The organism is Streptomyces aureus, from assembly GCF_000725495.1.
GTDB classification, from domain to species: domain Bacteria; phylum Actinomycetota; class Actinomycetes; order Streptomycetales; family Streptomycetaceae; genus Streptomyces; species Streptomyces aureus_B.
The window spans coordinates 398,198-455,544 of the sequence record NZ_JNZD01000001.1; the positions used below are offsets into that span (position 1 = coordinate 398,198).

Here is a 57,347-nt window from a genome sequence, read left to right on the forward strand (position 1 = left end):
GGGGGTACCGGGCCGCGCCGCCGTGGCCCGGCGGGCCGGACCCCCGCAGGGCCCGCGTCGTGGCGCTGGCGGGGGCCGTCGTGTTCGTGCTCGCCCTGCCCCTGGCCGTGGCCTCGGCCGGCACGGTGGGCGAGCGGGGTTCCCCGGCGGGGGACGAAACGGCTCCGGCCGGCGGGGGACCGCCGGTGCCAGGACCCCGGAGTTCTCCCCCGCCGCCGGACCCCGGACCCGCCACGGCCGCCCGCTGCGGACCCGAGCTCTCCTCGCCCGAGGGTGTCGAGGCGCAGACCTGTGTCCTGACCCGGGGCGGCCGGACCTGGGCGCGCACCTATTACCGCAACGCGACCGGTGACGCGCTGAGCTCCGCCCTCACACTGATGGGTCCGGGCGGGCGCACGGTGCAGATGGACTGCGCGGTGGACACGCAGGACGATCCCGGGGCGTGCGAGACACCGCGGCAGCGCACGGCCGGTGATCCGGGGGCGTACTCGGCGGTCGCGGAATTCGCGCGGAGTGCCGACGGCCCGTTGATGCTGCGTTCGGGAAGCAACTCGGCTCGCGGCCAAGGCGATTGATATTGTTCGGGATTCCGAACATGGAAAGACCCGGTTGCTGGCGACGGGGGATGCACCAGCAACCGGGCTACTCGAACGGTAACAAGAGATCGGCAGTTCGCAAATTCGATCTCGGCTATTCGGACACGGATTTACCTGTCACAACGGGGAGTTGTGACAGGAGTCACCCGTTTCCGGGGTCCTGGCCAGCTGACTGGTCGGTCAGTTTCCCGTCCTGTGTGTCCGCTGTGGGTCAGCTGAGGGTCACCTGGCGGTTGGTGAGCCCCCCGCGCGCACGGCGCTCGTCCGCCGTCAGCGGCGCGTCCGTGGCCAGGGCGGTGGCGAGGCGCTCGGCGAACTCGGTCGCGGGCTTCTCGACGTCGTCCGCCGTGACACCGCTCGGCAGGTCCCAGACCGGCACCGTGAGCCCGTGGGCGCGGAAGGAGCCCACCAGCCGCGTGCCCTCGCCGAGGCTCGAACGGCCCGCGGCGTGCAGGCGCGCGAGAGCGTCCAGAAGCTGCTCCTCGGCGTACGGCATGACCCAGCGCAGGTGGTTCTTCTCCGGCGTCTCGCACCAGTAGGCGGCGTCGACCCCGGCGAGCTTCACGGTCGGGATGGCGGCGGCGTTGGCCCGCTCCAGCGAGGCGCTCACCTCGGCCGACGCGTTCTCCGCGTCCGGCACCCAGAACTCGAAGCCGGTGTGCACGACCGGCTCGAAGGGGCCCTCGGGGTCGAGCAGGTCCTGCAGCCGCGGACCGCCGACCGGGGCGCGCCGCCCCTCGACCGGGGTGCCGGGCGGGGCGACCAGCGCGCGCTGGAGGGTGTCGGCCAGGTCCCGGCTGATGTCGCCGGAGGACGTGTCGTTCTGCAGGCCGAGCAGCACCGAGCCGTCCTCGCGGCGCAGCGCGGGCCAGGCCATCGGAAGGACCGTGGCGAGGGTGACCGAGGGGACGCCCTCGGGCAGGCTCTCCTTGAGCTTCAGCTCGACCGTCGCGGCGGGCACCAGTTCACGCAGCGCGACCCAGTCGCCCTCGCCCCGCAGGCCCTCGAAGGGGCGGTGCACCAGCTCGGTCGCGGCGTGCGCGGCGGCCCGGCCGTGGCAGGCCTTGTAGCGCCGGCCGCTGCCGCAGGGGCAGGGCTCGCGGGCGCCGACGACCGGGATCTCGCCGTCCTTGAGCTGCGGCTGGTCTGCCTTCGTCTGCGGTCGCTTCTTGGCCATCGTGGCTGTCTCCCGATCACGGCTCGTCTCGTACTGGCGCGAGCCTAGCCGTTCGCACCCGGACCGACGGGATCCTGTGGACAACGCACCGCGTCGCCCAGGTCCCCGCGCCCGGCCCGCGCGCCGCGCCCGGCACACGACCCACCCGCGACCCACCCGCGATCGGCACGCGACCCGCCGCGCCCCGGATGCGAGACCCGCCCGAGCCCGGCACACCGCCGGACTCCGGCCGGCCCTGGACCCGCCCGCTATCGGCACGCGACCGGCATGCGAGACCCCGCCCGCGCCCGGCACACCGCCGCACCCTGGCCGGCCCGCGACCGACCCGCGCCCGGAACACGCCCGAACCGCGACCGGCCCACCGAGGGCGCCGACCGCGCCCGGCCCCCTTCAGTCGAGGTCGTCGAAGACGTCCGTGAAGTCCAGGCCGGGGAGCGCGGACACCCTCGGTGACGCGACGCGCGTAGCGAAATCGTCGTGCCGGTGCGCCGTCTCCACGTCTTCTTGCACGACCACCCACACCGTGACCTCGCCGTGGATGTCGTCCCGGACGCCCCAGTCCTTGGCCAGCGCCGTGATGATGTTCAGCCCTCTGCCGCCCCGGGCGGTGACCGAGGGGGTGGAGGGCACGGGGCGGGTCGGGCCGCCGCCGTCCGTCACCTCGACCGTCAGCCGGCCCGACGGATCGACGCGCCAGGCCGCGCGCACGTTCCCGTCGCCCGCGAGGGCGTCCCCCAAGGGCCTGCCGTGCCGGCACGCGTTGCTGAGCAGTTCGGAAAGGATCAGCACGGCGTCGTCGACGACCGTTTCCGCCACACCCCCCGAGCGCAGTTGATCGCGCATCCGGTGTCGTGCTTCCCCCACGCCCGCAGGGCCATGGGGTACGGCCATGCTCGACGACGTGGGCACCTCCTGTGCCACCACCAACGCCACCCCCGAGACCTCCTTCACCCCACGCCACGGTGTGAATGCCCCTTTGGACTGGACCGGAAACCGGCCAATCGACGTCTGCTGACGCACTCGTAACGATCGAATGCGGAACGAACGCGCCGGTGCACTCCCTGTGACGGACTGGCTGGTTCTCGATGGTTTCCGAGGGGAGACGTGGCGCTTTCCGGAGGCCGCCGACTGCCCGGAAAGGGCCGGGTCAGCGGCCCAGTTGACGCAGGACCGCACGCGGCCGGTTGGTGATGATGGCGTCGATGCCCAGCTCAACGCAGAGATCGACGTCCTCGGGCTCGTTCACGGTCCAGACGTGCACCTGGTGACCGGCTCGTTTCAGCCGCTCGACATAAGCCGGGTGGCTGCGGACGATCCGCATCGAGGGGCCCGCGATCCGGACACCGGCGGGCAGCCGGCCGTCCCGCAGCCGGGGGGAGACGAACTGGAGCAGATAGACCGTCGGCAGGGTCGGGGACGCTGCCCGGACGCGGTGCAGCGAGCGGGCCGAGAAACTCATGACGCGCACCGGGGACTCGGCGGGCGAGACGGGGGCGTCCAGGCCGAAACGCTTCAGCAGGTGCAGGAGGCGTTCCTCGACCTGGCCCGCCCAGCGCGTCGGATGCTTGGTCTCGATGGCCAGCTCCACCCGGCGGCCGGCGTCGGCGACGAGTTCGAGCAGTTTCTCCAGGGTGAGGACGGAGGTGTCCGAGAGGCTCCCGGGGGCGTGCTCCCAGTCGGGCGACTCGTCGCGGTTCTTCCACGAGCCGAAGTCGAGGGCGGCGAGGTCGGCGAGCTCCAGGGCGGAGACGGCGCCGCGGCCGTTGGACGTCCGGTTCACACGGCGGTCGTGAACACAGACGAGATGGCCGTCCGCGGTCAGCCGTACATCGCACTCGAGGGCGTCCGCACCGTCCTCGATCGCCTTCTTGTACGCGGCCAGCGTGTGCTCGGGGGCCTCTTCGGAGGCTCCGCGGTGGGCGACGACCTGAATCGGGTGCTGTCGTGCGAGGGTCACCGCGTCATGGTGCCACCGTCGCGTGACAAGCGTGAGGTGAGATATGTCGCAGAACATTCCTTTTGGTAATAAAAGTCCGTTATAAAGGATGGCCTCGGACGCACAGCCACCGCTTATGGTGCCCTGACGCCTCGTGGGAAAAGCTGACGGCGTACAAAAGCACATGCACAGCTGAATCGCGCCGGGCCATCTTCGAGTGTGAGTGGGCGTGACCGAGTGCGACCGAGAACAACAGCCGTGGATCGAGGAGAAGAGCTGTGAGCACCGAGAACGAGGGCAACGCAGTACCCCCGGCCCCGTCCGCACCTCCCGTGCCGGTGGAAACTCCCGCTGCTCCCGCGCAGGGCCCCTCGCCCGCGGGGGGCGCGCCGACCGCTCCGATCCCCGCGGTGCCCGGCACCCCCGGCGCACCGGAGCACGAGTCGGCGCCCGCGGGCATGCCGGCGTACGCGTCGAACGGAGCCGGGCAGGGCGCCGACCCCTACGGACAGGCGCCGACGCAGGGCTCCGCGCCCGAGGCGGGCTGGCCGCCCCCGCCGCCCGCCACCCCTTCGTACGCCGACGGCGGCGGTTCGGGGCACGGCGGCTGGGGTTCCTCCTACCAGGAGCCCGCGCCGAAGCCGAAGAACGGCCGCGGCGGTCTGGTCGCCGCGGTGCTGGTGGCCGCGCTGGTCGCCGGCGGTGTCGGCGGTGGCATCGGCTACTCGCTGGCCAAGAACGACGACAACTCCACCGACTCGACGACGGTGTCCGCCCCGAGCACCAGCGGCCAGGTCAAGCGCGCCTCGGGCACGGTCGCGAGCGTGGCCGCCGGCGCCCTGCCGAGCACCGTCACCATCGAGGCCCAGAGCACCAGCGGCGAGGGCGGCACGGGCACCGGCTTCGTCTTCGACAAGCAGGGCCACATCCTCACCAACAACCACGTGGTGGCGGACGCCGTCGACGGCGGCAAGCTCACCGCCACGTTCCCGAGCGGCAAGAAGTACGACGCCGAGGTGGTCGGCCACGCGCAGGGCTACGACGTCGCGGTCATCAAGCTGAAGAACGCGCCCTCGGACCTCAAGCCGCTCGTCCTCGGCAACTCCGACGAGGTGGCCGTCGGCGACTCCACGATCGCCATCGGCGCGCCCTTCGGCCTGTCCAACACGGTGACCACGGGCATCATCAGCGCGAAGAACCGTCCGGTCGCCTCCAGCGACGGCAGCGCCAGCAGCAAGTCCTCGTACATGAGCGCGCTGCAGACGGACGCCTCGATCAACCCGGGCAACTCCGGCGGTCCGCTGCTCGACGCATCGGGCGCGGTGATCGGCATCAACTCCGCGATCCAGTCGTCCAGCAGCGGCGGTCTCGGCGGCTCCGGCCAGTCCGGCTCCATCGGCCTCGGCTTCGCCATCCCGATCAACCAGGCCAAGTACGTGGCCCAGCAGCTGATCCAGACGGGCAAGCCGGTCTACGCGAAGATCGGCGCGTCGGTCTCCCTGGAGGAGGGCACGGGCGGCGCGAAGATCACCGAGCAGGGCGCGAGCGGCTCCTCGTCGGTCGAGCCCGGCGGTCCCGCCGCCAAGGCGGGCCTCAAGCCCGGCGACGTCATCACCAAGCTCGACGACATGACGGTCGACAGCGGTCCGACCCTCATCGGCGCGATCTGGACCCACAAGCCGGGCGACACGGTCAAGCTCACCTACACGCGCGACGGCAAGACCCACACGGTCGACGTCACCCTCGGCTCCCGCGAGGGCGACAGCTGACCGACCCGCTCCACACGGAACGGCTCCCAGCGGAACCGGCTCCACGGAACCGCTTCCACACAGAACCGGCTCCACGGAACCGCTTCGACGCAGGACCCGATCCATACGGAAGGGGTGCCTCTCACCGAGGGGCACCCCTTCCGCGCGTCGCCCCCGGGGACGGGTCAGGCGCGCGGTTTCTTCGCGGCCGCCGGGCTCTTCTTGCCGCCGGCGCGCTCGGGGGGCGGCGGCGGGGCGGGGCGCTGGCGATGGCGGGACGCGCTCTGGCGGGGCGGCCGGGTCAGCGTGATCTGGCGGACTAACTGCTGGAAGCAGGTCAGCGACGCGAGGGCGGGCACGACGGCGGTGGCGACCCCGGTGATCGTCTGGTGGGCGTCGGCCACGCAGAACATCATGGCGACCGACGAGAACAGCAGCACGACGTACCAGGAGTGCACGGCCCGGCGCCGGTGCAGGGCGGCTCTCAGGATGGAGAGCGAGGCCACCATCCAGGGCCCGTAGACGAGCAGGGGCCACCAAGGTCCCGTGCCGCTCTGGGCGTTGGAGGCGATGCGCTGCAGCGGCGAGTAGGCCACCATGCCGCTGAAGACGCTCACCATCGACACGGTGGCGGCGGCGACCGCGGCGATCACGAAGCTGACGGTCTGGAGCCAGTTGCGGGGATTGCGGACCCGTACCTTGCGGTGGCCGGCCGAGGAGCGCCGGATGGGCGGCAGTTCGGCGGTGATCCGGACCAGGTTGTCCATCGGGTCACCGGCGAACTCCCCGGTGTACTCGGGATCGTCGTGGTCCGGCTCGCTGTACTCCGGCCTGTTGTAGTCCGGCCCGCCGTGGTCAGGCCCGTCGTACTCGGGCTCGCTGCGCGGGGGCGGCACGGTGATGTCCTGCTCCGCCGCCGCGGCGTCCTGCAGGAGGTAGGTGAGTTCCTCGACCGGGTCCCAGCCCTGTTCGTGCAGGGAGGCCTCGGGATAGCCGTACGGACCGGTCTCCGTCGCGGTCGGGTATCCGGGATTCTGTCCGTACCGGGCGAAGGACAGGTTCGGGTAGTCGTCATTCACGGAAATTCGTCCAGGTCACGTTAGCGCCGTGGCGGCCGGGGTGCCCCGGGCCGTTCCACCGCTGATCCATTGCCGCTTGAGACGTGTCCGGTGCCGCACGGAGACCGCGCGGCGGTGACGTCGACCCCCACGGTCCGCCGCCTCCGCCGCCCCGGTGCGAGGCGCCCCGGACGGCGGACGAGGGGGGTGCGGCGGCGGACTCACGGGCGGCAGGCCCGGCCGGCATCACACCGTCCGGGACCGGACCCGTCGCCGTCGCTCCGGAGGCGGCCGGAGCGAGAGATCTTGCTTTCGCCATATTCCGCTAACGCGGCTCCCCCGCCTCCAGGTGTGCGGCAATCGAGTGAGCGCGGGAGGGCGGAATATTTCACCAAAGCGGCTTTTCGTGTCCATGGGCCGAGGCATTGTGGCGTGTTGACGCGACCGTGCCGCCAGGCCGTGCGGGTGCCCCGGCGGACCGGATCGGGGCCGGTGGACCCGGTGCGGACCGTGCCCCGCGACGGGCTCGGAGCCGGGTACTCTGTACCCCGCTCCACCCGCCAGGGCGGAGCGGGGTGGGTTGCCCGAGCGGCCTAAGGGAACGGTCTTGAAAACCGTCGTGGCGCGAGTCACCGTGGGTTCAAATCCCACACCCACCGCGGATGAACGGCCCCCGACCGGGAGAAACGGTCGGGGGCCGTCGTCGTGTCCGGGGCTACGGCGGTCTCAAGGATGCCGGGTCGAGGGGGCGGTCATCCGGGCCGCCGAGGCGATCGTGGAGCGGGCTTCCCGTTCGGTCAGGCCCGTGCGGACGGCGGCCCGGACGAGCGGGGCCGTCAGCCGGGGTCCGATGCCGTTCTCGTAGGCGCGGCAAGCGGCCCAGAAGAGGCGGGTGTTGCGCTGGCCCTCGTGCGCTGCGAGGACGAACTGGACCAGTCCCTGGCCCTGCCGTTCGCCCGCGGAGGACGTGGGGTGGCGGGCGCGGGACGTGTGCGCGGGCAGGAGCAGCCGCAGGAGTTCGGGCGGACAGGGCGCGGGCGCGAGCCGGGAGGTGCCCGGGGCCGTCCCGTACACGCCGTGTTCGGTGCGGGAGCCGGGGCCGACGAGGTAGCCGCCGGCACCGCGGATGTCGATGCCGGGGGCGAGCCGGCTCGCCGAGTTGGGGACGACGACGTCCGCCGGCCCGCTCAGCCACAGATGCCGGCCGCCGCTCGGGGTCAGGACGACGACCGTGTCGGGGATCGTGAACAGATGGCGCAGGGCCAGTTCGCGCAGGGCGGCCGAGGAGTCGGTGTCGGACTTGGTGTCGAGGTCGACGCCGATGAGGTGGTGCGGGTGCAGCCCGCAGGCGATGCCGTAGCCGGTGGCCCAGGGGGCGGCGGCGAAGAGCTCGCGGATGCGCAGGGGCTCGGTCGAGGCGTCGTACACGCCGTGCCCGAAGCGGCCGCATTCGCCGTGGCACGGTCGGGGGTCGGGGTCGTCGCGGTGGGGGGATCGCAGGGCCGGGAGCTTCGTACGGGACAGCGGGATCACCGCGAGTCCGCGCTCCGCTGCGGACAGTGCGTGAGCCAGGGCCAGAGTGGTGGCCCGCCGGTCGATGGTGGCCATGACTCCATAATCGTACGGGTGTTCGAGAAAGGGAAGGGCTCGTCCGGCTCGCGGCGGGGCCGGGCGGGTGAGAGGCGGAGCCTGCCGGGGCGTTGTCGTCGGTGCGGGGTCCGGGTTGAGTGGCCGTCACGCCCCTGAGCAGGTGTTTTGTGCGCGTGAAGGGGGTTTATCGATATGTCCTCACGCTTGAGGGGGAATCGCGGCTTCCGATGTGGTTCGCCGGGATGCGCTGGGCAACTCTGGACTCGCGACGTCGTGGACGACGCCGGGGCGGCGGGCCAACCGCCCCGGAACAGGCCGTATTTCGCGTACATCCCGGCTCACCGCCGGCGCGCACATCCCGTTCTGGAGGAACTCGCATGGCAAGCATCCGTACCGCTCGCGTTCTCGCCGCCGTGGCGGCCCTGCCGCTGGCCGCCGCCCTGCTCTCCGGGGTCGCGGCGGCCGACGACGGCTCCGTCGCGGACACCGGGTCGAACGCGGGGGCGGCGACCGCCGGCGGCGGGGTGGGGCGCGACAACAGCGGCAACTCCGCGGCTGCCCAACAACAAGCCGTCGGTACGGGGGTGTCGAACCGGAGCGACACCGCCCAGGTGAACGGCTCCGCGCCCGCGGTGATCCACCAGGGCGACACGAACGTGGTCGTGACCTTCGCCGAGCTCTGGTGAGCCCGGGCCGGCGGACGACCGCCGGCCCGGGGGGCGGAGGGCGGGGCGGTGCCCGTTGGGGCGGGCGCCGGGTGAGTGCTCGATGGGGCGAGCGCTCGGCCGGGGGGACGGGGAGGGACGGGTGTCCGGTGGGACGGGCGCTCGAATCGGTGGGGCGGGGTGGACGGGTTCGCGACGTCCACGCGACGGGGTGGGGCGGGTGGGGGTTCATGGCGTCCGCGCGGCGGTGCTTCGGCGCCGTCGCGCGGACGCGTTCCCGGGGTCCCCCGAGGGTGCTGGCCCCGGCAGGGCCGGGCCCACCCGGGCGGTGTCCACGACCTTGACAGAGCACGGTATCTGACGGACAGTCAGAAAACCTTGTTCGTACGAGGTCCGGGAGGGCCGCCGCCGTGCACCTCGCCCCCACCGAGCGCCAGCAGCGCCTGCGCGCCGAACTCCGCGCGTACTTCAGGGATCTGATGCCGGACGGACCCCCGGGCGCCGACGACTCCGCCCGGCGGCGGACGCTGCTGCGCCGCATCGGCGCCGACGGACTGCTGGGGCTGGGCTGGCCGGCCGAGTACGGCGGGCAGGGCCGCGGGGCGGACGAGCAGTTCGTCTTCTTCGACGAGGCTTACCGGGCCGGCGCACCCGTCTCCATGGTCACGCTGAACACCGTCGGGCCGACCCTCATGCGGTACGGCAGCCAGGAGCAGAAGGACTACTTCCTGCCGCGCATCCTGAAGGGCGAACTCGTCTTCGCCATCGGGTACTCGGAGCCCTCGGCCGGCACGGACCTCGCCTCCCTGCGCACCCGGGCCGTCCGGGAGGGCGACGACGGGAACGAGTCCTGGCGGATCGACGGACAGAAGATCTTCACCTCCAACGCCCAGAACGCCGAATGGATCTGGCTCGCCTGCCGCACCGACCCGGACGCACCCGGACACAGGGGCATCTCGATCGTGCTCGTCCCCACCGGCGCCCCCGGCTTCTCGTGGACCCCCATCGAGACGGTGGGCGGCCAGACCACCACGGCGACCTACTACGACGGGGTCCGCGTCCCGGCCGGGAACCTGGTCGGCGAGGAGAACGGCGGCTGGGGGCTCGTCACCAGCCAGCTCAACCACGAACGCGTCGCCCTCGCCGCGATCGGCATGCAGGCCGAGGACTTCTACGCCGCCGCCCTGGAGGCGGCCCGCACCCCCGATCCGGTGACCGGGCGGCGCCGGGCGGACGAACCGTGGGTGCGGTCCGCGCTCGCCGAGGCGCACGCCCGGCTGGCGGCCTCCCGACTGCTCGGCTGGCGGCTGGTGGGGGACGTGGGGGCGGGCGGGCCGGCGCCCGGCGACGCGAGCGGCGTGAAGTTCGCCGGAACCGAGTCCGCGGTCGCGGTCTACCGGCTGTGCCAGCACGTCGTGGGACCGGAGGCACTGGTGCGCTCCGGATCGCCGGGGGCCTTCGGCGGCGGCGCACTGGAGCGGATGAACAGGGCCGCGCAGATCAACACGTTCGGGGGCGGGGTGAGCGAGGTGCAGCGGGAGATCGTCGCGACGATGCGGCTCGGCATGAAGCGGGGACGGCGGTGAACGGCCGGGGAGGGGACGAGAGTTCCCGTACGGGCGAAGGGGACGGGCTCGCGGAGCGGCTGAAGGGGTACGAGGGACGGCCGGCCACCACCGGCGGGGTCGGCCGGGACCCGGTCAACGCGCCGATGATCCGCCACTGGTGCGAGGCCATGGGCGACACCAACCCGGCGTACCGGGGACCGGACGCGGTGGCCCCGCCCACCATGCTCCAGGCGTGGACGATGAGCGGACTCTCCGGGCACGCCGACCGCCCCGGCCGCTCCGCCGTCTACGACGAGCTGTTCGCCCTGCTCGACGACGCCGGATACACCTCGATCGTCGCCACCGACTGCGAACAGGAGTATCTGCGCCCGCTGCGCCCCGGGGACGAGATCACCTTCGACTCGATGATCGAGTCCGTGTCCGGGCGCAAGACGACCAAGCTGGGCACCGGGTACTTCGTCACCACACGGATGGACATCAGGGCAGGCGACGAGCTCGCCGGAACCCACCGGTTCCGCATCCTCAAGTACGCCCCGGCGCAAAGGAGTCCGCGAGCTCCCGGGGTGTCCGGGAGCGCCTCGGACACCGCCCGGACCGGCAACACCGGAGCGGGGGCCAGGCGTCCGCGCCCAGTGGTGAACCGGGACAACGCGGGCTTCTGGGAGGGCGTGGGGCGCCACCATCTGCTGATCCAGCGCTGCGCGGACTGCGGGACGCTGCGCTTCCCGTGGCTGCCGGGGTGCGGCGCGTGCGGCTCCCTCGACTGGGACACGGTCGCGTCCGGCGGCGAGGGGACCGTGTACTCGTACGTCGTCGTGCACCATCCGCCGTTCCCGGCCTTCGACCCGCCCTACGCCGTCGCCCTGGTCGAGCTCGCCGAGGGGGTGCGGATCGTGAGCAACGTGGTGGGGGTCCCCTGCGACGAGGTGCGGATCGGGATGCCGGTCCGGCTCGCGTTCCGCCGCTACGACGAGGAGTTGGAACTGCCGGTGTTCCACGCGGCGGAGCCGGCCGGGACCGGGGCGGGCGGGGAGGGCTGACATGGACTTCACGCCCACCGAGGAGCAGGCGGCCGCCGCGGAGCTGGCCGCGCGGATCTTCGGCGACCTCTCCACCCCCGAGCGGCTCACCGCCGCCGGGACCGGCAGCGACGCCGGGCTGTGGAAGGAGCTGTGCGCGGCCGGGCTGCCGGCCGCGGTGGCGGACACCGGGCTCCTCGGCCTCGTCCTGCTGCTGGAGGAACAGGGGCGCACCACGGCGCAGGTGCCGTTAGCCGTGAGCTGCGTGTACGGACTGCTCGCGCTGACGGCGCACGGTTCGCCGGAGCAGCGCGAGCGGCTGCTGCCGGGGATCGCCGACGGGACGGTGGTGGTGACCGGCGCGGTGCCGGGACCGGGCGTCGGGTGCGACTCCGGGAGGCTGACCGGTGTCCTGCCCGCCGTGCCGTGGCTGCGCGACGCCACCCATGTCCTTCTCGCCGACGACCGGCGCCGGCTCCGGCTGGTCCGCACGGCGGAGGCGGGGACCGAGCCGGTCGAGCTGACGGCGCCCTGGTCGGCGGGGCGGCTGACGCTGGACGGGACGCCCGGCGAGCCGGTGGGCGCCGAGGGGGCCCCTGACGACGTGCTGGCGACGGCCCGAACCGCTTTCGCGGGGCTCCAGGCCGGGGTGTGCGCGGGATCGCTGGCGCGGGCGGTCGCGCACACGAACACGCGCGAGCAGTTCGGGCAGCCGCTCGCGGTCAGGCAGGGGGTCCAACTGCGGGCCGCCGACGCCTACATGGACACCGAGGCGATCCGGGTGACGGCGTACGAGGCGGCCTGGCGGCGCGACGCGGGGCTGCCGTACGCGAGCCACGCGCTGACGGCGGCCTGGTGGGCGGCCGAGGCCGGCCCGCGGGTGGTGCACACGGGCCAGCATCTGCACGGAGGCGCGGGCGCCGACCTCACGCACCCCGTGCACCGGCACTTCCTGTGGGGCCGCCAGCTGGACGCCCAGCTGGGCGGCGGAGGCGAACTGCTCCAGGAACTGGGGGAGTCGATCGTGGACGGGGAGGTGGGGACATGAAGGTGGGCGAGGTGCTGCCGCCGCTGGAGATCGAGATCACCCGCACGCTGATCGTGGCCGGGGCGATCGCGTCCCGGGACTACCAGGACGTGCACCACGACGCGGACCTGGCCCGGGCCAAGGGGTCGCCGGACATCTTCATGAACATCCTGACGACCAACGGCCTGGTCGGACGGTACGTGACCGACCACTTCGGCCCGGGAGCGGTGCTGCGCCGGGTGGCGATCCGCCTCGGTGCCCCCAACCACCCCGGGGACACCATGGTGCTGACCGGCTCGGTCGAGGAGGTCGACGGCGACACGGCGACCGTGCGCATCCTCGGCGCCAACGCCATCGGCCGCCACGTGACGGGCACGGTGACCGTGACGGTCCCGGCGCCCTCCGGCACCGCCGCCGACGCCCGGGCCGAGGGTGGTGCCGCATGAGCGTGCGCGGGCGGGACGTCCTCGGCGGCCGGGCGGCGATCGCCGGCGTCGGGGCCACCGAGTTCTCCAAGGACTCGGGGCGCAGCGAGCTGCGGCTGGCGGTGGAGGCGGTACGGGCCGCGCTCGACGACGCCGGGCTGACACCCGGGGACGTGGACGGTCTGGTGACGTTCACGATGGACACCAGCCCGGAGATCACCGTCGCGCAGGCGGCCGGGATGGGGGAGCTGTCGTTCTTCTCGCGGGTCCACTACGGCGGCGGTGCGGCGTGCGCGACCGTCCAGCAGGCGGCGCTCGCGGTCGCCACCGGCGTGGCCGAGGTGGTCGTCTGCTACCGGGCGTTCAACGAGCGCTCGGGCCGCAGGTTCGGCTCGGGCGTGCAGCGGCGGGAGCCGTCGGCGGAGGGCGCGGCGCTGGGCTGGGCGCTGCCGTTCGGGCTGCTCACCCCGGCGTCCTGGGTGGCGATGGCGGCCCGGCGGTATCTGCACACGTACGGACTGACGCCGGAGGCGTTCGGCCATGTCGCGGTGACGGACCGGAAGTACGCGGCGACCAACCCGGCCGCGTACTTCCACGGCAGGCCGATCACGCTCGCCGACCACGCGGCCTCGCGCTGGATCGTGGAGCCGCTGCGGCTGCTCGACTGCTGCCAGGAGACCGACGGCGGCCAGGCGCTGGTGGTCACCTCCGTGGAACGCGCACGCGACCTGCGGCGCCCCCCGGCGGTGATCGCGGCGGCCGCCCAGGGCGCGGGCCGGGCGCAGGAGCAGATGACGAGCTTCTACCGGGACGATCTGACCGGGCTCCCGGAGATGGGCGTGGTGGCCCGGCAGCTGTGGCGGACGTCGGGGGCGGGCCCGGCGGACATCGACGTGGGGATCCTCTACGACCACTTCACCCCGTTCGTACTGATGCAGCTGGAGGAGTTCGGCTTCTGCAAGCCGGGGGAGGCCGCGGACTTCGTCGCCGAGGAGAGGCTGCCGCTGAACACGCACGGGGGGCAGCTCGGGGAGGCGTACCTGCACGGGATGAACGGGATCGCGGAGGGGGTACGGCAGCTGCGGGGCACGTCCGTGAACCAGGTACCCGGGGCCTCCCGCGTCCTGGTGACCGCGGGCACCGGCGTCCCGACCTCGGGCCTGATCCTCGGGTCCGACGCCTGAGCGCGCCGCCACACATCACCCCCCACCCACGGGGACTCGGTGCCCACCGGCGGCCTCCAGGCCCACCCGGCCTCCCGGCCCACCCGGCCCCCAGGACCAGCCAGCCCCCAGGACCCCCAGGACCAGCCCCGTCCGCCGGGCGCCCCGACCCCAGTTTCTTTCGCCCCCTCCGCCCCTACCCTTCCCGTACCTGGGGCTCCGCCCCAGACCCCGCTCCTCAAACGCCGGAGGGGCTGAAAGTCACGCCGGTGAGGGACTGAACCCAAACCACAGCGCACCCACCACCCGGGACTCGGCGCGAGGGGACGTGCCAGTACATCGATGCCCGTCGCCACTAACGTCCACATCTCCGTCCGACGGCGACGGGCTGATGCACCGGCACGGCCCCGACCCGCCCACCGGACCGGAGCCGCGTCCGGCCGCCATGTCTCAGGGGTGAACCCTCAGGCGGTGCGGTCCCGTGTCCACCTTCAGGAGGTGGGGCGGGCCCCCGTTCTCCGACCTGAGGCGGACACCGCTTCGGGACCTGCGGCCGATCCGCCGGAGGAGGCGGCGAACCTAGCGTGGAGCCATGACCACACTCGTCTGCACGAGCGCCTCGGACGCCGCCACCGGGGCGGCACGGACCCCGTCGTACCCGTCGTTCTCCTCGTACGTGAAGGCGCGGCAGCCGGTGCTGCTGCGGACCGCCCGGTCGCTCACCGCCAACCCGAGCGACGCCGAGGACCTGCTGCAGACGGCCCTGACGAAGACGTACGTCGCGTGGGACCGGATCGAGGACCACCGCGCGCTGGACGGCTACGTGCGGCGGGCCCTGCTGAACACCCGGACGTCGCAGTGGCGCAAGCGCAAGGTCGACGAGTTCGTCTGCGAGGAGCTGCCGGAGCCGGAGGGGCTTCCCGCCCCCGACCCCGCCGAACAACAGGCCCTGCACGACGCCATGTGGCGGGCGATCACGAAGCTCCCGGCACGCCAGCGGGCGATGGTCGTCCTGCGCTACTACGAGGACCTGAGCGAGGCCCAGACGGCGGAGGTCCTCGGGGTCTCCGTGGGCACGGTCAAGTCCGCGGTCTCCCGGGCGCTGGGCAAACTGCGCGAGGACCCGGAGCTGACACCCGTCCGCCGGGACGGCGGCCGTACGGTCTCCGCGGCCGCCTGAGGTGATCGATCATTCCGGGGCCTAGTGACATACCGCGCGGTATGTGCGCAGAATCAGCGCAACCCATTACTACCGCGTAGGCAATGTCGCCCCCGGGAGGACGCCGTGCTGAGCACGATGCAGGACGTACCGCTGACTGTGACCCGCATTCTGGAGCACGGGGCGCTGGTGCACGGAGAGTCGCAGATCACGACCTGGACGGGCGAGGGCGAACCGCACCGCCGCAGCTTCCGCGAGGCCGGCGAGCGCGCGCACCAGCTGGCACACGCCCTGCGCGACGACCTCGGGGTGAGCGGCGACGAACGGGTCGCGACCCTGATGTGGAACAACGCCGAGCACGTCGAGGCGTACTACGCGATCCCCTCCATGGGCGCGGTGCTGCACACCCTGAACCTCCGCCTCCCGGCCGAACAGCTCGTCTTCATCGTCAACCACGCGGCCGACCGCGTCGTCATCGCCAACGGCTCCCTGCTCCCGCTGCTCGCACCGCTCCTGCCCCAGCTGCCGACGCTGGAGCACGTGGTCGTCTCCGGCCCCGGCGACCGCTCGCTGCTCGACGGCGCGGGGGTGAGCGTCCACGACTACGAGGAGCTTCTCGCCGGGAAGCCGACCGTCTTCGACTGGCCGGAGATCGACGAGCGGCAGGCCGCGGCCATGTGCTACACGTCCGGGACCACCGGGGACCCCAAGGGCGTGGTGTACTCCCACCGTTCGATCTACCTGCACTCCATGCAGGTGAACATGGCCCAGTCGATGGGCCTCACCGACCTCGACACGACCCTCGTCGTGGTCCCGCAGTTCCACGTCAACGCCTGGGGCCTGCCGCACGCGACCTTCATGTCGGGCATCAACATGCTGATGCCGGACCGCTTCCTGCAGCCCGCCCCGCTCGCCGAGATGATCGAGAGCGAGCGTCCCACGCACGCCGCCGCCGTCCCCACGATCTGGCAGGGACTGCTCGCCGAACTGACCGCCAAGCCCCGGGACGTCTCCTCCCTCACCCAGGTGACGATCGGCGGCTCCGCCTGTCCGCCCTCGCTCATGGCCGCCTTCGACGACCTGGGCATGCGCGTCTGCCACGCCTGGGGCATGACCGAGACGTCCCCGCTCGGCACGATCGCCCGCCCGCCGGCCCATGTGGTCGGCACGGAGGAGGAGTTCGCCTACCGCCTGACCCAGGGCCGCTTCCCGGCGGGCGTCGAGGCCCGCCTCACCGGCCCCGGCGGCGAGCGGCTCCCCTGGGACGGCGAGTCCGCGGGCGAGCTGGAGGTCCGCGGCCCGTGGATCGCCGGCGCCTACTACGGCGGCAGCGACGGGGAACCGCTGCGCCCCGCCGACAAGTTCAGCGAGGACGGCTGGCTCAAGACCGGGGACGTCGGCACGATCAGCGCCGACGGCTTCCTGACCCTCACCGACCGCGCCAAGGACGTCATCAAGTCGGGCGGCGAGTGGATCTCCTCGGTCGACCTGGAGAACGCCCTCATGTCCCACCCGGACGTCACCGAGGCCGCGGTCGTGGCGGTCCCCGACGAGCGGTGGGGCGAGCGCCCGCTGGCCACCGTCGTCCTGAGGGAGGGCTCCACCGCGGACTTCGCGTCGCTGCGCGCCTTCCTCGCCGACGAGGGCAAGATCGCCAAGTGGCAGCTCCCCGAGCGCTGGTCGATCGTGGAGGCCGTCCCGAAGACGAGCGTCGGCAAGTTCGACAAGAAGGTCATCCGCAAGCGGTACGCGGAGGGCGACCTGGACGTGACCAAGCTCTGACGCGAGCGCCGACACCACCCGCGGGCCGGGCGGGGAACCCCTGAGGCTCCCCCGCCCGGCCCGCTCCGGCGCACGGTCCGGGTATACGAGCACGTGCCGCATACGGTCCGGGCCCCGGGAACGCGCCGCCGGTACGCGACAGCCGCTGGGCACACGCCGCCCGGTACAGGCCGGCCGCCGGTACGGTCCGGGCTCTGGGAACGCGCCGCCGGTACGCGACAGCCGCTGGGCACACGCCGCCCGGTACAGGCCGGCCGCCGGCCACGCCGCGGTACGGTCCGGGCGAAGGGCGCACCCGCCCGCGTACGGTCCGGGCGAAGGGGTGTGTGTCCACGTACGCCCCGGCGCTGGCGCACTAGCCTCCGGCTGATCCGGGGTCTGAGGCACACGCCGGCTACGAGCACATGAAACGCACAGGCACACGCGCCGCGCGGGGATGCTGCGGCTGGTCGCCCGACCCCGCCCTCCCCCGGCCGGCCGGCAGAGGGCCTCCGTACCGCCCTAGTTGGTGCCGATGCGGGCCAGCAGGTCGACGATCCGTTCCTGGACCTCGTCGCTGGTGGAACGCTCCGCGAGGAACAGCACCGACTCCCCCGCGGCCAGCCGCGGCAGTTCGGCCGCGTCCACGGCGGCGGTGTAGACGACGAGCGGGGTGCGGTTCAACTGCCCGTTGGACCGCAGCCAGTCCACGATCCCGGCCTGCCGGCGCCGCACCTGCATCAGGTCCATCACCACGAGGTTCGGCCGCATCTGTGCGGCCAGCGTGACCGCGTCCTCGTCCGTCGAGGCGCGCGCGACCTGCATACCGCGCCGCTCCAGCGTCGCCGTCAGCGCCAGCGCGATCTCCGCGTGCTCCTCGATGAGCAGGACGCGCGGCGGGTGCTGCTCGGAGTCGCGCGGCGCGAGCGCCTTCAGGAGCACGGCGGGGTCGGCCCCGTACGCGGCCTCGCGCGTCGCCTGTCCGAGTCCGGCCGTCACCAGGACGGGAACCTCGGCCGCGACGGCGGCCTGGCGCAGCGACTGGAGCGCCGTGCGGGTGATCGGGCCGGTCAGCGGGTCGACGAACAGCGCGGCGGGGAACGCGGCGATCTGCGCGTCCACCTCCTCGCGCGAGTTCACGACGACCGGCCGGTAGCCGCGGTCGCTCAGCGCCTGCTGGGTACCGGCGTCGGGCGCCGGCCACACGAGCAGCCGCCGCGGGTTGTCCAGCGGCTCCGGGGGCAGTTCGTCGTCGACGGGCCGCGGATGCGGCTGGTCGGCGATCTCGACGGCACCGCCGGGACCGTCGAGCGGCTCGGGACCCTCGGCCGCGTTCTCGTCCGGCGCTCCTATGGCGTAGGACCGTCCGGCGCCCTCGGTGGTGCCGGGCCGCCGGGGTCCGGCACCCGCCTGGGCAGCGCCCGGAAGGGCGCGCGCGGCCGACTCGGTGCGGTCGGCGGCGGGCTCGGGCGGAGTGCCGAGCTTGCGGCGCCGGCCCCCGCCGTTCGTCCCGTGCGGCGGCGGGGTCGGGGCCTGGACGCCGGAGCCCGGCTGCGCGGCGGCGACCTGGCGGGCGAACGGGACGCCCTGGCCGAGCGTGCGGACACTTATGGCACGGCCCTGCGTCGAGTTGGGGTCGACCGGGGCGGACGCGGGCGCCGCCTCGGCGGGCAGCGGCTGGGCGACCCGCGCGGCCGGGCGCTCCGGAGGGAGTGCGGAGGGTGCCGCCTGGGCGGCCGGGAGCGCGGGCTGCGCACCGGCGCCCGTGGTGTTCGCGTCGGGCCACGGCTGGGCGGCCGGGGCCGCCGCCGGGGCGGCACCCGGCTGGGCCGCCACGGCGGGCAGCCCGCTGGGAACGGGCTGTCCGGCGGCCGGCACGGCCTGCGCGGGAAGCCCCTGAGCGGGGACGGCCTGTCCGAGCGCCGGGACGGGCTGGGCGGGCACCGGCTGGGCAGGCACCGGCTGTGCGGGCACGGCCTGGGCGGGAACGCCCGGTGCCGGGAGTGCCTGCGCGGGCGCCCCCGCCTGCGCGGGAACCGCTTCGGTGCCCTGACGGGCCCGTCGGCGGCCCGTCGGGGCGGCGACGGGGTGCGGCTGCGCCGGGGTGTGGTCGTCGTCGGGGTCGTGCCCCATCGCGTCATGGCGGCCGTCGGGCTGCTGGGCCAGCGCGACCTGCGCCTGCACCTGGGCTTGAGCGGCCTGCGCCTGGGCCTGCGCCGCCCGGTCCTGAGCCTCCTGGGCCTGGACCGCCTGGGCCTGCGCGGCCTGCATCTGCGCCTCGGCCCGGACGTACTCCGGGGAGCGGTCCGCCTCCGCCGGCGGCAGCGCGAACACCGTACGGGCGCCCGTCTCCTGCGCGGCGGCACGCTCGGCCGCGGCGGCCAGCGCACGACGGCGCCGCCCGGTCGGCCGGCCCTCCTCGTCGGCGTTGTCCTCCTCGTCGGGACCCTGCTCCGCCGCCGGTGCCGCGGGCAGCGCGTTCTGTTCGCCGTCGCGGCGCGCGCGCCGGCCGGAGGGCACCGGGACCGGCACACCCTGCGGCGGCACCGCCGGACCGAGACCGGAACCCACGGCGGCGGTTCCCGCCCCGTGCTCGCCGGCCATCACGACCGCGCCCTCGGAGACCGGGTCGGACCCGCCCTGGGCCGGGGCCTCGCCCGTTCCCTCGGCGGGGCTGGGGCGGCCACGGCGTCGTCCGGTACCGCCGGAGCCGTCCTCGGCACCCTCGGCGGGCCGCTCCTGCGCGGCGGGCGCTTCGCCCGCGGCCTGCTCCTCGGCGGCACGCCGGCGCCGGCGTCCGGTGGGAGCGGTCGCCTCGGCCGCCTCGAGGGCCTGCGGACCCGACTCGCCCGATTCCTCGCTCTCGAGGAAGGCGTCGGTGGAGGCCCGCCGGGCCCGCCGCCTGCCGCCGCTCTGCTGGGGTGCCTGCTCGGGCTCCTGCTGCGGGACGGGCCCGGCCAGGGCGATCTCGGCGCCGACGGGCGTCACGGAGTCGAGCGGGACCGCGCCCGCGCCGCCGCCGATGGGCACCTCGAGGACGTACGCGCTGCCGCTCATCCCCGGCACCTCGTGCGTCTGGAGCACACCGCCGTGCGCGCGCACGATGCCGCGCACGATCGGCTCGTGCACCGGGTCGCCGCCGGCGTAGGGACCGCGCACCTCGATGCGGACGACCTCGCCGCGCTGGGCGGCCGCCACGACGACCGTGTTGTCCATGTAACCGCCCGCCGACACCGGCGCGTTGCCGGTCGCGTCGACTCCCGCGACGTCCGCCACCAGATGGGCGAGGGCGCGCGCCAGGCGCTGCGGGTCGACCTCGGCCTCGATGGGCGGCGCGTGCACGGCGAACTGCACGCGTCCGGGCCCGATCAGGTCGATGGCACCCTCGACACCGGCCGCGACCACCGCGTCCAGCATCACGTTCGTACGGAAGATCGTGTCGATGCCCGCGTCCAGCCGCTGGTAGCCGAGGACGTTGTCGACGAGCGTCGTGATGCGCGAGTAGCCGGCCGCGAGATGGTGGAGGACCTGGTTGGCCTCGGGCCACAGCTGGCCCGCGTCGTCGGCGGCGAGCTTGGCGAGCTCTCCGCGCAGCTGGTCGAGGGGGCCGCGCAGGGAGTGGCCGAGGACGGCGAGCAGCTGGTCGTGCCGGGCGGCCAGCGCCTCGTAGCGGTCCTTCTCGCGCTCGCCGAGCGCCGCGTACCGCTCCTCGCCGGAGGCGAGTTCCTCCTCGTGGCCCTCGGTCAGCGCGGTGAGCTCGGCGGTGTGCCGCTCGCGCAGCTTCTCCAGCTCGGCGGTGTGCTCCTCGTCGAGCCGTTCCAGCTCCTCGGCGTGCCGGGTGGCGGCGGCTTCCTTCTCCTCGACCAGGGTGTCGTACGGCCGCCGGTCGGTGAAGGTCATGACGGCGCCGACGAGCTGGTCCCCGTCGCGCACCGGAGAGGTCGTCAGGTCGACGGGCACCGGGTCCCCGGACTTCGACCACAGCACCTGCCCGCGCACCCGGTGCTTGCGCCCGGAGCGCAGGGTGTCGGCGAGCGGCGACTCCGCGTAGGGGAAGGGCTCGCCGTCCGCGCGCGAGTGCAGGATCAGGGTGTGCAGTTCCCTGCCGCCGAGATCGCTGGCCCGGTAGCCGAGGATCTGGGCGGCGGCAGGGTTCACGAGGACGACCCGTCCGTCGGTGTCCGTCCCGACGACTCCCTCGGCCGCGGCGCGCAGGATCATCTCGGTCTGGCGCTGCGAACGGGCGAGCTCGGCCTCGGTGTCGACGGTGCCCGACAGGTCGCGCACGACGAGCATGAGGAGCTCGTCGGGCAGGGGGCCGTAGTTGTCGTAGGCCTGCTGGCCGCTCTCCAGGTTCGCGCTGGTGACCTCGACCGGGAACTCCGAGCCGTCCGTGCGCCGCGCGGTCATCCGGGTCGGCTTGGTCCGCCCGCGCTCGTCGGTGGAGTCGGGGCGCCGCATGGAGCCGGGGATCAGCCTGGAGTCGAACTCGGGAAGGAGGTCGAGCAGCCCGCGGCCGACCAGGGCCGTGCCCGGGGTCTCGAAGGCCTCCAGGGCGATCGTGTTCGCGTTGACGACGGTCCCGTTGGCGTTGACCAGGACCAGCGCATCCGGCAGCGCGTCCAGTATGGCTGCGAGGCGAGCAGCGCCTCGGGATGGCCTGCTGCTCACGAGACGCTTCCTCCCTGTTACCGCACCTTGCCGACCGCGGGGGCCATCTTGCCAACCGGCCCGCGGCGTGTCACGCGAGGGAGTCTACGGGCAGAGGTTGCGCTCGCGATGCCGGATGAGAGGGAGGTCGCACACATATGAGACGCAGAACCGGCGGAGAACCTGTGACCACGCATTTCACCGAGCGGAACCGTGAGAGCACCGTGAGATCACCGTGACTTCGCCGTGTCCTCGCCGGTTCTGCGCTATGGGCGGGCGGCGGGGAGCACGGGGACGAGGGCGTTCCAGCGGGAGATCTCGCAGCCGTTCGCGCGGTCGTAGCGGGCGTCGACGGGGCGCCCCGCCCAGGTGCCGGTGACGTGCGCGGTGGCCGGACCGCCGTAGACCATCGTGCACAGGGCGTCCGGCGGGACCGGGGCGAAGGTGTCCTTGCCCCAGGTGGTCATCCGGTCCAGCCGGTCGCAGGCCTCCGCCGGGTGCGGATGGGTGCCGCCGGCGGGGTGGCAGACCAGCTCGAACGTCCCGTCCGCGCCGCCGCCCACGCCGGTGACCGTCACGGTCAGCCGGTCGGAGGAGTCCTCCGGACGGGCCGGCGGGGGCATGAGGGCCGGCCGGGCGAGGCCGTACGCGGCGAGGGCGGCCCGCGCCGCGCCGCCCGGCGTCCCGGCGGAGAACAACGACGGCCGTCCGGCGGACCCGCCGTCCGGCCCGGAGGCGGACGTCCCGGGTACGGGGGCGACGGGGACGACCGGGGTGGCACCGGGGGCGTCGAAGAAGGTGCCGGCGGCGGCGCCGGGCACCCAGGAGAGCGCGGCGGTGGCGGACACGGCGGCGGTGAGGAGCAGTCGGCGCAACATGCCCTGCTCAACGCGGGGCGACCCGCCTGGTTGCGCACCCGTCCGGGCTTTGCGATGTGGTGCATTCGCCTAGTACCGTGGGGGGCGATTGGTGACAGGCCGCTCGGCTGTGTCATCATCTGCACGCACCACTCGCGCTCGCGTGAGGGGTTGTGCGGGAGGCGTCGCCTAGTCCGGTCTATGGCGCCGCACTGCTAATGCGGTTTGGGACTTACATCCCATCGAGGGTTCAAATCCCTCCGCCTCCGCGCGAAGATCCGAAACCCCGGTCCAGTGGACCGGGGTTTCGGCGTTCCAGGACTCCGCGGGGTCCGCCGTCCGCACCCGCCCCCGGCCGGCCCGCAACCGCCCCGAAGGACGTTTTCGCAGGTCACAAGGGGTGGGGGGAATGGATTTCACATGGCGGCGGCAGTCATGTAATGTTCTTCCTGTCGCCGCGAGCGGGGCAAAAGCCCGGGGAGCGAAGACGGAAGTAAAAACAGAACAAGCACTCGTAGCTTAACGGATAGAGCATCTGACTACGGATCAGAAGGTTGCAGGTTCGAATCCTGCCGAGTGCACACAGATCGAAGGCCCCGCCGGTTGAACCGGCGGGGCCTTCGGCGTTGCGGGACGGATCAACGCCCCGCGAACCGTGAGTGGTTCGAGGGGCGGGATCCGGAGCCGGGCGGACGAGCCGGATCAGGGGCGCGGGTCCTCCCGGACCCATCGGCGATCCGTGCCGTTGTAGATGTAGCGCGGCAGGGCGGCTGTCGCGGCCGTGCGGAAGGGACGGCCGTGGTCGTCGATCCGGATGGTCCCGGTCCTGCCCTGTGAGGACCAGTCGAGGTCGAGGTACCAGTCGCAGGCGCAGTGCTCCGTCTCCGCCGTGACCATCAGGACCTCCGGGTCGTCCACGGAGACCCGGTACGGCAGGCGCCGCGCCGGCAGGATCGTGTCGCCCCTGCTTCCCGGCACCGCCCGGGCGATGGGGACGCGCTTGTCGAGGTGCACGTCGAAGGAACGGGGCGTGAGGCCGCCGCCGCATCCCGCGGAGGTGTCGTAGACGTAGGCTCCGCCGCTCGGGGCCGCGGAGCGGCGCACGACCCGGACGTGCAGGTCCTCCAGGACCACGGCCGCGGACGTGCGTCCCTGCACCGCGACGCGCACGATCGTCTGCCCGCCGTGCACCGCGTCCTGGGCGTTCGCCCACACCTCGGCGTCCTCGGCGGTCGGCGGCGGCGGGACCTGCCGCGGGGGTTTGTCGATGATGTAGTCGTGGCCGCAGTCGTCCGTCCACATGTGGGAGTTCACGGTCCAGGTGAACGGGGCGGCCGGGGAGGACGGCTGTGCGGAGGTGGTTGCGGGCGACGCCGACGGTCCGTCCTGCGCGGAGGCCCCGCCGCCGGGCGTGCCCGAGGTCCCGAGACCGGGCAGTCCCGGGAACCCGGAGAACGCCGACAGCCCCGCGGCCGTCAGCAGCAGCACGGTGGCGAGCACCCCGGACACGACGGCCGGACGCCGCCGGTACCAGGCGCGGGAGCGTGCGGCCGGCTCGCCGGTGCCTCCGGGCGGTGCGGAGCTCGGCCCGGACGGGGAGTTCGGATCCGGGGTGGCGTGCGCGGTCGCGGGGGACGGGGCCGGTGCCTCCGACGGGGATGTCATGGACTGGGCGTTCTGCGGCGACGGTTCGGACGGTGTGGCCGGCCGGGAAGGTGCGGTCGTCGTGGCCCCTGCCGACGTCGTGGCCGGGGCGGGTGTTGCCGTGAGGGGGGTGGGGGAGGCCGAGGAGGCGGGCGTCGTGCCGGGCCCGGGTGTCCGCCCCGGTTCAGGGGTTCCGCCGGAGCCCGCCGTGCCGCCCGTCGGACCCACCGGACCACCTGCCGGTCCCACCGGACCACCTGCCGGTCCCGCGTTGCCGCCCGTCCGTACCGCCGGATCGTTGGCGGGAGGCGTGCGACGCGCCCCCGACCCGGACGGCCGGGACCGGCGCCGTTCCGCGACCGCCAGGATCCACAGCCGGTGCAACTCCACGCGCTCCTGCCGCGAGGCCGCACACAGCGCGGCGAACCGCTCCACCACGGCGAAGTCCAGCGGCACCGCCTCGCCCGCGCAATAGCGGTGCAGCGTGGAGGCGTTCATGTCCAGGCGCCGGGCGAGAGCCGCGTAGCTGCGATCCGTACGGGTCTTGAGGCGCGCCAGCAGCTCCGCGAACCTCGTCACGTCGTCGTCGGCCACCGCCCGTGCCCCCCCCCGCTCGTTTCCGTCCCGTCCCGTCCCGGGACGGCATCCCAGGCACTCTCTGTCCTTGCACGTCAACAGCCCTGGGATGGTTCCACCGTTGCGGATCCGGCGGCAGTGATTGCCGTCGTCCGCGGGGGCCGCCGATGCTCTTGGTGTCGCCCCCCAGCGGTACGGCCCCACCGGCCGGCCCGTTCAGCGGAGGGGCGTCCACACCACCGACTCGTCCACGGGGACACCCCTGCCCGGACGCACCCCCGACGGGGGCGCCGGGCGGGTCCGTACGACGACGTCCACCGATCAGGAACGAGGGACACGCAATGCACGGCAACACCTCTGGAGCCCGCGGCCTCCGTCGTATCGCGGCCGTCGCCGCCGGCCTCGCGCTCGGCCTCGGGCTCGGCGTCTCGGCCCACGCCTCCCAGCCCGCCGCGCCGCAGCGCGCCTCGGTGGCGGCCGCCGCCCCGGCCAAGACCGTGAGCGGCCGCACCGGTGACGGACTGACCGGCATCGCCGACTTCTACGGCGCCTACATCGACGCCCAGAACGACTCCGGCCCGGCCACCCCGATGATGAAGGCCCTGCGTTCCCACTACCTGGACCCCGCGCTCGGCAGGCAGCTCGCGTCCTGGGAGCGCACCAACCACGCCGACGGCGTCCTGCGCGCCCAGAGCATCCCCGCCCGCTGGTCGGTGACGGAGAAGGGGCGGAGCAAGGGCGACGCCGTCGAGGCGGTCGTCACCCTGACCTGGGAACACGGCGCCCCCGTCAAGCTCTCGGTCGTCATGAACCCCCAGCACCGCATCGTCAAGATCGCCGCCGCCCGGTAGCCGGGGGCGGTGGCGGGCCCGTACGTCCCCGGACGTTGCCGCGGGCCGGACGGCCTGTCGGTGGGGTCCTCTACTGTCGGAGTGTGCGGCGGGTGTGGACGTGTTCCGGGGTGCGGTGGTCGGGGGAAGGACCCGTGCTCGTGTGGAGCGGGGGGCGGACGAGTCCGCTGGTCCCGGGGCGGCGGGTCGCGTTCGGTGTCGTGGACGGGGGTGTGCGGACCTGCGTGGGGGCGCGGGGGAACGCGTGCCCCGTGCGGGCCGTCGTGTCGCCGCGCGGTACGGGGGCGCGGTGCGAGGAGTGCGCACGGCTGGACCGGGCGCACTCCGTGGCCGCCGACACGCTCGCCGACGACCCGCGCCCGTACCGCGTGTACCTCGCGTGGTTCGGGCCCGGCATGGTCAAGGTCGGTATCACCCGGGCCGAACGGGGGTCGGCCCGGTTGATGGAGCAGGGCGCCGTCGCCTTCAGCTGGCTCGGACAGGGCCCGCTGATGGCGGCGCGCCGGACCGAGGAGCTGTTGCGGGCCGCGCTCGGGGTGCCGGACCGCATTCCGTACGCCGACAAGCGGGCCGTGCGGACGGCGCTGCCGGAGGCCGGGGAGCGCCTCGCCGAGCTCCGGGACCTGCACGAACGCGCGGGGCGCCTCGACGGCTGGCCGGAGTCGCTCGCGCGCGCCCCCTTCGAGCCCGTCGACCACACCGGCCTGTTCGGGCTCGCCGGGCTGCCGCCCACGCGCGGGGTGGTGCGCGAACTGGCCGCGGGCGGCGCGGTGAGCGGAGAGCTGTGCGGGGCCGCGGGCCCGGACCTCCATCTGCTCACCGGGCGCGGAGCCGTCGTCCTCGACACGCGGCTCATGACGGGGTGGGAGCTGACCGGAGCCGGGGCCGCGAACGGGGCCCGGGACCCCGGAATCACCTTTCCCGTACGGGAGGTGTCCGCGGACCCCGGTGTCCAGGACGGTCTCTTCTGACCCGGGAGCCGGGCGGGTGCACTCGGGGAGCGGCCGCGGAGCCGGCCCCGATGGTCAAGACTTCGATCCCTTTCGGATCCCGTTCGGAAAGGCGCTGGACGGCAAGGGATCACCGGAAGGAGAGTGGCGGACATGAGCGATCATTCCGATGTTCCTGTCGCGGCCCACGAGCCGCCCTACTACGTCGCCGTGTTCACCTCCCTTCGCAGGGAGGAGGACGCCGGGTACGGCGAGACGGCCGACCGGATGGAAGAACTGGTGAAGGAGATCCCCGGCTATCTGGGGATGGACCACGCCCGGACTCCCGGCGGACTGGCCATCACCGTCGGGTACTTCCGGGACGAGGCGGCGATCAAGGAGTGGGGCGCGCACGCCGAGCACCGGACGGCCCAGCGGCGCGGCCGCAGCGACTGGTACGAGCGGTACAGCCTGCACATCGCCAAGGTCGAGCGGAGCCAAGGGTTCGAGCGTGCCGGGGACTGAGCGGGAGGACGAGGGCGCACCTCCGCCCGCCGGGGCGGCCGGGACAGGCTCGCGTCCGCCCGCCGGCCCGGCCGGGCAAGCGGGAAGCGGGCCCGACGAGGCGCGGGAGGTGCGGGCCTTCTGGGAGGGGCTCGGGCTCCCCGGACTCGTCGACGTCCACACGCACTTCATGCCCGAGCGGGTGCTGCGCAAGGTGTGGGACTACTTCGACGGACTCGGTGACCTCACCGGCGGCATCGAGTGGCCCATCGCCTACCGCGCGGACGAGGACGAACGCCTGGCGCTGATCCGCGGGTTCGGGGTGCGCGCCTTCACCGCGATGCTCTACCCGCACAAGCCCGGCATGGCCGCGTGGCTCAACTCCTGGGCCGTCGGCTTCGCCCGCCGCACCCCGGACTGCCTGCACACCTCGACCCTGTTCCCCGAGGCGGGAGTCGAGGAGTACGTGCGCGAGGCGATCGAGGCGGGCACGCGCGTCTTCAAGGCGCACGTTCAGGTGGGGGCGTACGACCCTGCGGACGAACTCCTGGACGCGGCATGGGGGTTGATCTCCGAGGCGGAGATCCCCGTGGTGATCCACTGCGGATCGGGACCCTCGCCCGGCAAGTACACCGGCCCGGGCCCGGCCGCCGCCGTCCTGCACCGGCACCCCCGGCTGCGCCTCGTCTTCGCGCACATGGGCATGCCCGAGTACGAGGACTTCCTCGCCCTCGCCGGGCGCTACGACGGAGTGCGGCTCGACACGACCATGGCGTTCACCGACTTCAGCGAACGCCTGGCGCCGTTCCCGCCGGGACTGCTGCCCCGCCTCGCGGACCTCGGGGACCGGGTGCTCCTCGGCACGGACTTCCCGAACATCCCCTACCCGTACGTCCACCAGCTGCACGCGCTGGAACGGCTCGGGCTCGGGGACGACTGGCTGCGGGCGGTCTGCCACGACAACGGAGCCAGGCTCTTCGGCCTCCGCTGACGCCGGCCAAGGGAGTACCCAGGAGTTTCCTGAGAGGCACCTGTGCGTTTCTCAGGAAAATCACAGGTTGCCGAAAGGATGCTCTCAGCGGCGCCCGACAAGGTGTCCGCTATGACCACGACCTCGCCCCAGGGGCGCACCGAACTGCTGAGGCCGGACGGGAGCCCCGTCCGGGTGCTTGTGGTGGACGACGAACTGTCGATCACCGAGCTGCTGTCCATGGCCCTTCGCTACGAAGGATGGCAGATCCGCAGCGCGGGTGACGGGACGGGTGCGGTGCAGACCGCGCGCGAGTTCCGGCCCGACGCCGTGGTGCTCGACATGATGCTGCCCGACATGGACGGGCTCACGGTGCTCGGCCGGCTCCGCCGCGAACTGCCGGACGTCCCGGTGCTGTTCCTGACGGCGAAGGACGCGGTCGAGGACCGGATCGCGGGCCTCACCGCGGGCGGCGACGACTACGTCACCAAGCCGTTCAGCCTGGAGGAGGTCGTGGCCCGGCTGCGCGGTCTGATCCGGCGTTCCGGCGCGGCCGACCGGCGCTCGGACTCCGTGCTCGTCGTCGGGGACCTCACCCTGGACGAGGACAGCCACGAGGTGTCGCGCGGCGGGGCCAACATCCACCTCACCGCGACCGAGTTCGAGCTGCTGCGCTTCCTGATGCGCAATCCGCGCCGGGTGCTGAGCAAGGCGCAGATCCTCGACCGCGTGTGGTCGTACGACTTCGGCGGCCAGGCCAACGTGGTCGAGCTCTACATCTCGTATCTGCGCCGCAAGATCGACGCCGGGCGCGAGCCGATGATCCACACACGGCGCGGCGCCGGCTACCTGATCAAGCCCGCGACGTCATGAGCGGACGACGACGGACGCGAGCGCAGAAGAGGCGGGCACGACAGCCGAGGACCCTGCGGTCGCGGCTCGTCGTCTCGGCCGTGGCCCTCATCGCGGTGGTCTGCGCCATGATCGGCACGGTCACGACCATCGCGCTGGACCGGCACCTGTACAAACAGCTGGAAACGCAGGTCACCGAGGCGGGACGGCGCCTCTCGGGTCCTCCCGCGGACGTGCACGGCCTGAATCCGGGCAACGGGAGCCAGAATCCCGGCGCGCCGAACGGCGACGGGCTGCCGGCCGGTGCGCTCGGTTCCTCCGACGAGGACCGGCTCGAGAACTTCGTCACCATGGGCGGGACCCAGACGAGGACCATAGCGGCCGAACTCGGCTCCGACGGCAAGGTCGACGAGGCGGTCATCGCCAAGGAGAAGTCCAACCGCAGCGTCGGCTTCCAGCGGATGAATCCCGTCGCGCTCAACGCCGCGCAGAAGGCCGCGCTCGCCACGGTCTCCAAGGACCGCGCCCCGCACACCACGGACATCCCGGGCCTGGGCGAGTACTACGTCATGTATCTGACCGGCGCGCACGGCACCTACTACGTCGGCCTGCCGACGGAGTCCGTGAACAACACGGTCAACACCCTGATCCTCGTCGAGGCGAGCATCACCGGCGCCGGACTCGTCGCCGCCGGCATCGCGGGCAGCGTGATCGTCGGTCTCGCCCTGCGCCCCCTGCGCAAGGTCGCGGCCACCGCCACCCGGGTCTCCGAACTCCCCCTGCACACCGGCGAGGTCACGCTCTACGAGCGGGTCCCGGAGTCCGAGGCCGATCCGCACACCGAGGTCGGCCAGGTCGGCGCCGCGCTCAACCGCATGCTCGACCACATCCACGGCGCCCTGCACGCGCGGCAGCAGAGCGAGATGCGCGTACGGCAGTTCGTCGCCGACGCCAGTCACGAGCTGCGCACCCCGCTGGCCTCCATCCGCGGGTACGCCGAGCTGACCAGACGCGGCCGTGAGGAGACCGGGCCCGACACCCGGCACGCGCTCGGACGGATCGAGTCCGAGGCGGGCCGGATGACCCTGCTCGTCGAGGACCTGCTGCTGCTCGCGCGGCTCGACGCCGGGCGGCCGCTCCAGCACGAACAGACCGACCTCGTCCCCCTGGTGATCGACGCCGTGAGCGACGCACGGGCCGCCGGGCGCACCCACGACTGGCGGCTCGAACTGCCCGACGAACCCGCGCTGGTGTCGGCGGACGCCGCCCGTCTCCAGCAGGTCATGGTCAACCTCTTCGCCAACGCCCGCACCCACACCCCGCCGGGGACGACCGTCACCGCACGGGTGCACCGGCACGGGCCCTGGCTGTGCGTGGACGTCCAGGACGACGGCCCCGGCATCCCGGGGGACCTGCTGCCCCGGGTCTTCGAACGGTTCGCGCGGGGCGACTCCTCGCGGTCGCGCGCCTCCGGCTCGACCGGTCTGGGCCTCGCCATCGTGCAGGCCGTCGCGACCGCGCACGGGGGCGCCGTGACCGTGGACAGCGTGCCCGGCAGGACCGTGTTCACCCTGCATCTGCCGGCGATCCACCCCGAAAACTCCTGGCCGGCGCACTCACAGGTACAGCACAGCGCCACCACATGGGTGCGACAGGGGGCTTGACGAGAGTCGTTCCCATGCGAACCGACTCTTCTCCCGGCAATCTGCCGGCGCGGGAGCACCTCCCGGCCACAGACGCCGGTACGGCTGTCCTGGACGTAGTGATCCCCGTCTACAACGAGGAGAAGGACCTCCAGCCATGTGTGCTCAGACTGCACGAGCACCTCAAGCGCACGTTCCCGTACGCGTTCCGCATCACGGTGGCGGACAACGCGTCCACGGACACCACCCCCCAGGTGGCGGCGCGGCTGGCGGAACGGCTTCCGGAGGTCACGTCCTTCCGGCTGGAGCAGAAGGGCCGCGGCCGGGCGCTGCGGACCGTGTGGTCGGCGTCCGACGCGCCGGTCCTCGCCTACATGGACGTGGACCTGTCCACCGACCTGAACGCGCTGCTCCCGCTGGTCGCCCCGCTGATCTCCGGCCACTCGGACCTCGCGATCGGCTCCCGGCTGTCCCGCTCCTCACGGGTGGTGCGGGGCGCCAAGCGGGAGTTCATCAGCCGCACGTACAACCTGATCCTGCGCGGCTCGCTCCAGGCCCGCTTCTCGGACGCGCAGTGCGGCTTCAAGGCGATCCGCCGTGACGTCGCCCAGGAACTGCTGCCCCTGGTCGAGGACACCGGCTGGTTCTTCGACACCGAGATGCTGGTGCTCGCCGAGCGGGCCGGGCTGCGCATCCACGAGGTCCCGGTCGACTGGGTCGACGACCCCGACTCGACCGTCCACATCGTGAAGACCGCGACCGACGACCTCAAGGGCGTCTGGCGGGTCGGCCGCGCCCTCGCCACCGGCTCGCTCTCGCTCGACCGGCTCACCCGGCCCTTCGGGGACGACCCGCGCGACCGCGACCTGACCGACGTACCCAAGGGCCTGGCCCGCCAGCTCGTCGGATTCTGCGTCGTCGGCGGCCTGTCCACCCTCTTCTACCTGCTGCTGTACAGCGTCTTCCGCTCCTTCTCCGGAGCACAGGTCGCCAACGCGCTCGCCCTGCTCGTGTCGGCGATCGCCAACACGGCCGCCAACCGGCGGCTCACCTTCGGCGTCCGCGGCCCGGGCGGCGCCGTCCGCCACCAGGCGCAGGGCCTGGTCGTCTTCGGCATCGGCCTCGCCCTGACCAGCGGCTCCCTCGCCGCCCTCGGCGCCGCGACCAGCGACCCCTCGCACTCCACCGAACTGGCGGTGCTCATCGCCGCCAACCTCGCGGCGACCGTGCTGCGCTTCCTGCTCTTCCGCGCCTGGGTCTTCCCCGACCGGCAGGGCGGAACGCCGTCGCCGTCCTCGTCCCCGGAGCCGGCCGCGCACCGGCCGGTCCAGCCCTTCGGGCCGGCGGCCACGCGGTCCGGCGGGGACACCCACCCGCGGCTGCCGCAGCGGCCGACGGCCTCCCCGGCCCCGTACGACACGACTTCCCATGACACGGCCCCGTACGACACCGACTCGTACGACACGGCCTCGTACGACACCGCTCCCTACCGCGCCGACGACGCCGTGGACCGCTCCTGGCGGGATTCGACCATGCAGTTGCACGCGGTGCGCCCGCACGACCACGATCCGAGGAACGCGCGATGACGACCCAGCCCGACACGAGCGCCGGTGCCGGTATCTCCGGCCCGAGCACGGACATCAGCAGCCGCACCGGTACGGACATCACTACGAGCGCCGGCACGGGCATCGGTACCGGCACCGGTACGAGCGCCGGCACGGTCACCGGAGCCGGCTCCGGACACCCGTGGGGGCCGAGCGCCTCGGCACCGCCCCCGGAGCACGCCCCGCCAGGAACCGGTGAGCCCGAACGGCCCTTCCTCCGGCGCCTGTGGAGCGGCCGGCCCGAGGACCCGCGCTGGGCGCGCCCCGCCCTCCTCGGCCTGCTGCTCGCCACCGGGCTGCTCTACCTGTACAACCTGAGCGCTTCCGGCTACGCCAACTCCTTCTACTCCGCGGCCGTCCAGGCCGGCAGCCAGAGCTGGAAGGCCTTCTTCTTCGGCTCGCTCGACTCGGCCAACGCCATCACCGTCGACAAGCCCCCGGCCTCGCTGTGGCCGATGGCCCTGTCGGTACGTGCCTTCGGCCTCAGCTCCTGGGCGATCCTCCTCCCCGAGGTGCTGATGGGCGTGGCCACGGTCGGCGTCCTCTACGCGGCCGTACGCCGCCGGTTCGGCGCCGCCGCGGGTCTGATCGCCGGCGCGGTGCTCGCGCTCACCCCGGTCGCCGCGCTGATGTTCCGCTTCAACAACCCGGACGCGATGCTCGCGCTGCTCATGACCGTCACGGTCTACTGCGTGATCCGTGCCCTGGAGGACGGCCGCACGAAGTGGCTGCTGTGGGCGGGTGCCGCGGTCGGTCTCGCCTTCCTCGTCAAGACGCTCCAGGCCTTCCTGATCCTCCCGCCGCTGGCCGTCGTCTACGCGGTCTGCGCGCCGGTGAAGCTGCGGAAGCGGTTCGTCCAGCTCGGCCTCTCGGCGGTCGCCATGGTGGTCGCCGGCGGCTGGTGGGTCGCGATCGTCGAACTGTGGCCCGCGTCCTCCCGTCCGTACATCGGCGGCTCGCAGAACAACTCCTTCCTGGAGCTGACCTTCGGCTACAACGGCCTGGGCCGGATCAACGGCGACGAGACCGGCAGTGTCGGCGGCGGGGGCGGCGGAGGCGGGACCGGTCAGTGGGGTGCGACCGGCTGGGACCGGATGTTCAACTCCGAGATCGGCGGCCAGATCTCCTGGCTGCTGCCGACCGCCCTGATCCTGCTCGTGGCCGGCCTCGTCCTCACCCGGAGGGCGAAGCGGACCGACCTCACCCGTGCCTCGTTCCTCGCCTGGAGCGGCGCGCTGCTCACGACCGCGCTGGTCTTCAGCTACATGGCCGGCATCTTCCACCAGTACTACACGGTGGCCCTGGCTCCCTACATCGCCGCCGTGGTCGGCATGGGTGCGACGGTGCTGTGGGAGGAGCGGGGCAAGGTGTGGGCCTCGCTCGCCCTCGCCGGCTCGGTCACCGCGGCCGCGGCCTGGGGGTACGTCCTCCTCAACCGCACCCCCGACTATCTCCCGTGGCTCAAGTGGCTGGTCCTCGTCGGCGGTCTGACCGGCGCGCTCGGTCTGATCTTCGCGGCCCGGCTGGGCAGGCAGCTCGCCCTCGCGGCCGCCGGGCTGAGCTTCGTGGCGGCGCTCGCGGGTCCCACCGCGTACGCCCTCTCCACCGTGGACACCGGGCACACCGGCTCCATCGTCACGGCCGGGCCGGCCGGGGCGGGCATGGGCGGCTTCGGCGGCGGGATGCCTGGCGGTGGGGGCGGTGGTGCCGGTGCCGGTGGTGGCATGCGGGGTGGGTTCCCCGGTGGTACCGGGCAGAACCAGCAGGGTGGTGGGATGCCCGGGGGTGGCATGGGGCAGCCGCCGACGGGTGGTAACGGTGGCAATGGGGGCACTGGTGGCTTCCCCGGGCAGAACCGGCAAGGTGGTGGCACCGGGCAGAATCAGCAGGGCGGGATGCCTGGTGGTGGTACCGGTGAGGGCGGTATGCCCGGCGGTGGCGGCGGTGCCGGTGGATTGCTGAACGGCGCGAGCGTCGGTTCCGCGGCCAAGAGCCTGCTGTCCAAGAACGCCGGGGACTACACCTGGGCGGCCGCCGCCATCGGCTCCCAGAACTCCGCCAGCTACCAACTGGCCACCGGAAAGCCGGTGATGGCGATCGGCGGCTTCAACGGCACCGACCCGTCCCCGACGCTGGCCCAGTTCAAGAAGTACGTGACGGACGGCAAGATCCACTACTTCATCTCCGGTGGCGGAATGGGCGGTGGCATGGGTGGCGGTTCGGCCTCCGGTGGCTCCTCCACCTCCTCGCAGATCAGCTCGTGGGTCACGGCCAACTTCAAGAAGGTGACGGTGGGTTCTGCCACCTTCTACGACCTGACCCAGGCGAAGAGCGGCAGTTGACGGGACCTGTTGCGTCGCCGCCCGGCTGCGGCTGCGGCTGCGGCTGCGGCGGTGGTGGTGTGGTGGTGGCCCGGAGTGAACTCGCTCCGGGCCACGGCCTTTTCGGACGTTTCGCGTGACGGCCGGGTTTCGGGCGGTGTGCGGGGCATGTCCCTGAAAGGGTTCCGGTTCCCAGGGAGGTGCGCCACATGGTGAGGCCGGCCGACAGGGCGAAACGACCGGAGCGGGTCAGTGTCTGGCTGGAGGGCGGGTCGTCCCGGGGCGGGGCGGCGGCCCGGGGCGGGGCCGGGCGGGGCGGTGACCAGCCGTCGGGGCTCGACAGGGAGCGGATCACCGCGGCGGTGGTGCGGGTGCTGGACGCGGAGGGGCTGGCCGGGTTCTCCATGCGCCGGCTGGCGGCGGAGCTGAACGTCACGGCGATGTCCGTGTACTGGTACGTCGACACCAAGGACGATCTGCTGGAGCTCGCGCTCGACGCGGTGTTCGGTGAACTGGCGCTGCCCGGGGCCGAGTCGGAGGAGGACTGGCGGGAGCGGCTGCGGGGGCTGGCGGTCGGGTACCGGGCGCTGGTCGTGCGGCATCCGTGGGTGTCGACGCTGATCGGGAGCTTCCTGAACATCGGGCCGTGCTCGATGGCGTTCTCCGACCGGGTGCGGCGGGTGATCCGGGACAGCGGGATGCCGGCGCACGGGCGGACGGGGGCGGTGTCCGCGGTGATCCGGTTCGTGTACGGGTTCGGGACGATCGAGGGGCACCAGGACTTCGCGTTCGCGCTGGCGCTGTTGATCGCGGGGATCGAGGCGATGGTGGCCCGGGGTTGACCCTCCCGGCTCCCGTCCGGTGGGCGGGTCGGGGCCGTGCCGGTGCATCAGCCCGTCGCCGTTGGACGAAGACGTGAACGTTAGTGGCGACGGGCATCGATGTACCGGCACGGCCCCTCACGCCGAATCCCGGGTGGCGGGTGCGCTGTGGGTCCAGTCCCTCACTGGCGTGACTTTCAGCCCCTCCGGCGTTTGAGGAGCGGGGTCTGGGGCGGAGCCCCAGGTACGGGTCGGGTAGGGGCGGAGGGGGCGAAGAAAGGCCGGTGCGTCAGTCCTGGGGGGCCAGGTGGGCCGGGAAGCCGCCGGTGGCTACCGGGCCCCAGCGGGTCGGGGTCACGCGGATGATCGACTTGGCCTGCTTGCGCATCGCCGCCCGATACTCGTCCCAGTCGGAATGCTCCCCCGCGATGTTCCGGTAGTACTCGACGAGAGGCTCCACGGAGTCGGGGGAGTCGATCACCTCGGCGGTGCCGTCGACCTGGACCCAGGGCCCGTTCCACTCGTCGCTCAGGACGATCAGGCTGACCCGCTCGTCCCGCTTGGCGTTGCGGGTCTTGGCACGCTCCGGGTACGTCGAGACGACGATCCGACCGGAGTCGTCGACCCCGCAGGTCAGCGGGGACCCCTGGGGGCCGCCGTCGGCGCGCCGGGTGAGCAGGATCGCGCGGTGGCGGGGGCGTACGAAGTCCAGCAACTCGGCCAGGGACACGGAGGTGTTCGTCGCGATGTGGGGTGCCATGCGATCAGCGTAGGCCGGGTGCGGGCCGATCGCCCGCGGGCTGCGCCGACGGGCGGCACCCGGGCTCATCGGAGCGGCTAAAGTGCTCTTCGTCCTGTGCTCGCAGTCGGGAATGTGCTGCGGAGCTCTCCTGCGCATGGCCGTATGGCCGTGCATGCCGAAGAGGTTCGTGGTGGCTGCGTCCGAGTTTTCCGAATTGTCCCGTTCCGGTACGGGTTTTGAGCTGGCCGAGGGCCTCACGGCCGCCGCCCAGCAGCTGCACCAGACGTCGAGTCCGAACGCCACCCTGCACACCGCCGTCCGGCTGGCCGTGCACATCCTGCCGGGTGTCGAGTACGCCGGGATCTCCGTCATCGAGTCCGAGGCCCGTCGGCAGACCCTGGCCTGGACGGACGAGGTCGTCCGTTCCGCCGACGAGCTGAACGCGGGCCGTGAGCACCACCCGTACTGGAACCGGCTGTGGACGGCGCCGGTGGCCCGCATCGAGGACAGCGCGGCGGCGGACGGCGAGGGGGACCTCGCGCTGTCGGGCCTCGGGCTGCGGTCCGTGCTGTCGCTGCGGCTGCGTGCCGACCGGCGCCGGCTGACCGTCCTGACGGCGTACGCGCGGGCGCCCCGCGCCTTCGACGAGTCGGCCACCCGGATAGGCCGGCTCTTCACCGCGCACGTCGGGATCGCCCTGGACTCGGCGACCCTGCGCGAACAGCTCACCGAGGCGATGCGCACCCGGGATCTGATCGGGCAGGCCACGGGCATCCTGATGGAGCGGCTCGACATCGACGCCTCCGAGTCGTTCGCCAGCCTTGTGCGCACCTCCCAGCGGGAGAACGTCAAGCTCCGTGACCTGGCCCGACGGATCGTCGACGCCAGCGAGGGCGAGTGAACCGCGCTCAGGCGGCCGGCAGGGACTCCCCTTGCACCGCCTGGATGTCCAGTTCCACCCTGAGAGTGGTGCCGATTGCCGAGATGCCGGCCTGGACGATCTGGTTGTAGTGCAGGGCGAAGTCGTCGCGGTGCAGCTCGGCCCGAGCGCGGAACGCGGCGCGGGTGCCGCCCCAGGGGTCGGCGCCCGTGCCCAGGTAGGAGAGGTCGAGGTCGACGGGACGGACGACGCCGTGCAGGGCGAGCTCGCCGTGCACGGTCCAGCGGTCGGGGCCGGCCGGGGTCAGGCCCGTCGAGCGGTAGGTGATCAGCGGGTACTTCTCGGTGTCCAGGAAGTCCGGCGACCTCAGGTGCCCGTCGCGCATGCCGTTGCCGGTGTCGATGGAGGCGGCCGTGATCGTCGCCTCCACCCGGGACGCGGCCGGCTCGTCCGGGGCGATCTCGATACGGCCACCGAAGTCGGTGAAGCGGCCGTGCACGCTGGAGATGCCCAGGTGCCGGGCGACGGCGCCGACGGAGGAATGCGCCGGGTCGATGGTCCAGGGTCCCGGCGGGGGCAGTTCGGTGCCGCCCCGGCGGGACAGCGTCACCTCGCCGACGTCGGCGCGCCCGGCCGCCGTGACGACGGCCCCGGAGGCGAAGGGCGCGTACCCGAGCGCGGTCACGATCACCGTGTAGGCGCCCGGTGCGAGGCCCGTGGGGTCGTGCACGGTTCCGTCGGTGTCCGCTCCGGCCCGCAGCACCTGTGCGCCGGCCGCGTCGGTCACCGTGACCACCGCGTGCGACACGGCCCATCCGTCCCGGGTCCGGATCTTCGCGGTCAGTCCCATGGCGGTAACTCCTTGTGGTGAACCGATGAAAAAGGACCGGCCCGTGAGGGGCGCACCTCCGCTCAGAGTGCGCGCGCCCCACGGGCCGGGGTCGGACTACTCGCCGGGGTGGGCGAGTTCGATGTCGTGGCCGTCCGCGCCACGGCCGCCGACGGTCAGCGCCGTCGCCACCGGCGGGTAGCCCGCCGCGATGACGGTGTACTCGCCGCCGTCCAGATCGGTGAAGGCGTACGCGCCGTCGCCGCCGGTCCTGGCGGTGGCGACCACGTTCCCGGCCGCGTCCACCAGCGTCACGCGGGCGTCGGACAGCGGGCCGTGCGGTGCCCGGACGATCCCCTCGACCCGGGCGCCCGCGTCGAGGTCGACCTCGATCCGGGTGACCCCGGTGCCGCCGACCTCGACGGGAAGCGCCCGCGGGCGGTGGCCCTCGGCGTTCACCGCGACCGTCACGACGCCGGGCACCAGTTCGGCGAACGCGAACTCGCCCTGCTCACCGGTGGTCCCGGTGGCCAGCACGTCACCGCGGACGTCGGTCACGACGACCATCGCGTCCTCGACCGGGGAGGCGCCCTCGGCGGTCCGGACGACTCCGCTCAGTCCGCTGGTGCCGCTCAGCAGGATGTCGTAGGCGAGCGGTTCCCCGTTCACGACGATCGTCGAAGCCTGCGGCTGGAAGCCGTCGGCGGAGGCGATCAGCACATAGGAGCCGACGCCGGGCGCGTCCACCGCGTAGGCGCCGTCGGCTCCCGCGACCGAGCGGCCGAGCTGGCGTCCCTCGGGTGAGATCAGGGTGACCGCGGCTCCCGGCACGGGCGCGCTCTCGGCGCCGCGGACCTGGCCGTGCACCCCGATGCCGCCGGAAGCGGGCCGCGGAGTGTCCTCCCGTGTCGCGGTGGCGACGGCGGTGGACCGCCGGGCGGCCTCGGGGGCCTCGAAGACGGACTCGCCGGTGTCGACGGCCGGGGCGAGGGCGGCGGTGGCCGCGGCCTCGACCGCCTCCGCGACGGCGCTCTCGGCGACGGCGGCCTCGGTGACCGGCTCGCCGGACTTCTCCGCGGCGGCCTGGGCCATCGCGCCGGACGTCCGCAGCGGGACCTCCTTGATGAACAGCACGATGAGGAAGGCGACCAGCGCCATGCCCGCGGCGATCAGGAAGACGTCGGCGATGCCGTGGCCGTACGCGCTCTCCATCACGTTGCGCAGCGGGGCGGGCAGCTTGTCCATGTCCGGGATGCTGGAGCTGGAATCCGAACCGGACGCGAGGGCCGCGTACTTGGGGCCGAGGTCGGTCAGGCCGTCCTTCACGTAGTCGGTGATCCGGTGGGCCATGACCGCGCCGAGCGCCGAGACGCCCATGGCACCGCCGAGGGACCGGAAGAAGGTCACCGTGGAGCTCGCCGCGCCCAGGTCCGAGGGCGCCACCTGGTTCTGCGTGGAGAGCACCAGGTTCTGCATCATCATGCCGATGCCGAGGCCCAGCAGCGCCATGAAGATCGCGATGTGCCAGTAGGCCGTGTCGTAGCGGATGGTGCCGAGCAGGCCGAGGCCCGCGGTGACCAGGAAGCCGCCGGAGACGAGCCAGTACTTCCACCGGCCGGTCTTGGTGATGATCTGGCCGGAGACCGTGGACGAGACGAACAGGCCGGCGATCATCGGGATCGTCATGACACCCGACATCGTCGGGGACTTGTCCCGCGCCAGCTGGAAGTACTGGCTGAAGAAGACGGTTCCGGTGAACATCGCGACGCCGACGAAGAGCGAGGCGAGGGAGGAGAGGGTGATGGTGCGGTTGCGGAACAGCCGCAGCGGGATGATCGGCTCGCTGGCCTTCGACTCGACCAGCACGAACAGCAGGCCGAGGACGATCGCGCCGCCGACCATCGCGTACGTCTGCCACGAGATCCAGTCGTACTTGTCACCGGCGAAGGTGACCCACAGGAGCAGCAGCGAGACCGCGGCGGAGATGAAGAACGCGCCGCCCCAGTCGACCTTCACGTCCCGCTTCACGACGGGCAGGTGCAGGGTCTTCTGCAGCACGATCAGCGCGATGACCGCGAACGGCACACCGACGTAGAAGCACCAGCGCCAGCCGAGCCAGCTGGTGTCGGTGATGACACCGCCGAGCAGCGGTCCGCCGACGGTTGCGACGGCGAACGTCGCGCCCAGGTAGCCGGAGTAGCGGCCGCGCTCGCGCGGGGAGATCATCGCGGCCATCACGATCTGCGCGAGGGCCGAGAGACCGCCGACGCCGATGCCCTGCACGACACGGCAGGCGATCAGCATGCCCGCGTTCTGCGAGAGCCCGGCCGCGGCCGAGCCCAGCACGTAGATCACGAGCGCTATCTGGACGAGCGCCTTCTTGCTGTACAGGTCGGACAGCTTGCCCCACAGGGGCGTGGCCGCGGTCATGGACAGCAGCGCGGCGGTGACGACCCAGGTGTACGCGGACTGTCCGCCGCCCAGGTCGCCGATGATCTCGGGGAGCGCGTTGGAGACGATCGTCGACGACAGGATCGCGACGAACATGCCGAGCAGCAGCCCGGACAGGGCCTCCATGATCTGCCGGTGGGTCATCGGAGCGCCGTCGGCGCCTCCGTGCTTGGCGTGAGAGCCCCGCACACCGGCTGGTGTGGTCGTTGCCATGGGCTTCCTTTACTTACGCGGGTGTACGGGTGGTCGGTTGCGATACGTCTGTCACGAACGGGGGCGGGTGCGCGGGTGCCCGCTGCGGGGCACGGCAGTCGCCGAAGCTCTCGCGCAGCCGGTCCATCAGCTCGATGAGCAGGCCGACCTCGTCGTCGGTCCAGTGGCCCAGCCGTTCGGAGAGCAGCCGCGAGGTGCGCAGGGACAGGTCGTCGAGCTGCTCGTTCCCGGCCGGGGTGAGGCGCAGGATGCGCGAGCGCTTGTCGGCCGGGTCGGGGAACCGTTCGATCCAGCCCCGGTCGGCGACGTGCGCGACATGGCGGCTGGTCACGGACATGTCCACGGAGAGCAGCTCCGCGAGCCGGCTCATCCGCATCTCGCCGTACCGGCCGAGGAGCGTGAGCACGGCGGCGGATCCCGCGGGGCACTCGGGCGGCAGGATCCGTCCCAGGCCCCGCTTGACGGCACCGATGGCGCTGAGCTGACGGGCCAGTTCCTCGTACTGCGTCTGCTCGGCCATCGCACCCCCTCTTATTCGTTGCTTAGGGCAACCATAAAGAAGTTGGTTGCCGCAGGCAAACGAGTTGGGAGCTCTGGGGATAAAAACTTGGCAAAGGCACGTGTTGGCGAACGGAAATGTGCAGGTGGGAGGGGTGGCTGGGGTGCGCGGGGTGGTGGGTGCGGCCGGGGCGGAGGAGCGGGGTGGGGCGACGGGGCCGCGGGTGGCGTGGTGAAGGGTTCCGGGCCTGGTCGGGGGCGGGGCGGCGGGTGGCTCGGGGGCCCGGTCGGTTCCTGCGGTCCGGCCGCCGACGGCGGGCGGGTACGGCGGTGTGTGCGTCCCGGTCGTGGGCGGTGTGCGGACGCGTCACGAACGGTGAGAAGGACAACCCGGCACTTGGGCAGCTCCCGCGCATTCGCTAGGGTCCGGCCTATGGCAAACACCCAGGGCCCCGAGGGCAACTACGACCCCGCGGGCAGCACTCAGATGTTCCGTGCGTTCGTCGACGAGGCCCCCCAGGGCCGGCAGCAGCAGGCGGCCGCTCCCGCCGGTCCCCGCGTGGGTCTGATCGTCGGCGTCGTCCTGGCCGTCGCGGTCGTCGCCGCGGTGGCCTGGCTCGCCTTCATGTGATCCCGCGGGACAGCACGACCGGGCGGAACGGGCGGTGAGCGGAACGGCGTGACCCGGCAGGGCCGCGCCCCGGCTCCCTGCTTCCCCCGGACGGGCACGTCCCGCGTCACTTCGCCTGGACGGACACGTCCTGCGTCTCGATGTGCATGCCCAGCGGCACGCGCCAGCTGTCGACGCACACCGTCCAGGTCCCGCTCTTCCGCGCGCCGGCCGCGATCGGCGCCGGCAGGGACTCGGACGACCGGATCGTCGCCCAGTCGATCCCGAGCGCCCCGATGATGTGGGTCCCGAACGTCACCGTGCCCGAACGCGCCGCCGTACCACCGGTGTTGCCGACGGAGACGGTCACCTTCTCGCACCACCGCCGGTCGGTGGCCGCGCGCGTGACGCCGTCCACGGCGAGCACGGCCGGACCGGCGCTCGCGGTCGGACCGGGTGCGGACGGTGCGGGGGAACTCCCCGAACTCCCGCCCGTACCACCGGAGTCGCCGCCGGAGGCCGAACCGGAGCCCGATCCGCCCGTGGAGCCGGACGACGAGCCGCCCGAAGAGTCCGGCGACGAACCCGAGGACGATCCTGAGGGCGAAGAGGGCCTGCCGCCGGAGCCGGTTCCCGTGCCTCCAGCACTCTGCTTCCCGAAGCCGCCGGTTCCGGTGCCGTCCCGGCCGCCCGCACCGCCCGTGCCGTCGGCAGGGGAGCCGTCGGGGCCGGTGTCCGAGGTCTTCCCGTCCGTCCCCGAACTCCCTTTGCCCTGTGCCGTGTCGGAGCCTTTCGCCGCTCGGCCGTCCAGCGGTGCCAGGGACACCTCGCCCGACGGTGCCACGGCCGCACCGGAGGATCCGCCGGCGGCCCCGACGGCGGCATAGCCGCCCCCGTCTCCGCCGCTCCCGCACGCGGCCAGCACACCGCCCAGACACAGAACGGCCGCCGAGGCGCTCATCAGGGCACCTCGGCGACCTCTTGTCGACTCGTGACGCATCGGCTCGGGACGCATCGCGCCAGTGTGGCTGACGACCCGTCAATTATGAACCCCGCGTGGGCCGGTCAGTCGGAGATGAGGCCTTCGCGCAGCTGGGCCAGCGTGCGGGTGAGCAGCCGGGAGACGTGCATCTGCGAGATGCCGACCTCCTCGCCGATCTGCGACTGGGTCATGTTCGCGAAGAAGCGGAGCATGATGATCCGGCGTTCGCGGGGCGGCAGCTTGGCGAGCAGCGGCTTGAGCGACTCGCGGTACTCCACGCCCTCCAGCGCGGTGTCCTCGTAGCCGAGGCGGTCCGCGAGCGAGCCCTCGCCGCCGTCGTCCTCGGGGGCGGGCGAGTCGAGCGACGACGCCGTGTAGGCGTTGCCGACGGCGAGACCGTCGACCACGTCCTCCTCGGACACCCCGAGCGCCGTGGCGAGTTCGGCGACCGTCGGCGAGCGGTCGAGCTTCTGCGACAGCTCGTCGCTGGCCTTGGTGAGGGCCAGGCGCAGCTCCTGGAGGCGGCGCGGAACGCGCACCGACCAGGACGTGTCGCGGAAGAACCGCTTGATCTCGCCGACGACCGTCGGCATCGCGAAGGTCGGGAACTCGACACCGCGCTCGCAGTCGAAGCGGTCGATCGCCTTGATCAGGCCGATGGTGCCGACCTGGACGATGTCCTCCATCGGTTCGTTGCGGGAGCGGAAGCGGGCCGCGGCGTACCGGACGAGCGGGAGGTTGAGCTCGATGAGGGTGTCCCGGACGTAGCCGCGCTCAGGGCTGTTCTCGGCCAGTGCGGCGAGCCGCAGGAACAGGGAGCGGGACAGGGTCCGGGTGTCGATGGCGCCGGAGGACTCGGGGACCGGAGCGGCTTCCGGGACCTCGGCGGCAGGGACGTCGTGAAGCGCGGCGTGCGCCTCGGGCACTGCGTCGCTCTTCGTGAGCGTGAGCACCTTCGAGCTGCCCTGATCTGCGGACATGCCACCCCCTTTGGGTCGCGGACGGTCGCGGCAGTCGCTCCCGTCGGAGGAACGCAGCCTCCACCTGAATACCGGAGGCGAGGCCGCGGCAAACGCGCTGCCGGAAGAATGTCACATGTCGGCAACACGCTGTAGAGACTTGTCGACATGTAGAGGGTGAATCGGCCCTGGAAAAAGGGGGTCTGACGCGTTTTCAGCGCTGAACAGGCGTAAAAATCGACCTTGAGCGAATCGCTCTTTTCGGTTAGGCCTCGATCCTGTTTGCGGATCGAAGACGCGCGAAGCTCCGGGCGAGGAGCCTTGACACATGCATCTGGGAGACGCCCAGTTCCGCGCTGATCTGTGACTGGGTCAGATTGCTGTAGTAGCGGAGCAGCAGGATCCGCTGCTCGCGTTCGGGCAGCTGTACGAGCAGATGCCGTACGAGGTCACGGTGTTCGACCCCGTCGAGCGCGGGGTCCTCGTAGCCGAGCCGGTCGAGCAGTCCCGGCAGCCCGTCGCCCTCCTGCGCCGCTTCGAGGGAGGTGGCGTGGTACGACCGCCCGGCCTCGATGCAGGAGAGCACCTCCTCCTCGGTGATGCGCAGCCGCTCGGCGATCTCCGCGGTCGTGGGCGAGCGCCCGAAGGCGGTCGTCAGGTCCTCGGTCGCGCTGTTCACCTGCACCCACAGCTCGTGCAGCCGGCGCGGTACGTGGACGGTGCGAACGTTGTCGCGGAAGTACCGCTTGATCTCCCCGACGACCGTCGGCATCGCGAAGGTCGGGAACTGCACGCCCCGGTCGGGGTCGAAGCGGTCGATGGCGTTGATCAGGCCGATGGTGCCGACCTGGACCACGTCCTCCATCGGCTCGTTGCGGGAGCGGAAGCGGGCCGCCGCGTACCGCACGAGCGGCAGGTTCGCCTCGATGAGGGCGCCGCGGACCCGGTTGTGCTCGGGGGTGCCCGGTTCCAGCACCTTCAGTTCGCCGAAGAGCACCTGGGTCAGGGCCCGGGTGTCGGCGCCGCGACGGCGCTCCGGCGGGACCTCCTGGACCGGTGCGGGGCCGGTCGCGGTGTCCGGGGCGGAGGGGGCCGGGGAGGCCTCCGCGGGCGCGTGGGCGGCGGGGTCCGTAGCGGCTCCGGTGGGATCCGCCGCTGGGACGGCGAGGGCCGCTGCGGGGCCGGTGAGGGCCGCTGCGGGGGCGGCGGGGCCCTGGGTGGTGGCGGGTGCCGCGGTCGGTTCCGTGGCCGGTGCGGCGGTTCTCGTCAGGGTCCGTGCCGGGGATGACGGTGGGGCGGGCGTGAGGGCCGTCGCCCGGGCCGCGGCCGGGGCTTCCTGCTGGGGCGGCGCACTACTGGCCGGCACGGTCAACGCCACCTCTTCGTTCGTCAACGATCCGTCAACATATCCGTCAATTCATCCCTCAAAAGCGGTCATAGCATCACAAGACATGTGCACTGTGTGCAAGCACCCCATAACGCCGTGTTGGGGTGAGTTGAAGGTGAGTTGGAGGTGAGTTGGGGTCCAAGACGTCGAAAACCCCTGACCGGTTGCGGTCAGGGGCTCGGTACAGGTGTGCGATCAAAAATGGTCAGAACGGATAGTCGGCGATCACCCAGGTGGAGAACTCCCGCCAGAGCGCGACGCCGGCGACGTGCGCCGGGTGCTCCAGGTACCGCCGGAGGGCGTCGGTGTCCTCGACGGCGGAGTTGATGGCGAAGTCGTAGGCGATGGGCCGGTCGCTGATGTTCCAGTCGCACTCCCAGAACGCCAGCTCGGGGATCTGGCCGCCGAGCGCGCGGAAGGCGGCCACGCCCTCGACGACGCGGGGGTCGTCGCGCCCGACGCCGTCGTCGAGCTTGAAGAGGACGAGATGGCGGATCACGGGCACTCCCTGGTGGTGAGGTGGTTCTTCGTGCGGTGCCGGTGCCGGACGTGCCCCGTCGGGGGTGCGGCGGCGGCTTCGGGGGCAGGCGTCAGTTCTTCGCCCCGTCGGCGATCCAGGTCATGAAGTCGCCTATCGCCCCGGCGGCGTTCGATATGCCCTCGAACGCTATCTGCACGTAGTCGGCCGCCTTGGCCGGATCCGTGATGATCACGTAGAGCGCGAAGACCACGAGCACGTAGATGGCGATCTTCTTCGAATTCACCGCCATGGCGGCCTCCCCTGTGACTCCTGCACCCGTCGGCCCCCTGCTGACGGCGGTGAGTGTAACCTTCACGCCCCCTTTAAGGACCAACGGCCCGCTGGTAGAGGTCCTTTGCGGGGCCTCGGAGGCGCTCTCGGGGTCCACGATGGAAGGGAGCCCCGGCGGAGTGCCGACAGGAGTCCACGGGGCCCGGAGGGACCCCACTGCGGGGTTCTCGCCGCCCGACTTTCCCCCGAGACGGCGGCGTGGACTTGCGGGTCCTTTCGTGGGGGAAGCGGGCGCCCCCGAATTGCGCCCCTTCCCCCTCCTCTGTGGGAGCGGAGAACCCTCATGGGTACGGAGAGCCCCGGCGCCCGGTGCGGCGCCGGGGCTCCTTCGCGTCCCGGACGCCGCCGGGGCTCGCGGGCACCCGCGGCACCCGGAACGCAAGAAGGGCCCCGTCTCTCGACGGGGCCCTTCGGAAGCGGTAGCGGAGGGATTTGAACCCTCGGTGACTTGCGCCACACTCGCTTTCGAGGCGAGCTCCTTCGGCCGCTCGGACACGCTACCGAGGGAGACCCTACCCCAAGGTGGGCCGTGGTCTGAAATCCATTCCCGCGACCGGGTCCGCCGGGGCGGGACGGGGGCACGGGACCGGCGTGAGGGTCCCGTGCCGGGCCGGTCAGCGGTCGCGGAAGAAGTCGGTGAGCAGGGCGGCGCACTCGTCGGCCAGGACGCCCTCGATCACCTCGGGGCGGTGGTTGAGCCGCCGGTCGCGGACGACGTCCCAGACCGATCCGGTCGCGCCCGCCTTCTCGTCGCGGGCGCCGTACACCACCCGTTCGACGCGGGACTGGACGAGCGCGCCCGCGCACATCGTGCAGGGCTCCAGGGTGACGACCAGGGTGCACCCGGAGAGCCGCCACTCGCCGAGCAGCGCGGCGGCGCGGCGCAGCGCGAGGACCTCGGCGTGCGCCGTCGGGTCGCCGGTGGCCTCGCGTTCGTTGTGTCCGGCCGCCAGCACGGTCGTGCCGTCCGGGGACAGGACGACGGCGCCGACGGGAACGTCCCCGCCCGCGACGGCCAGCCGCGCCTCGTCCAGCGCGCGCCGCATCGGCTCCCGCCACCGGTCGCGTACGGGATCGGGCGGAGGGGATGCCTGACGGGGGGTGCTCACCCGGGGAACCTAACGGATTCCCGGGGCGGGCGGACGGCACGCGGAAGCGCGGCGGAGGTCCGGCCCGCGGTCGATCGGGTGATCGGGGTCTGCCGGGCCGGGTCGCCGGTACGGGGGCAGGATCGCGGGCGCGGGGACGGCCTCACCGCTCGCACGGTGCCGGCCCCGCGGATCCGGGTTCCTAGCGGACGGTCTCCAGGACCTCTGCCGCTCCCAGGGCCTCGGCGATCGTGCCGAGCGCGTCGCCTTCGTCCAGGGCCAGCAGTTCCTTCTCGCTCACACCGAGGTCCGCGAGGATGTAGCGGTCCCCGACGGGGCTGTGCGAGACGGCGTCGCCGGACGCGTTCCCCTGGTCCTCCTCGTCGTCCTCGGAGTCTCCCGGTTCACCGTCCTCGGTGCCGTCCAGATCGAGGGAGTCCAGGTCGGCGTCGTCGTCGCCCGGCTCCCGTCCTAGTAGCTCGTCCGTGAGCAGGATCTCGCCGTACGAGCTACGGGCGGCCGCGGCGGCGTCCGACACGTAGATACGGGGATCCTCCTCGCCGTCCACGCGGACGACGCCGAACCACGCGTCCTCCTGCTCGATGAGCACGAGCACCGTGTCCTCGTCCGAGACTTCACGGGCCAGATCGGTCAGATCCGACAGGGTTTCCACATCGTCGAGCTCTGTATCGCTCGCTTCCCACCCGTCTTCGGTGCGCGCGAGCAGTGCGGCGAAGTACACCGTGACTCTCCCACTGGTCATAGGTGTGCCGGTTGGGGTTCCCCCCGGCGGAGGCTGTGGGCGAGGAGTGCTGCTCCGAGCCCCGCCCACTCGGAATCGTGGCAGAAAGACAGCGTCGAGGGGACGTCTTCGGCCTGCTGTGTCTGCCTCTTTTGATCGCTAACAGCGGATCGTACGCGGCTGCCCGCGCCCTGGGGACACCTCCTCGCCCGACACGTCCGCCACACGGCCCCTCCCGGCGGGGCCCCGGCCCGGCTCCACGGCGGCCGGGCGACCGGTCGTTCTCCCGGTGCGCGCCGGGTCCCGCGGGCGCGCGTCCCCTTGGGGCGCCGGGGGGACGCGCACCGGTGCCGCGCGCACGAACGTGGGCTTTGCCGCGGGTGTGGCGGCCCGGTCCCCGTCCCAACCCCTCTCCGCTCCCTCCGTGGGCGTGTCGGCCTGGCGGACGGACGGCTCCCCGGCCCGGGAGGACGGCGGGTCCGTCGGTGGCGTGACATCCCGGGCGTCGGATGCCGAGGTCCGGTTCGGGCGGGGCATGTCGGCCCCGGTCCCGCCCCGGTCCTGACACGCGCTGCGGCCGTGCGCCTGCGGTCGGCGTGCCACCCGCCCGGTCGGATCCGGCGCAGGCGGCACCGCTGCGGCCACGGGCGGGCGTGCCACCCGCCCGGTCCGGCGGGTCCCCGACGGGCGGGCGGGGCCGGACGGTGGTGGCGCGGCACCCGGCAGGGTGGCCGCGGGGCGTGGCGGGCCGGGCTACCAGCGGAACGTGCGCATGCGCATCGCGTGGCGCAGGCGGGCCGTCTTGGCGCGGCGCGGCTGGACCCGGTCGCGCAGCTCGCGCGCCTCGGCCAGGTCGCGCAGGAACTGGGCCCGCCGCCTCCTGCGCTCGGCGTCGGTCTCCAGCCGCTCGGACGACTCCTCTTGCGGGTTCCGCATTGGCACACCACCCCAGGTCCGTCCCTCCCACCTTCCCTCCGTCGGAGGGTTTGATGCCAGCGGACGGGTGACGCGGGGCGGAGGCCCTTGCCGGGCGGGCCGGTGGCGGGTGCCGCACGCCCGGCTACTGTTGTGGACATGCGTCTTCACGTCGTCGACCACCCCCTGGTCGCCCATAAGCTCACCACCCTGCGCGACCAGCGCACCGACTCCGCGACCTTCCGTCGGCTGGCCGACGAGCTGGTCACCCTCCTCGCCTACGAGGCCACCCGCGACGTGCGCACGGAGCAGGTCGACATCGTGACGCCGGTCTCCCCGACCACGGGCGTCAAGCTCTCCTACCCGCGTCCGCTCGTCGTGCCGATCCTGCGCGCGGGTCTCGGCATGCTCGACGGCATGGTCCGGCTGCTGCCGACCGCAGAGGTGGGCTTCCTGGGCATGGTGCGCGACGAGGAGACGCTCGAGGCCTCCACGTACGCCACCCGGATGCCGGACGACCTCTCCGGCCGTCAGGTGTACGTCCTGGACCCGATGCTGGCCACCGGCGGCACGCTGGTCGCCGCGATCCAGGAGCTGATCAAGCGCGGCGCGGACGACGTCACCGCCGTGGTGCTGCTGGCCGCCCCCGAGGGCGTCGAGGTCATGGAGCGCGAGCTGGCGGGCACGCCGGTCACCGTGGTCACGGCCTCGGTCGACGAGCGCCTGAACGAGCACGGCTACATCGTGCCGGGCCTGGGCGACGCGGGCGACCGGATGTACGGCGCCGCCGAGTAACCACCGGCGAACGCGGAGCGCGCACGTCCTTAAGACCAGGAGCGCACCCGGCTGACCCAGGACCGTGCCCCGAACTCAGGAGCGCGCCCTGCGACCGGGATCGCGCCCTGCTCCCGCCGAGCGCGCCCGCCGAACGCACCAGTGAGCGAGCACCGGCCCCGAAGCCCCCGGCCCTGAAGCCCGTGCTCCGCGGCCGGTCGCTCACGTCGTGCGGGCGCGGCTCCCGAGCCGTCGGCCCGAAAGCGGACCCGGGAGCGGATCCGACAGCGGATCCGACAACGGTCCCGGGCGCGTACCCGGCGCCGGGATCAGCAGTGCTTCTTCGCGGAGGCGGGCTCGGGCTTGGGCTGGGTCAGGACGGTCAGCGCCTTGTCCGCGTCCTCCTTCTTCGCCAGCGCCTTGAACCCGGTGCCGATGATCAGGTCGACGGTCGTGGCCCCGGCGCGGCCGTCGGTCTTCAGCTGGGCGCCGGCGAGCTGGGTGTTGAGGACGGGCAGCGCGGCCTGGTCGGCGGCCTTGGCGCCGAGCAGTATCCCGGTGCCCGGGACCTTCTTGTCGTACGCGGCCGTCGCGTTGCCCACGTCGCCGATCTTGAAGCCGCGCTTCTTCAGCTCGTCCGCCGTCTGCTTGGCGAGCCCGCTGCGCGGGGTCGCGTTGAGGACGTTGACGGTGATCTGGCCCGGCTTCGGCAGCGTGGCCGCGAGGGCCGCAGCGGCGGCGGCCGCCTTCGCCTCGGGCGTGACCTTCGAGGCGCAGTCCGCCTTGGTGCTCGCCGAGGCCTTGGAGCCGCCCGTGTAGATGTCGATGAGCTGCAGGGACCCCCACCCGATCAGCCCGAGAACGGTGGCGGATGCGATGCCCACGAACGCGAATTTGCGACGCCCACTGCGCCGGCGCATCCGCGGGTACTTGTCCCCCGTGATCCGATACTGGCCACCCATGCCAGGGGGAGTAAGCATGCTCATGGGCGCAGCGTAGTGCGCCGGGGCGCCAATGCCTACTAGATGATCATTGCCCGGCGTTCAGTTCAACCCATTGGGGTCAAGCCGTGGCCATTAGTCCAGTTCAAGAACGCGCGCGTGCAGCACTTGGCGCTGCTGGAGCGCGGCCCGGACGGCGCGGTGGAGCCCGTCCTCCAGGTACAGATCGCCCTGCCACTTGACGACGTGGGCGAACAGGTCGCCGTAGAAGGTGGAGTCCTCGGCGAGGAGGGTCTCCAGGTCGAGCTGGCCCTTGGTCGTCACGAGCTGATCGAGGCGGACCGGGCGCGGCGCGACGTCCGCCCACTGCCGGGTGCTTTCCCGGCCGTGGTCGGGGTACGGCCGGCCGTTTCCGATGCGCTTGAAGATCACACGGAAAGCCTACCGGTCAAGACCTTCCGGGCGCAGCCATGGCGGGGGAGTGCGACGCTGGAAAAGATGTCGTAAATCCTTGCAAACCGGGAACAGAGGTCTGATATGAGTGACGGCGAGACCGCCCGGTCGGCTGCCACCGGAACCGCTCCCGAGCGGGCCGCCGGGGCCCCCGCGCTCCCGCAGGAGGCGCTGGAGATCGCCGCCGGCTACGCCTTCGCGGGCCCCGCCCTCGATCTCGGCGCGCTGGTCTGGGACGGGTCGTGCCTGCCCGACGCGCAGATCCGTGTCCCGCTGCCGATGCTCAACCGGCACGGCCTGGTGGCGGGGGCCACCGGCACCGGCAAGACCAAGACGCTCCAGCTGATCGCCGAACAGCTGTCGGAGCAGGGCGTGCCCGTGTTCCTCGCCGACGTGAAGGGGGACGTCTCCGGGGTCGCGGCGCCGGGCGAGCCCGGGGCGAAGGTCCGGGAGCGAGCCGGCGAGGTCGGCCAGGAATGGACGCCGGGCGGCTGTCCGGCCGAGTTCTACGCGCTCGGCGGTCTCGGCCACGGCGTTCCGGTGCGGGCCACGGTCACCAGTTTCGGGCCGGTGCTGCTGTCCAAGGTGCTCGAGCTCAACCGGACCCAGGAGCAGTCGCTCGGCCTGATCTTCCACTACGCCGACCAGAAGGGTCTGGAGCTGGTCGACCTCAAGGACCTGCGGGCGGTCGTGGCCTTTCTGGTCTCGGACGAGGGCAGGCAGGAACTGAAGGGGATCGGCGGGCTGTCGACCGCCACGGCGGGCGTCATCCTGCGCTCGCTGACGGCGTTCGAGGCGCAGGGCATGAGCCCGTTCTTCGGTGAACCGGAGTTCGACACGGGCGAGCTGACGCGCACGGCGCCGGACGGCCGGGGCGTGGTCTCGGTCCTCGAACTGCCCGCGGTGCAGGACAAGCCGCGGCTCTTCTCGACGTTCCTGATGTGGATGCTCGCGGATCTCTTCCACGACCTGCCGGAGGTCGGCGACGCCGAGAAGCCGAAGCTCGTCTTCTTCTTCGACGAGGCCCATCTGCTCTTCGCCGACGCGTCCAAGGCGTTCCTGGAGTCGATCACGCAGACCGTCCGGCTCATTCGCTCGAAAGGAGTCGGCGTCTTCTTCGTGACGCAGACGCCGAAGGACGTTCCCGCGGATGTCCTCGCCCAGCTCGGCAACCGCGTCCAGCACGCGCTGCGCGCCTTCACCCCGGACGACCAGAAGGCGCTGAAGGCCACCGTGAAGACGTTCCCCGACTCCCCCTACGACCTGGAGGAGGTCCTCATGGGCCTCGGTACCGGCGAGGCGGTCGTCACCGTCCTGAGCGAGCGGGGAGCCCCGACGCCGGTCGCGGTGACCCGGCTGCGGGCGCCGCGCTCGCTGATGGGGCCGCTGGACGCGGGCGCGCTCGACCGGGCGGTGGAGGAGTCGCCGGCGTACGGGCGGTACGCGCAGGCGGTGGACCGGGAGTCGGCGTACGAGAAGCTGACGGCGGCCTCGGCGCCGCCCCCGGCCTCCGCGCCGTCCCCGGCCTCCGCGCCCGCGCCGAAGACCGAGGTGCCCGCGGGACGTTCCGGCGGCGGTGAGCGGCCGAAGGCGCCGAAGGAGGAGCCCTCGATGGTCGAACAGGTCGTCGGCAGCGGGATGTTCAAGTCCCTCGCGCGGTCGGTGGGCACACAGCTCGGGCGGGAGATCACCCGCTCGCTCTTCGGCACGGCGCGCAGGCGGCGCTGACACCGCCCCCGCCGCCCTCGGGCGTCCCGGGAGCGGTCAGGAGCGGGCGGCCTTGGCCGCCGCCTTCATCTCCTGCTTGTGGGCGCGGACCTTGACGAGGGACTCCGGTCCGGTGATGTCGGCGACCGACCGGAAGGACCCGGCCTCGCCGTAGGCGCCCGCCGCCTTCCGCCAGCCCTCGGGGGCCACGCCGAGCTGCTTGCCGAGCAGGGCGAGGAAGATCTGGGCCTTCTGCGGGCCGAAGCCGGGGAGTTCCTTGAGGCGGCGCAGCAGTTCGGCGCCCGTCCCGGCGTCCTTCCAGACAGCTTCGGCGTCCCCGTCGTAGTGCTCGACGAGGTACTGGCACAGCTGGTGGATGCGCTTGCCCATCGAGCCGGGGTAGCGGTGCACGGCGGGCTTGGCGGAGAGCAGCTCGGCGAACTTGTCGGGGTCGTACGCGGCGATCTCGTGCGCGTCGAGATCGTCGGCCCCCATCCGCCGGGCGATCGTGTACGGCCCCGCGAAGGCCCACTCCATGGGCACCTGCTGGTCCAGCAGCATGCCGACCAGGGCGGCGAGCGGGCTGCGGCCGAGCAGTTCGTCGGCCTCGGGCTGCTGGGCGAGGTGAAGCGTGACGTCCATGGACCGATGATCCCGCGAGTGGCGGCGGGCCGCTCGGCCGCGCCGGCCCGGGCGGCCCGGGTTCACCGGGTCTTCACACCGGACGTACGATCCCCGAAGGTGAAATTAGGTTAGCCTAACCTGACATGACTGGGGATGGACCGTGACCGCCGAGATCTTCCGTGACACCTGGGGCATCCCGCATCTGCGCGCCGGCAGCGCCCTGGAACTCGCCCGCGCGCAGGGCCGGGTCACCGCCCGGGACCGCGCCTGGCAGCTGGAGGTCGAACGGCACCGCTCCCGGGGCACCTCCGCCGCGTTCCTCGGCGCCGAGTCCGTCGGCTGGGACCGGTTCGCGCGCCAGGCCCGGCTCGACGACACCGCCCGGCGCTGCTTCGCCTCCCTGGAGGAGCGCGACCCCGAGTCCGCCGCGTTCGTCCGCGCGTACGTCGAGGGGGTCAACGCCGGACTGCCCGAAGGGGCCGCGCGGGCACCCGAGTTCGCGGCGAGCGGGCTCGTGCCCGGGCGCTGGGAGCCCTGGAGCCCGATGGGCGTCTGGCTCGGCACCCACGTCCTGTTCGCCGGGTTCCCCGCCAAGCTGTGGCGCGAGGAGGCCGTACGGCACCTCGGCGAGGACGCGGTCGGTCTGTTCGCGATGGACGGACCGGGGACGGCGGGCAGCAACGGCTGGCTGGTGAGCGGCGAGCGCACCGTCTCCGGGCAGGCGCTGATCGCAGGCGACCCGCACCGCTTCATCGAGGACCCGGGCGTCTACCAGCAGATCCGCCTCTCCTGCCCGGAGTTCGACGTCGTCGGCCTCGCCGTCCCCGGCGTCCCGGGCATCGCCCACTTCGCCCACACCGGAAGCGTCGCCTGGGCGATCACCAACGCCATGGCCGACTACCAGGACCTCTACCGGGAGCGGCTGCGGGTCACCGGCACCGGGGCCGTCGAGGCGCTCGGCCCCGACGGGACCTGGCGGGCGGCGACGCGGCACACGGAGCGGGTGGAGGTGGCGGGCGGCGCGGGCGTCGACGTCGATGTGATCGAGACGGAGCGCGGACCCGTGGTGATCGGGGGCGTCGGCGCCGAGGAGTCCATCAGCCTTCGCTGTCCGCCCCGGGTGACCGGGGACCTCGGCTTCGGGGCGCTGCTGCCGCTGCTGCGGGCCCGCCGGGTCGCCGACGTGGACCGGGCCTTCGACGCCTGGGCCGAGCCGGTGAACGTCGTGCAGGCCGCCGACACCGACGGCGGGCTGCTGCACCGCGTCGCGGGCCGGGTCCCGGTGCGCGCGGCCGCCAACCGCGTCCGCGTGGTGAACGCCTGGGAGCCGGGCCACGAATGGACCGGCTGGCACCCGATGCCGTACGGCACGGTCGAGGACGGACTCGCCGTCATGGCCAACCAGCGCGGCCCCGCGGCCCCGCTCGGAGTCGAGTTCGCGCCGCCCCACCGCGCCGACCGCATCCACCGACTGCTCGTGTCCGGTGGGCGGTTGTCGGCCGCGGACATGCCCGCGATCCACACGGACACCCATCTCGCCTCCGCGGCGGCCCTGTTGGACCCGCTGCCCGCGCTGGACCTCTCGGATCCGGCGGCGGAAGTGCGCGACCGGCTGCTGCGCTGGAACCGGCACATGGACGCCGACAGCGGCACGGCCGCGGTGTACGCCCGGGTGCGGGACGCCGTCGTGCGACGGCTCGCGGAGCACCCGGCCCTCGCGGCCCTGGCCGAACCGCCCGCCCGTCCGGACGTCTTCCTGCCCTGGCTCGCCCTCGTCCCGCGCGTCGCCTTCGCCCTCGGGAACCTGCTGACGGAGGGGAAGCGGTACGGCATCGACCCCGACGCCGTGGTGCGCGCGGCCGTCGAGGAGGTGGCCGCCGGGCCCGGGTCCGGCACCTGGGGCGACACCCATCGCCTCGCCCCCTGGCGGGCGCTCGCCGGCACCCCGTACGAAGGACCGGCCCTGTCCGGCGACAACGACTGCGTGCTGTCCACCTCGTCGGTCCCCGGACTGACCGACCTGAGCGCCCGCGGACCCGCCGCCCGGTACGTCTGGGACCTCGCCGACCGGGACGGCAGCGCCTGGGTCGTCCCCTTCGGCGCCGACGGCGTCCCCGGCGCGGTCCACCACCACGATCAACTCCCCCTGTGGCTCGGGGGAGAACTCGCCCCGGTGACCACCGACTGGAACACGCTGACCAAGGAGAGCGATGACGACTGAGACGTACGCCGCCGCCCGAGCGGCCGTCCACGAGCAGCGGATCGACGGCTTCGGCACGGTCCGCGTCCTGCCCGTCGACCCGCACGCCGATCTCGACGTGCTGCACCGGTGGCTCACCGAGGAGCGGGCCGCGTACTGGGGGATGACCGGGTTCACCCGGCAGGAGGTGCTGGAGACGTACCTCCACCTCGACTCGCTCGACACCCACCACGCCTTCCTCACCGTCAAGGACGGCGTACCGGCGGGGCTCTTCCAGACCTACGAGCCCGGGGCCGACCGGGTCGGCGAGTGCTACGAGGTGCGCCCCGGCGACATCGGGGTCCACCTGTTCATCGGGCCTCCCGCACCCGGCGCCGGGGCGCGGCCGGGCTGGTCGTCCACGCTGCTGGGGGCGTTCCTGGCGTACGCGCTGAGCGGGCCGGACCGGCGGCGGGTCGTCGTCGAGCCCGACGCCCGCAACACGAAGGCCGTCGCCCTGCTGACCCGGCAGGGGTTCGTCCCCGCCGGGGACATCGTGCTCCCCCGGATCGACCTGCCCGAGGTCCAGCTCCCCGAGAAGCGCGCCCGGCTCGCCTTCCTGACCCGCGAGGCCTTCGGGAAAGGACCGTCGGCGCCGTCGAGGTGAGCCGGACGCGGCCCGGATCCGTACATGACCGAGACTCTCGACATGCGGATACGGAGACGGCGTGTGAACGGAAACCGGCAGCGGGAGCGACGGCTCGGCGCCAGGGCCCTGGCCCTGCTGGGCGGCGTCCTGGTCCTGGTGCTCTTCGGCGGGGTGAGCGGCGCGTCCGCCCACGCGGCGCTGACGGGCACCGATCCGCAGGAAGGGAGCGTGCTGAAGTCGGCGCCCCGCCGGGTGACGCTGACCTTCAGCGAGTCCGTCGGCCTGTTCGACGACTCCTTCCGGGTGCTCGACCCGGAGAACCGGCGCGTGCGCACCGGCGAGGCGGAGCACGCGGACGGCCGCTCCGACACCGCCGGCGTCACCCTCCCGAGCGGCCTGGGCGACGGCACCTACACGGTCGCCTGGCGGGTCGTCTCGGCCGACAGCCACCCCGTCTCCGGGGCGTTCACGTTCTCCGTCGGCAAGCCCTCCGCCACCCGCGCGCCGCTTCCCCCCACCGCCGGCGACCCCCTCTCCTCCGCCCTGTACGACATCGCCCGCTACGCCGCCTACAGCGGACTGGCCCTGTTCATCGGCGCGGTCGTGTTCATGGTCGGCTGCGGGTTCCCCGGGTCCCTGCGGCGGCTGCTGGTGACCGGCTGGTGGGTCCTGCTCGGCTCCACGTTCGCGCTGCTCCTGCTGCGCGGCCCCTACGAGCGCGGCATCGGCGTCTCCGGGGTCCTCGACGCGTCGGCCCTCAGCGACACCCTGGCGAGCCGGCCGGGCGTCGTGCTGGTGGCGCGGCTGGCGCTGCTCGCCGCCGTGGCCTTCGTGCCCCCGAGGGCGGTGACGGGGGGCCGGGGGACCCGCCCGGGCGTCCTGGCGGCCGGAGTGCTCTTCCCGATCGCCCTGGCGGTCACCTGGGCCGCCTCCGAGCACGCCTCCGCCGGCATCCAGGTCCCCGTGGCGATGGTCTCCTCCGTGCTGCACCTGCTCGCCATGGCGGTGTGGCTCGGCGGTCTGGCCGCCCTGCTGACCGCCCTCCGCCGCCCCGCCGAACCCGTTCCACCCGCGGTCGTCGCCCGCTTCTCCCGGCTCGCGCTCGCCTCGGTCGCCGTCCTCACGGTCACCGGCGTCTATCAGTCCTGGCGCGGCCTCGGCTCCTGGACCGCCCTGACCACGACGTCGTACGGCAGGCTCCTGGCCGTGAAGGTCGTCCTGGTGGCGCTGCTCCTGGCGGCGGCCGCGTTCTCGCGGCGCTGGACCGCCCGGCTGGCGGACGCACCGGCTCCGGCCACGGTCCCGGCCGAACGGGTCGCGGCCGCGGTGGCCGCCGGAGCGCCGACGGACACGGGGGCCGTCTCCGGGTCCGTACGCCAGGAGCCGGCGGGCGAGGAGGACCGGGACGGCGGGTCCGCCGCGACGGAACCCGGCGCGGCGGACGGGTCCGGGGGAGCAGGCACGGATTCGGACGACGGGTCGAAGGAGCCCGCGGCGCCCGCGGGTCCGGGGGAGACCGAGTACCACCGGGGACTGCGCCGCTCGGTGCTCGCCGAGGTCACCGTCGGCATGCTCGTGCTGGTGATCACGACGCTGCTGACCGGAACCCAGCCGGGCCGCGCCGCCGCGGAGAGCGCGGACGCGACCGCGGCCGTGCGCCGGGTGACCTCGCGGACGACCGAGGTCCCCTTCGACGTGGGGACCCCGGGCGGACACGGCAAGGTCCAGGTCGAGCTGACTCCCGGCCAGGTCGGCGAGAACTCCGTGCAGGCCGTGGTCTTCGGCCCCGACGGCGGCCT

49 protein-coding genes and 4 tRNA genes (2 of these 53 running past the window's edge) are annotated in these 57,347 nt (G+C 73.0%); 29 read left to right on the top strand and 24 right to left on the bottom strand.

The annotated features are described in order from the left end of the window. Positions 1-575, top strand: partial view of a hypothetical protein gene (locus tag IO36_RS01795; RefSeq protein ID WP_245173083.1) — the 3' portion only. The gene continues 16 nt to the left of window position 1, outside the view; only the last 575 of its 591 coding nucleotides appear in the window; its start codon lies beyond the left edge, outside the window; the stop codon is at positions 573-575. Between the two features lie 232 nt (positions 576-807). On the opposite strand, the gene IO36_RS01800 is transcribed toward IO36_RS01795, so the two are convergent. From IO36_RS01800 to IO36_RS01810, 3 genes are all read right to left on the bottom strand, one after another. Further along, the gene (locus IO36_RS01800) at positions 808-1,773 is read right to left on the bottom strand and encodes a DUF5926 family protein (protein ID WP_037615113.1); all 966 of its coding nucleotides are present in this window, start codon (positions 1,771-1,773) and stop codon (positions 808-810) included. A 390-nt stretch (positions 1,774-2,163) separates the two neighbouring features. Further along, the gene (locus IO36_RS01805; protein ID WP_078942944.1) at positions 2,164-2,793 is read right to left on the bottom strand and encodes an ATP-binding protein; all 630 of its coding nucleotides are present in this window, start codon (positions 2,791-2,793) and stop codon (positions 2,164-2,166) included. Positions 2,794-2,920: 127 nt separating this feature from the next. Further along, positions 2,921-3,730 carry a glycerophosphodiester phosphodiesterase gene (locus IO36_RS01810; RefSeq protein WP_037615117.1) on the bottom strand — a complete coding sequence of 270 codons (810 nt, stop codon included), beginning with the start codon at positions 3,728-3,730 and terminating at the stop codon, positions 2,921-2,923. Positions 3,731-3,987: 257 nt separating this feature from the next. On the opposite strand from IO36_RS01810, the gene IO36_RS01815 reads away from it, so the two are divergent. Beyond that, a complete protein-coding gene (locus IO36_RS01815) occupies positions 3,988-5,478 on the top strand; it encodes a S1C family serine protease (RefSeq protein ID WP_037615118.1) in 1,491 nt (496 codons plus the stop codon). A 164-nt stretch (positions 5,479-5,642) separates the two neighbouring features. Here IO36_RS01815 and IO36_RS01820 read toward each other — a convergent pair whose 3' ends face one another. Then, positions 5,643-6,536 carry a DUF2637 domain-containing protein gene (locus IO36_RS01820; RefSeq protein ID WP_051899888.1) on the bottom strand — a complete coding sequence of 298 codons (894 nt, stop codon included), beginning with the start codon at positions 6,534-6,536 and terminating at the stop codon, positions 5,643-5,645. Between the two features lie 553 nt (positions 6,537-7,089). Here IO36_RS01820 and IO36_RS01825 point away from each other — a divergent pair. After that, a tRNA-Ser gene (locus tag IO36_RS01825) sits at positions 7,090-7,174 on the top strand. A gap of 67 nt (positions 7,175-7,241) precedes the next feature. Here the strand turns inward: IO36_RS01825 and IO36_RS01830 are convergent. After that, positions 7,242-8,123 carry a bifunctional DNA primase/polymerase gene (locus IO36_RS01830; RefSeq protein WP_037615120.1) on the bottom strand — a complete coding sequence of 294 codons (882 nt, stop codon included), beginning with the start codon at positions 8,121-8,123 and terminating at the stop codon, positions 7,242-7,244. 359 nt (positions 8,124-8,482) lie between these two features. On the opposite strand from IO36_RS01830, the gene IO36_RS01835 reads away from it, so the two are divergent. The 8 genes from IO36_RS01835 (at position 8,483) to IO36_RS01870 (ending at position 16,913) form a co-directional block, all read left to right on the top strand. After that, positions 8,483-8,791, top strand: coding sequence for a hypothetical protein (locus tag IO36_RS01835; RefSeq protein WP_037615122.1), 309 nt, complete (start codon positions 8,483-8,485; stop codon positions 8,789-8,791). Between the two features lie 389 nt (positions 8,792-9,180). Next, the gene (locus tag IO36_RS01840) at positions 9,181-10,356 is read left to right on the top strand and encodes an acyl-CoA dehydrogenase family protein (RefSeq protein ID WP_037615124.1); all 1,176 of its coding nucleotides are present in this window, start codon (positions 9,181-9,183) and stop codon (positions 10,354-10,356) included. Further along, positions 10,353-11,378: a bifunctional MaoC family dehydratase N-terminal/OB-fold nucleic acid binding domain-containing protein gene (locus tag IO36_RS45670; protein ID WP_051899890.1), complete on the top strand. Its 1,026-nt coding sequence runs from the start codon at positions 10,353-10,355 to the stop codon at positions 11,376-11,378. Before IO36_RS01840 ends, IO36_RS45670 begins: the two co-directional genes overlap by 4 nt. A 1-nt stretch (position 11,379) precedes the next feature. Further along, positions 11,380-12,405, top strand: a complete 1,026-nt coding sequence (locus IO36_RS01850; protein ID WP_037615126.1) for an acyl-CoA dehydrogenase family protein — start codon at positions 11,380-11,382, stop codon at positions 12,403-12,405. Further along, complete coding sequence (locus tag IO36_RS01855; RefSeq protein ID WP_037615128.1) at positions 12,402-12,830, top strand: MaoC family dehydratase; 429 nt, start codon at positions 12,402-12,404, stop codon at positions 12,828-12,830. The genes IO36_RS01850 and IO36_RS01855 overlap by 4 nt, the downstream gene beginning before the upstream one ends. Further along, positions 12,827-13,993, top strand: a complete 1,167-nt coding sequence (locus IO36_RS01860) for a lipid-transfer protein (RefSeq protein WP_037615130.1) — start codon at positions 12,827-12,829, stop codon at positions 13,991-13,993. The genes IO36_RS01855 and IO36_RS01860 overlap by 4 nt, the downstream gene beginning before the upstream one ends. Before the next feature lie 571 nt (positions 13,994-14,564). Then, entirely contained in the window at positions 14,565-15,152 is a 588-nt protein-coding gene (locus IO36_RS01865) for a SigE family RNA polymerase sigma factor (protein WP_037615132.1), read from the top strand. 117 nt (positions 15,153-15,269) lie between these two features. After that, positions 15,270-16,913: a long-chain fatty acid--CoA ligase gene (locus tag IO36_RS01870; protein WP_078942957.1), complete on the top strand. Its 1,644-nt coding sequence runs from the start codon at positions 15,270-15,272 to the stop codon at positions 16,911-16,913. Positions 16,914-17,414: 501 nt separating this feature from the next. On the opposite strand, the gene IO36_RS01875 is transcribed toward IO36_RS01870, so the two are convergent. Then, a complete protein-coding gene (locus IO36_RS01875; protein WP_037615136.1) occupies positions 17,415-21,563 on the bottom strand; it encodes a hybrid sensor histidine kinase/response regulator in 4,149 nt (1,382 codons plus the stop codon). Positions 21,564-21,808: 245 nt separating this feature from the next. After that, the gene (locus IO36_RS01880; protein WP_078942945.1) at positions 21,809-22,420 is read right to left on the bottom strand and encodes an SSI family serine proteinase inhibitor; all 612 of its coding nucleotides are present in this window, start codon (positions 22,418-22,420) and stop codon (positions 21,809-21,811) included. Positions 22,421-22,577: 157 nt separating this feature from the next. On the opposite strand from IO36_RS01880, the gene IO36_RS01885 reads away from it, so the two are divergent. Both IO36_RS01885 and IO36_RS01890 read left to right on the top strand, forming a co-directional pair. Next, a tRNA-Ser gene (locus tag IO36_RS01885) sits at positions 22,578-22,668 on the top strand. Positions 22,669-22,907: 239 nt separating this feature from the next. Further along, positions 22,908-22,980, top strand: a tRNA-Arg gene (locus tag IO36_RS01890). A 121-nt stretch (positions 22,981-23,101) separates the two neighbouring features. On the opposite strand, the gene IO36_RS48855 is transcribed toward IO36_RS01890, so the two are convergent. After that, on the bottom strand, positions 23,102-24,637 hold the full coding sequence (locus IO36_RS48855) for a helix-turn-helix domain-containing protein (protein ID WP_037615138.1): 1,536 nt from the start codon (positions 24,635-24,637) through the stop codon (positions 23,102-23,104). Between the two features lie 323 nt (positions 24,638-24,960). Between IO36_RS48855 and IO36_RS01900 the strand changes: the two genes are divergently transcribed. The 9 genes from IO36_RS01900 (at position 24,961) to IO36_RS01940 (ending at position 35,135) form a co-directional block, all read left to right on the top strand. Further along, entirely contained in the window at positions 24,961-25,470 is a 510-nt protein-coding gene (locus tag IO36_RS01900; RefSeq protein ID WP_037615140.1) for a hypothetical protein, read from the top strand. Between the two features lie 83 nt (positions 25,471-25,553). Continuing rightward, on the top strand, positions 25,554-26,441 hold the full coding sequence (locus tag IO36_RS01905; RefSeq protein WP_037615142.1) for a DUF2797 domain-containing protein: 888 nt from the start codon (positions 25,554-25,556) through the stop codon (positions 26,439-26,441). Between the two features lie 132 nt (positions 26,442-26,573). Beyond that, positions 26,574-26,924, top strand: a complete 351-nt coding sequence (locus tag IO36_RS01910) for an antibiotic biosynthesis monooxygenase family protein (protein WP_037615145.1) — start codon at positions 26,574-26,576, stop codon at positions 26,922-26,924. Positions 26,925-27,033: 109 nt separating this feature from the next. Further along, a complete protein-coding gene (locus tag IO36_RS01915) occupies positions 27,034-27,894 on the top strand; it encodes an amidohydrolase family protein (RefSeq protein ID WP_037615147.1) in 861 nt (286 codons plus the stop codon). A 111-nt stretch (positions 27,895-28,005) separates the two neighbouring features. Beyond that, complete coding sequence (locus IO36_RS01920) at positions 28,006-28,746, top strand: response regulator transcription factor (protein WP_037615149.1); 741 nt, start codon at positions 28,006-28,008, stop codon at positions 28,744-28,746. Further along, entirely contained in the window at positions 28,743-30,389 is a 1,647-nt protein-coding gene (locus tag IO36_RS01925; RefSeq protein ID WP_078942948.1) for a sensor histidine kinase, read from the top strand. Before IO36_RS01920 ends, IO36_RS01925 begins: the two co-directional genes overlap by 4 nt. Before the next feature lie 14 nt (positions 30,390-30,403). Then, entirely contained in the window at positions 30,404-31,954 is a 1,551-nt protein-coding gene (locus IO36_RS01930) for a bifunctional glycosyltransferase family 2/GtrA family protein (protein WP_037615153.1), read from the top strand. Then, on the top strand, positions 31,951-34,314 hold the full coding sequence (locus tag IO36_RS01935; protein ID WP_037615154.1) for an ArnT family glycosyltransferase: 2,364 nt from the start codon (positions 31,951-31,953) through the stop codon (positions 34,312-34,314). Before IO36_RS01930 ends, IO36_RS01935 begins: the two co-directional genes overlap by 4 nt. A gap of 188 nt (positions 34,315-34,502) precedes the next feature. Beyond that, positions 34,503-35,135: a TetR/AcrR family transcriptional regulator gene (locus tag IO36_RS01940; RefSeq protein WP_037615155.1), complete on the top strand. Its 633-nt coding sequence runs from the start codon at positions 34,503-34,505 to the stop codon at positions 35,133-35,135. 268 nt (positions 35,136-35,403) lie between these two features. Here the strand turns inward: IO36_RS01940 and IO36_RS01945 are convergent, their stop codons facing one another. Continuing rightward, positions 35,404-35,874, bottom strand: a complete 471-nt coding sequence (locus IO36_RS01945) for a PPOX class F420-dependent oxidoreductase (RefSeq protein WP_037615156.1) — start codon at positions 35,872-35,874, stop codon at positions 35,404-35,406. Positions 35,875-36,028: 154 nt separating this feature from the next. Here IO36_RS01945 and IO36_RS01950 point away from each other — a divergent pair, with 154 nt between their 5' ends. Further along, positions 36,029-36,757, top strand: coding sequence for an ANTAR domain-containing protein (locus IO36_RS01950; protein WP_037615158.1), 729 nt, complete (start codon positions 36,029-36,031; stop codon positions 36,755-36,757). Between the two features lie 7 nt (positions 36,758-36,764). On the opposite strand, the gene IO36_RS01955 is transcribed toward IO36_RS01950, so the two are convergent. From IO36_RS01955 to IO36_RS01965, 3 genes are all read right to left on the bottom strand, one after another. Further along, positions 36,765-37,586, bottom strand: a complete 822-nt coding sequence (locus IO36_RS01955) for a YceI family protein (RefSeq protein WP_037615160.1) — start codon at positions 37,584-37,586, stop codon at positions 36,765-36,767. 96 nt (positions 37,587-37,682) lie between these two features. Further along, positions 37,683-40,229: an MFS transporter gene (locus tag IO36_RS01960; RefSeq protein WP_037615162.1), complete on the bottom strand. Its 2,547-nt coding sequence runs from the start codon at positions 40,227-40,229 to the stop codon at positions 37,683-37,685. A gap of 13 nt (positions 40,230-40,242) precedes the next feature. Next, entirely contained in the window at positions 40,243-40,749 is a 507-nt protein-coding gene (locus tag IO36_RS01965) for a MarR family winged helix-turn-helix transcriptional regulator (RefSeq protein ID WP_037615164.1), read from the bottom strand. Positions 40,750-41,160: 411 nt separating this feature from the next. Between IO36_RS01965 and IO36_RS01970 the strand changes: the two genes are divergently transcribed. Then, complete coding sequence (locus IO36_RS01970) at positions 41,161-41,358, top strand: hypothetical protein (protein ID WP_037615166.1); 198 nt, start codon at positions 41,161-41,163, stop codon at positions 41,356-41,358. Between the two features lie 106 nt (positions 41,359-41,464). On the opposite strand, the gene IO36_RS01975 is transcribed toward IO36_RS01970, so the two are convergent. The 9 genes from IO36_RS01975 to IO36_RS02015 form a co-directional block, all read right to left on the bottom strand. Continuing rightward, positions 41,465-42,298: a hypothetical protein gene (locus IO36_RS01975; protein WP_051899892.1), complete on the bottom strand. Its 834-nt coding sequence runs from the start codon at positions 42,296-42,298 to the stop codon at positions 41,465-41,467. 104 nt (positions 42,299-42,402) lie between these two features. Further along, positions 42,403-43,299, bottom strand: a complete 897-nt coding sequence (locus tag IO36_RS01980; RefSeq protein ID WP_037615169.1) for an RNA polymerase sigma factor SigF — start codon at positions 43,297-43,299, stop codon at positions 42,403-42,405. A gap of 244 nt (positions 43,300-43,543) precedes the next feature. After that, entirely contained in the window at positions 43,544-44,548 is a 1,005-nt protein-coding gene (locus tag IO36_RS01985) for an RNA polymerase sigma factor SigF (protein WP_078942958.1), read from the bottom strand. Positions 44,549-44,870: 322 nt separating this feature from the next. After that, on the bottom strand, positions 44,871-45,164 hold the full coding sequence (locus IO36_RS01990; RefSeq protein WP_037615171.1) for a Dabb family protein: 294 nt from the start codon (positions 45,162-45,164) through the stop codon (positions 44,871-44,873). A 91-nt stretch (positions 45,165-45,255) separates the two neighbouring features. After that, positions 45,256-45,435, bottom strand: a complete 180-nt coding sequence (locus IO36_RS01995) for a hypothetical protein (protein ID WP_037615173.1) — start codon at positions 45,433-45,435, stop codon at positions 45,256-45,258. Positions 45,436-45,893: 458 nt separating this feature from the next. Then, positions 45,894-45,978 (bottom strand) — tRNA-Ser (locus IO36_RS02000). A gap of 112 nt (positions 45,979-46,090) precedes the next feature. Continuing rightward, the gene (tadA, locus tag IO36_RS02005) at positions 46,091-46,522 is read right to left on the bottom strand and encodes a tRNA adenosine(34) deaminase TadA (protein WP_037615175.1); all 432 of its coding nucleotides are present in this window, start codon (positions 46,520-46,522) and stop codon (positions 46,091-46,093) included. Between the two features lie 244 nt (positions 46,523-46,766). After that, positions 46,767-47,306 (bottom strand): tRNA adenosine deaminase-associated protein, encoded by a 540-nt coding sequence (locus IO36_RS02010; RefSeq protein WP_037615177.1) that lies wholly within the window; start codon positions 47,304-47,306, stop codon positions 46,767-46,769. A 753-nt stretch (positions 47,307-48,059) separates the two neighbouring features. Continuing rightward, positions 48,060-48,242, bottom strand: coding sequence for a hypothetical protein (locus IO36_RS02015; protein ID WP_209441133.1), 183 nt, complete (start codon positions 48,240-48,242; stop codon positions 48,060-48,062). Positions 48,243-48,380: 138 nt separating this feature from the next. Between IO36_RS02015 and upp the strand changes: the two genes are divergently transcribed. Next, on the top strand, positions 48,381-49,016 hold the full coding sequence (gene upp, locus IO36_RS02020) for a uracil phosphoribosyltransferase (RefSeq protein ID WP_037615419.1): 636 nt from the start codon (positions 48,381-48,383) through the stop codon (positions 49,014-49,016). A gap of 308 nt (positions 49,017-49,324) precedes the next feature. Here the strand turns inward: upp and IO36_RS02025 are convergent, their stop codons facing one another. Both IO36_RS02025 and IO36_RS02030 read right to left on the bottom strand, forming a co-directional pair. Then, positions 49,325-49,981 (bottom strand): LytR C-terminal domain-containing protein, encoded by a 657-nt coding sequence (locus tag IO36_RS02025; RefSeq protein ID WP_078942950.1) that lies wholly within the window; start codon positions 49,979-49,981, stop codon positions 49,325-49,327. A gap of 90 nt (positions 49,982-50,071) precedes the next feature. Continuing rightward, entirely contained in the window at positions 50,072-50,368 is a 297-nt protein-coding gene (locus IO36_RS02030; RefSeq protein ID WP_003999914.1) for a type II toxin-antitoxin system VapB family antitoxin, read from the bottom strand. A 105-nt stretch (positions 50,369-50,473) separates the two neighbouring features. On the opposite strand from IO36_RS02030, the gene IO36_RS02035 reads away from it, so the two are divergent. Then, positions 50,474-52,117: a helicase HerA-like domain-containing protein gene (locus IO36_RS02035; RefSeq protein ID WP_037615186.1), complete on the top strand. Its 1,644-nt coding sequence runs from the start codon at positions 50,474-50,476 to the stop codon at positions 52,115-52,117. A 36-nt stretch (positions 52,118-52,153) separates the two neighbouring features. Here the strand turns inward: IO36_RS02035 and IO36_RS02040 are convergent, their stop codons facing one another. Continuing rightward, positions 52,154-52,738 (bottom strand): HhH-GPD-type base excision DNA repair protein, encoded by a 585-nt coding sequence (locus IO36_RS02040; RefSeq protein WP_037615188.1) that lies wholly within the window; start codon positions 52,736-52,738, stop codon positions 52,154-52,156. Between the two features lie 142 nt (positions 52,739-52,880). Between IO36_RS02040 and IO36_RS02045 the strand changes: the two genes are divergently transcribed. The 3 genes in view from IO36_RS02045 to IO36_RS02055 are tightly spaced (at most 42 nt apart) and all read left to right on the top strand, a layout consistent with a single transcriptional unit that may run on beyond the window. Beyond that, positions 52,881-54,941 (top strand): penicillin acylase family protein, encoded by a 2,061-nt coding sequence (locus IO36_RS02045; protein WP_037615189.1) that lies wholly within the window; start codon positions 52,881-52,883, stop codon positions 54,939-54,941. Next, a complete protein-coding gene (locus IO36_RS02050) occupies positions 54,931-55,566 on the top strand; it encodes a GNAT family N-acetyltransferase (RefSeq protein ID WP_037615191.1) in 636 nt (211 codons plus the stop codon). The genes IO36_RS02045 and IO36_RS02050 overlap by 11 nt, the downstream gene beginning before the upstream one ends. Positions 55,567-55,608: 42 nt before the next feature. Then, positions 55,609-57,347 carry the 5' portion of a copper resistance CopC/CopD family protein gene (locus IO36_RS02055; protein WP_078942959.1) on the top strand. It continues 205 nt past the right edge of the window, so only the first 1,739 of its 1,944 coding nucleotides appear in the window; it begins with the start codon at positions 55,609-55,611; its stop codon lies beyond the right edge, outside the window.

Bases quoted from the DNA above. Each gene is read 5' to 3' on its own strand.
- IO36_RS01800 (WP_037615113.1), bottom strand. From the start codon at position 1,773: ATGGCCAAGAAGCGACCGCAGACGAAGGCAGACCAGCCGCAGCTCAAG.
- IO36_RS01830 (WP_037615120.1), bottom strand. From the start codon at position 8,123: ATGGCCACCATCGACCGGCGGGCCACCACTCTGGCCCTGGCTCACGCA.
- IO36_RS01835 (WP_037615122.1), top strand. From the start codon at position 8,483: ATGGCAAGCATCCGTACCGCTCGCGTTCTCGCCGCCGTGGCGGCCCTG.
- IO36_RS01850 (WP_037615126.1), top strand. From the start codon at position 11,380: ATGGACTTCACGCCCACCGAGGAGCAGGCGGCCGCCGCGGAGCTGGCC.
- IO36_RS01855 (WP_037615128.1), top strand. From the start codon at position 12,402: ATGAAGGTGGGCGAGGTGCTGCCGCCGCTGGAGATCGAGATCACCCGC.
- IO36_RS01860 (WP_037615130.1), top strand. From the start codon at position 12,827: ATGAGCGTGCGCGGGCGGGACGTCCTCGGCGGCCGGGCGGCGATCGCC.
- IO36_RS01865 (WP_037615132.1), top strand. From the start codon at position 14,565: ATGACCACACTCGTCTGCACGAGCGCCTCGGACGCCGCCACCGGGGCG.
- IO36_RS01870 (WP_078942957.1), top strand. From the start codon at position 15,270: ATGCAGGACGTACCGCTGACTGTGACCCGCATTCTGGAGCACGGGGCG.
- IO36_RS01880 (WP_078942945.1), bottom strand. From the start codon at position 22,420: ATGTTGCGCCGACTGCTCCTCACCGCCGCCGTGTCCGCCACCGCCGCG.
- IO36_RS01900 (WP_037615140.1), top strand. From the start codon at position 24,961: ATGCACGGCAACACCTCTGGAGCCCGCGGCCTCCGTCGTATCGCGGCC.
- IO36_RS01910 (WP_037615145.1), top strand. From the start codon at position 26,574: ATGAGCGATCATTCCGATGTTCCTGTCGCGGCCCACGAGCCGCCCTAC.
- IO36_RS01920 (WP_037615149.1), top strand. From the start codon at position 28,006: ATGACCACGACCTCGCCCCAGGGGCGCACCGAACTGCTGAGGCCGGAC.
- IO36_RS01925 (WP_078942948.1), top strand. From the start codon at position 28,743: ATGAGCGGACGACGACGGACGCGAGCGCAGAAGAGGCGGGCACGACAG.
- IO36_RS01930 (WP_037615153.1), top strand. From the start codon at position 30,404: ATGCGAACCGACTCTTCTCCCGGCAATCTGCCGGCGCGGGAGCACCTC.
- IO36_RS01935 (WP_037615154.1), top strand. From the start codon at position 31,951: ATGACGACCCAGCCCGACACGAGCGCCGGTGCCGGTATCTCCGGCCCG.
- IO36_RS01940 (WP_037615155.1), top strand. From the start codon at position 34,503: ATGGTGAGGCCGGCCGACAGGGCGAAACGACCGGAGCGGGTCAGTGTC.
- IO36_RS01945 (WP_037615156.1), bottom strand. From the start codon at position 35,874: ATGGCACCCCACATCGCGACGAACACCTCCGTGTCCCTGGCCGAGTTG.
- IO36_RS01950 (WP_037615158.1), top strand. From the start codon at position 36,029: ATGCCGAAGAGGTTCGTGGTGGCTGCGTCCGAGTTTTCCGAATTGTCC.
- IO36_RS01955 (WP_037615160.1), bottom strand. From the start codon at position 37,586: ATGGGACTGACCGCGAAGATCCGGACCCGGGACGGATGGGCCGTGTCG.
- IO36_RS01960 (WP_037615162.1), bottom strand. From the start codon at position 40,229: ATGGCAACGACCACACCAGCCGGTGTGCGGGGCTCTCACGCCAAGCAC.
- IO36_RS01965 (WP_037615164.1), bottom strand. From the start codon at position 40,749: ATGGCCGAGCAGACGCAGTACGAGGAACTGGCCCGTCAGCTCAGCGCC.
- IO36_RS01970 (WP_037615166.1), top strand. From the start codon at position 41,161: ATGGCAAACACCCAGGGCCCCGAGGGCAACTACGACCCCGCGGGCAGC.
- IO36_RS01975 (WP_051899892.1), bottom strand. From the start codon at position 42,298: ATGAGCGCCTCGGCGGCCGTTCTGTGTCTGGGCGGTGTGCTGGCCGCG.
- IO36_RS01980 (WP_037615169.1), bottom strand. From the start codon at position 43,299: ATGTCCGCAGATCAGGGCAGCTCGAAGGTGCTCACGCTCACGAAGAGC.
- IO36_RS01995 (WP_037615173.1), bottom strand. From the start codon at position 45,435: ATGGCGGTGAATTCGAAGAAGATCGCCATCTACGTGCTCGTGGTCTTC.
- tadA (WP_037615175.1), bottom strand. From the start codon at position 46,522: ATGCGGCGCGCGCTGGACGAGGCGCGGCTGGCCGTCGCGGGCGGGGAC.
- IO36_RS02015 (WP_209441133.1), bottom strand. From the start codon at position 48,242: ATGCGGAACCCGCAAGAGGAGTCGTCCGAGCGGCTGGAGACCGACGCC.
- upp (WP_037615419.1), top strand. From the start codon at position 48,381: ATGCGTCTTCACGTCGTCGACCACCCCCTGGTCGCCCATAAGCTCACC.
- IO36_RS02025 (WP_078942950.1), bottom strand. From the start codon at position 49,981: ATGAGCATGCTTACTCCCCCTGGCATGGGTGGCCAGTATCGGATCACG.
- IO36_RS02035 (WP_037615186.1), top strand. From the start codon at position 50,474: ATGAGTGACGGCGAGACCGCCCGGTCGGCTGCCACCGGAACCGCTCCC.
- IO36_RS02040 (WP_037615188.1), bottom strand. From the start codon at position 52,738: ATGGACGTCACGCTTCACCTCGCCCAGCAGCCCGAGGCCGACGAACTG.
- IO36_RS02050 (WP_037615191.1), top strand. From the start codon at position 54,931: ATGACGACTGAGACGTACGCCGCCGCCCGAGCGGCCGTCCACGAGCAG.